This is a genomic window from Streptomyces cellostaticus (assembly GCF_001513965.1).
In the GTDB taxonomy this organism is placed as follows: Bacteria; Actinomycetota; Actinomycetes; order Streptomycetales; family Streptomycetaceae; genus Streptomyces; species Streptomyces cellostaticus.
On the sequence record NZ_KQ948045.1, the window covers coordinates 11,032 to 67,432 of the forward strand.

At 72.7% G+C, this 56,401-nt stretch carries 54 protein-coding genes (1 of these 54 cut by a window edge); 31 read left to right on the forward strand and 23 right to left on the reverse strand.

Annotated features, from left to right (window positions below):
* The first annotated feature begins 335 nt into the window (after positions 1-335).
* Both AQI88_RS36230 and AQI88_RS46250 read left to right on the forward strand, forming a co-directional pair.
* The gene (locus tag AQI88_RS36230; protein WP_159050479.1) at positions 336-1,337 is read left to right on the forward strand and encodes a tetratricopeptide repeat protein; all 1,002 of its coding nucleotides are present in this window, start codon (positions 336-338) and stop codon (positions 1,335-1,337) included.
* Entirely contained in the window at positions 1,334-1,930 is a 597-nt protein-coding gene (locus tag AQI88_RS46250) for a hypothetical protein (RefSeq protein WP_159050480.1), read from the forward strand. The genes AQI88_RS36230 and AQI88_RS46250 overlap by 4 nt, the downstream gene beginning before the upstream one ends.
* Here AQI88_RS46250 and AQI88_RS36245 read toward each other — a convergent pair whose 3' ends face one another.
* Entirely contained in the window at positions 1,931-6,769 is a 4,839-nt protein-coding gene (locus tag AQI88_RS36245) for a DNA repair ATPase (RefSeq protein WP_067008094.1), read from the reverse strand.
* A 92-nt stretch (positions 6,770-6,861) separates the two neighbouring features.
* Positions 6,862-9,015, reverse strand: coding sequence for a flotillin family protein (locus AQI88_RS36250; RefSeq protein WP_067008096.1), 2,154 nt, complete (start codon positions 9,013-9,015; stop codon positions 6,862-6,864).
* A gap of 239 nt (positions 9,016-9,254) precedes the next feature.
* Between AQI88_RS36250 and AQI88_RS36255 the strand changes: the two genes are divergently transcribed.
* The 3 genes from AQI88_RS36255 (at position 9,255) to AQI88_RS36265 (ending at position 11,819) form a co-directional block, all read left to right on the forward strand.
* Positions 9,255-10,313: a PucR family transcriptional regulator gene (locus AQI88_RS36255; protein WP_067008098.1), complete on the forward strand. Its 1,059-nt coding sequence runs from the start codon at positions 9,255-9,257 to the stop codon at positions 10,311-10,313.
* 146 nt (positions 10,314-10,459) lie between these two features.
* Positions 10,460-11,449, forward strand: a complete 990-nt coding sequence (locus tag AQI88_RS36260) for an NAD-dependent epimerase/dehydratase family protein (RefSeq protein ID WP_067008100.1) — start codon at positions 10,460-10,462, stop codon at positions 11,447-11,449.
* A gap of 67 nt (positions 11,450-11,516) precedes the next feature.
* Positions 11,517-11,819, forward strand: coding sequence for a hypothetical protein (locus tag AQI88_RS36265; RefSeq protein ID WP_067008102.1), 303 nt, complete (start codon positions 11,517-11,519; stop codon positions 11,817-11,819).
* Between the two features lie 6 nt (positions 11,820-11,825).
* Here AQI88_RS36265 and AQI88_RS36270 read toward each other — a convergent pair whose 3' ends face one another.
* Together AQI88_RS36270 and AQI88_RS36275 are read right to left on the reverse strand one after the other, a co-directional pair.
* Entirely contained in the window at positions 11,826-12,938 is a 1,113-nt protein-coding gene (locus tag AQI88_RS36270) for a sensor histidine kinase (protein WP_067008104.1), read from the reverse strand.
* A 1-nt stretch (position 12,939) separates the two neighbouring features.
* Positions 12,940-13,689: a response regulator transcription factor gene (locus AQI88_RS36275; RefSeq protein ID WP_067008106.1), complete on the reverse strand. Its 750-nt coding sequence runs from the start codon at positions 13,687-13,689 to the stop codon at positions 12,940-12,942.
* Positions 13,690-13,794: 105 nt separating this feature from the next.
* Here AQI88_RS36275 and AQI88_RS36280 point away from each other — a divergent pair, with 105 nt between their 5' ends.
* From AQI88_RS36280 to AQI88_RS36290, 3 genes are all read left to right on the forward strand, one after another.
* Complete coding sequence (locus AQI88_RS36280; protein ID WP_067008107.1) at positions 13,795-14,505, forward strand: glycosyltransferase family 2 protein; 711 nt, start codon at positions 13,795-13,797, stop codon at positions 14,503-14,505.
* Positions 14,506-14,596: 91 nt separating this feature from the next.
* Positions 14,597-15,208, forward strand: coding sequence for a TIGR04282 family arsenosugar biosynthesis glycosyltransferase (locus tag AQI88_RS36285; RefSeq protein WP_067008108.1), 612 nt, complete (start codon positions 14,597-14,599; stop codon positions 15,206-15,208).
* A complete protein-coding gene (locus tag AQI88_RS36290) occupies positions 15,205-15,933 on the forward strand; it encodes a class I SAM-dependent methyltransferase (RefSeq protein ID WP_067008109.1) in 729 nt (242 codons plus the stop codon). Before AQI88_RS36285 ends, AQI88_RS36290 begins: the two co-directional genes overlap by 4 nt.
* A gap of 331 nt (positions 15,934-16,264) precedes the next feature.
* Here AQI88_RS36290 and AQI88_RS36295 read toward each other — a convergent pair whose 3' ends face one another.
* Complete coding sequence (locus AQI88_RS36295) at positions 16,265-17,500, reverse strand: molybdopterin-dependent oxidoreductase (RefSeq protein ID WP_244184486.1); 1,236 nt, start codon at positions 17,498-17,500, stop codon at positions 16,265-16,267.
* Positions 17,501-17,613: 113 nt separating this feature from the next.
* Between AQI88_RS36295 and AQI88_RS36300 the strand changes: the two genes are divergently transcribed.
* From AQI88_RS36300 to AQI88_RS36310, 3 genes are all read left to right on the forward strand, one after another.
* On the forward strand, positions 17,614-18,969 hold the full coding sequence (locus tag AQI88_RS36300) for a hypothetical protein (RefSeq protein WP_244184487.1): 1,356 nt from the start codon (positions 17,614-17,616) through the stop codon (positions 18,967-18,969).
* A 97-nt stretch (positions 18,970-19,066) separates the two neighbouring features.
* Positions 19,067-19,531 carry a hypothetical protein gene (locus AQI88_RS36305; RefSeq protein ID WP_159050481.1) on the forward strand — a complete coding sequence of 155 codons (465 nt, stop codon included), beginning with the start codon at positions 19,067-19,069 and terminating at the stop codon, positions 19,529-19,531.
* On the forward strand, positions 19,528-19,860 hold the full coding sequence (locus AQI88_RS36310; RefSeq protein ID WP_067008116.1) for a winged helix-turn-helix domain-containing protein: 333 nt from the start codon (positions 19,528-19,530) through the stop codon (positions 19,858-19,860). The genes AQI88_RS36305 and AQI88_RS36310 overlap by 4 nt, the downstream gene beginning before the upstream one ends.
* Before the next feature lie 10 nt (positions 19,861-19,870).
* Here the strand turns inward: AQI88_RS36310 and AQI88_RS36315 are convergent, their stop codons facing one another.
* The 4 genes from AQI88_RS36315 to AQI88_RS36330 all read right to left on the reverse strand — a co-directional run bounded on the left by AQI88_RS36315 (position 19,871) and on the right by AQI88_RS36330 (position 23,247).
* A complete protein-coding gene (locus AQI88_RS36315; RefSeq protein WP_067008120.1) occupies positions 19,871-20,824 on the reverse strand; it encodes an MIP/aquaporin family protein in 954 nt (317 codons plus the stop codon).
* 95 nt (positions 20,825-20,919) lie between these two features.
* Complete coding sequence (locus tag AQI88_RS36320) at positions 20,920-21,585, reverse strand: SDR family NAD(P)-dependent oxidoreductase (RefSeq protein ID WP_067008123.1); 666 nt, start codon at positions 21,583-21,585, stop codon at positions 20,920-20,922.
* A 61-nt stretch (positions 21,586-21,646) separates the two neighbouring features.
* Positions 21,647-22,357 (reverse strand): DUF4328 domain-containing protein, encoded by a 711-nt coding sequence (locus AQI88_RS36325; protein WP_398698268.1) that lies wholly within the window; start codon positions 22,355-22,357, stop codon positions 21,647-21,649.
* 182 nt (positions 22,358-22,539) lie between these two features.
* Positions 22,540-23,247, reverse strand: a complete 708-nt coding sequence (locus AQI88_RS36330) for a DUF6445 family protein (RefSeq protein ID WP_067008126.1) — start codon at positions 23,245-23,247, stop codon at positions 22,540-22,542.
* 226 nt (positions 23,248-23,473) lie between these two features.
* Here AQI88_RS36330 and AQI88_RS36335 point away from each other — a divergent pair, with 226 nt between their 5' ends.
* Positions 23,474-24,223 carry a DUF4142 domain-containing protein gene (locus AQI88_RS36335; RefSeq protein ID WP_398698702.1) on the forward strand — a complete coding sequence of 250 codons (750 nt, stop codon included), beginning with the start codon at positions 23,474-23,476 and terminating at the stop codon, positions 24,221-24,223.
* A 65-nt stretch (positions 24,224-24,288) separates the two neighbouring features.
* Here the strand turns inward: AQI88_RS36335 and AQI88_RS36340 are convergent, their stop codons facing one another.
* Positions 24,289-25,254: a nucleoside hydrolase gene (locus AQI88_RS36340; RefSeq protein WP_067008134.1), complete on the reverse strand. Its 966-nt coding sequence runs from the start codon at positions 25,252-25,254 to the stop codon at positions 24,289-24,291.
* Positions 25,255-25,286: 32 nt separating this feature from the next.
* On the reverse strand, positions 25,287-26,501 hold the full coding sequence (gene thrS / locus AQI88_RS36345) for a threonine--tRNA ligase (RefSeq protein ID WP_208615998.1): 1,215 nt from the start codon (positions 26,499-26,501) through the stop codon (positions 25,287-25,289).
* A gap of 336 nt (positions 26,502-26,837) precedes the next feature.
* On the opposite strand from thrS, the gene AQI88_RS36350 reads away from it, so the two are divergent.
* Complete coding sequence (locus AQI88_RS36350; protein WP_067008138.1) at positions 26,838-27,623, forward strand: hypothetical protein; 786 nt, start codon at positions 26,838-26,840, stop codon at positions 27,621-27,623.
* 22 nt (positions 27,624-27,645) lie between these two features.
* On the opposite strand, the gene AQI88_RS36355 is transcribed toward AQI88_RS36350, so the two are convergent.
* Together AQI88_RS36355 and AQI88_RS36360 are read right to left on the reverse strand one after the other, a co-directional pair.
* A complete protein-coding gene (locus tag AQI88_RS36355; RefSeq protein ID WP_067008139.1) occupies positions 27,646-28,395 on the reverse strand; it encodes a L,D-transpeptidase in 750 nt (249 codons plus the stop codon).
* On the reverse strand, positions 28,385-28,888 hold the full coding sequence (locus tag AQI88_RS36360) for a SigE family RNA polymerase sigma factor (protein WP_067008141.1): 504 nt from the start codon (positions 28,886-28,888) through the stop codon (positions 28,385-28,387). The genes AQI88_RS36355 and AQI88_RS36360 overlap by 11 nt, the downstream gene beginning before the upstream one ends.
* 201 nt (positions 28,889-29,089) lie before the next feature.
* On the opposite strand from AQI88_RS36360, the gene AQI88_RS36365 reads away from it, so the two are divergent.
* Genes AQI88_RS36365 through AQI88_RS36375 form a run of 3 tightly spaced genes read left to right on the forward strand, consistent with a single transcriptional unit; the run spans position 29,090 to position 31,814 of the window.
* Entirely contained in the window at positions 29,090-29,542 is a 453-nt protein-coding gene (locus tag AQI88_RS36365; protein ID WP_067008144.1) for a sigma factor-like helix-turn-helix DNA-binding protein, read from the forward strand.
* Positions 29,539-30,213 carry a hypothetical protein gene (locus tag AQI88_RS36370; RefSeq protein WP_067008147.1) on the forward strand — a complete coding sequence of 225 codons (675 nt, stop codon included), beginning with the start codon at positions 29,539-29,541 and terminating at the stop codon, positions 30,211-30,213. Before AQI88_RS36365 ends, AQI88_RS36370 begins: the two co-directional genes overlap by 4 nt.
* An 11-nt stretch (positions 30,214-30,224) precedes the next feature.
* Positions 30,225-31,814: a transglycosylase domain-containing protein gene (locus AQI88_RS36375; RefSeq protein WP_244184489.1), complete on the forward strand. Its 1,590-nt coding sequence runs from the start codon at positions 30,225-30,227 to the stop codon at positions 31,812-31,814.
* Between the two features lie 12 nt (positions 31,815-31,826).
* Here the strand turns inward: AQI88_RS36375 and AQI88_RS36380 are convergent, their stop codons facing one another.
* Positions 31,827-33,170, reverse strand: coding sequence for a helix-turn-helix domain-containing protein (locus AQI88_RS36380; protein ID WP_067008153.1), 1,344 nt, complete (start codon positions 33,168-33,170; stop codon positions 31,827-31,829).
* Between the two features lie 112 nt (positions 33,171-33,282).
* On the opposite strand from AQI88_RS36380, the gene AQI88_RS48085 reads away from it, so the two are divergent.
* The 7 genes from AQI88_RS48085 (at position 33,283) to AQI88_RS36410 (ending at position 37,673) form a co-directional block, all read left to right on the forward strand.
* Entirely contained in the window at positions 33,283-33,462 is a 180-nt protein-coding gene (locus AQI88_RS48085) for a hypothetical protein (protein ID WP_067008255.1), read from the forward strand.
* 349 nt (positions 33,463-33,811) lie between these two features.
* Complete coding sequence (locus AQI88_RS36390) at positions 33,812-34,225, forward strand: peptidoglycan-binding domain-containing protein (RefSeq protein ID WP_067008156.1); 414 nt, start codon at positions 33,812-33,814, stop codon at positions 34,223-34,225.
* Positions 34,226-34,242: 17 nt separating this feature from the next.
* On the forward strand, positions 34,243-34,671 hold the full coding sequence (locus AQI88_RS36395) for a peptidoglycan-binding domain-containing protein (RefSeq protein WP_067008159.1): 429 nt from the start codon (positions 34,243-34,245) through the stop codon (positions 34,669-34,671).
* A gap of 33 nt (positions 34,672-34,704) precedes the next feature.
* Positions 34,705-35,130, forward strand: coding sequence for a peptidoglycan-binding domain-containing protein (locus tag AQI88_RS36400; RefSeq protein WP_067008162.1), 426 nt, complete (start codon positions 34,705-34,707; stop codon positions 35,128-35,130).
* A gap of 174 nt (positions 35,131-35,304) precedes the next feature.
* A complete protein-coding gene (locus AQI88_RS36405) occupies positions 35,305-36,246 on the forward strand; it encodes a helix-turn-helix domain-containing protein (RefSeq protein ID WP_079058034.1) in 942 nt (313 codons plus the stop codon).
* Positions 36,247-36,271: 25 nt separating this feature from the next.
* Positions 36,272-36,406 (forward strand): hypothetical protein, encoded by a 135-nt coding sequence (locus tag AQI88_RS44060; RefSeq protein WP_079058035.1) that lies wholly within the window; start codon positions 36,272-36,274, stop codon positions 36,404-36,406.
* 25 nt (positions 36,407-36,431) lie between these two features.
* Entirely contained in the window at positions 36,432-37,673 is a 1,242-nt protein-coding gene (locus AQI88_RS36410; protein ID WP_067008168.1) for an amidohydrolase, read from the forward strand.
* A 227-nt stretch (positions 37,674-37,900) separates the two neighbouring features.
* On the opposite strand, the gene AQI88_RS49180 is transcribed toward AQI88_RS36410, so the two are convergent.
* The 4 genes from AQI88_RS49180 to AQI88_RS36425 form a co-directional block, all read right to left on the reverse strand.
* Positions 37,901-38,290, reverse strand: a complete 390-nt coding sequence (locus AQI88_RS49180; RefSeq protein ID WP_398698274.1) for a DUF6087 family protein — start codon at positions 38,288-38,290, stop codon at positions 37,901-37,903.
* A 15-nt stretch (positions 38,291-38,305) separates the two neighbouring features.
* Positions 38,306-38,578, reverse strand: a complete 273-nt coding sequence (locus AQI88_RS46255) for a VOC family protein (protein ID WP_159050482.1) — start codon at positions 38,576-38,578, stop codon at positions 38,306-38,308.
* 118 nt (positions 38,579-38,696) lie between these two features.
* Positions 38,697-39,821 (reverse strand): hypothetical protein, encoded by a 1,125-nt coding sequence (locus tag AQI88_RS36420; RefSeq protein WP_067008173.1) that lies wholly within the window; start codon positions 39,819-39,821, stop codon positions 38,697-38,699.
* Between the two features lie 64 nt (positions 39,822-39,885).
* On the reverse strand, positions 39,886-41,061 hold the full coding sequence (locus AQI88_RS36425; protein WP_067008176.1) for a PP2C family protein-serine/threonine phosphatase: 1,176 nt from the start codon (positions 41,059-41,061) through the stop codon (positions 39,886-39,888).
* Positions 41,062-41,184: 123 nt separating this feature from the next.
* Between AQI88_RS36425 and AQI88_RS36430 the strand changes: the two genes are divergently transcribed.
* Together AQI88_RS36430 and AQI88_RS36435 are read left to right on the forward strand one after the other, a co-directional pair.
* Positions 41,185-41,646, forward strand: a complete 462-nt coding sequence (locus tag AQI88_RS36430; RefSeq protein ID WP_067008177.1) for a hypothetical protein — start codon at positions 41,185-41,187, stop codon at positions 41,644-41,646.
* 227 nt (positions 41,647-41,873) lie between these two features.
* Positions 41,874-42,812, forward strand: a complete 939-nt coding sequence (locus AQI88_RS36435) for a hypothetical protein (protein WP_067008178.1) — start codon at positions 41,874-41,876, stop codon at positions 42,810-42,812.
* A gap of 213 nt (positions 42,813-43,025) precedes the next feature.
* On the opposite strand, the gene AQI88_RS36440 is transcribed toward AQI88_RS36435, so the two are convergent.
* On the reverse strand, positions 43,026-44,372 hold the full coding sequence (locus AQI88_RS36440) for an aminotransferase-like domain-containing protein (protein WP_067008179.1): 1,347 nt from the start codon (positions 44,370-44,372) through the stop codon (positions 43,026-43,028).
* 128 nt (positions 44,373-44,500) lie between these two features.
* On the opposite strand from AQI88_RS36440, the gene AQI88_RS36445 reads away from it, so the two are divergent.
* The 5 genes from AQI88_RS36445 to metG all read left to right on the forward strand — a co-directional run bounded on the left by AQI88_RS36445 (position 44,501) and on the right by metG (position 52,003).
* Entirely contained in the window at positions 44,501-45,292 is a 792-nt protein-coding gene (locus tag AQI88_RS36445) for an alpha/beta fold hydrolase (RefSeq protein ID WP_067008180.1), read from the forward strand.
* Between the two features lie 10 nt (positions 45,293-45,302).
* The gene (locus AQI88_RS36450) at positions 45,303-46,259 is read left to right on the forward strand and encodes an endonuclease/exonuclease/phosphatase family protein (RefSeq protein ID WP_067008183.1); all 957 of its coding nucleotides are present in this window, start codon (positions 45,303-45,305) and stop codon (positions 46,257-46,259) included.
* A gap of 38 nt (positions 46,260-46,297) precedes the next feature.
* A complete protein-coding gene (locus AQI88_RS36455) occupies positions 46,298-48,238 on the forward strand; it encodes an FUSC family protein (RefSeq protein WP_067008185.1) in 1,941 nt (646 codons plus the stop codon).
* A gap of 101 nt (positions 48,239-48,339) precedes the next feature.
* The gene (locus AQI88_RS36460; protein ID WP_079058036.1) at positions 48,340-50,286 is read left to right on the forward strand and encodes a VWA domain-containing protein; all 1,947 of its coding nucleotides are present in this window, start codon (positions 48,340-48,342) and stop codon (positions 50,284-50,286) included.
* A 100-nt stretch (positions 50,287-50,386) separates the two neighbouring features.
* Positions 50,387-52,003, forward strand: a complete 1,617-nt coding sequence (metG, locus tag AQI88_RS36465; protein WP_067008188.1) for a methionine--tRNA ligase — start codon at positions 50,387-50,389, stop codon at positions 52,001-52,003.
* Positions 52,004-52,063: 60 nt separating this feature from the next.
* Here metG and AQI88_RS36470 read toward each other — a convergent pair whose 3' ends face one another.
* Together AQI88_RS36470 and AQI88_RS36475 are read right to left on the reverse strand one after the other, a co-directional pair.
* The gene (locus AQI88_RS36470) at positions 52,064-53,407 is read right to left on the reverse strand and encodes a pectate lyase family protein (protein ID WP_067008191.1); all 1,344 of its coding nucleotides are present in this window, start codon (positions 53,405-53,407) and stop codon (positions 52,064-52,066) included.
* Between the two features lie 94 nt (positions 53,408-53,501).
* Entirely contained in the window at positions 53,502-53,849 is a 348-nt protein-coding gene (locus tag AQI88_RS36475) for a DoxX family protein (RefSeq protein WP_067008193.1), read from the reverse strand.
* A 254-nt stretch (positions 53,850-54,103) separates the two neighbouring features.
* Here AQI88_RS36475 and AQI88_RS36480 point away from each other — a divergent pair, with 254 nt between their 5' ends.
* Positions 54,104-54,793 (forward strand): nucleotidyl transferase AbiEii/AbiGii toxin family protein, encoded by a 690-nt coding sequence (locus tag AQI88_RS36480; RefSeq protein ID WP_067008196.1) that lies wholly within the window; start codon positions 54,104-54,106, stop codon positions 54,791-54,793.
* On the opposite strand, the gene AQI88_RS36485 is transcribed toward AQI88_RS36480, so the two are convergent.
* Positions 54,690-55,535, reverse strand: coding sequence for an intradiol ring-cleavage dioxygenase (locus AQI88_RS36485; RefSeq protein ID WP_244184490.1), 846 nt, complete (start codon positions 55,533-55,535; stop codon positions 54,690-54,692). The genes AQI88_RS36480 and AQI88_RS36485 overlap by 104 nt on opposite strands.
* A 91-nt stretch (positions 55,536-55,626) precedes the next feature.
* A protein-coding gene (gene aspS, locus AQI88_RS36490; RefSeq protein ID WP_067008200.1) for an aspartate--tRNA ligase crosses the window boundary here: on the reverse strand, positions 55,627-56,401 show its final stretch. The gene runs 989 nt beyond the window's last position; the window shows 775 of its 1,764 coding nt (coding positions 990-1,764); its start codon lies beyond the right edge, outside the window; it ends in the stop codon at positions 55,627-55,629.

Sequence of the window (56,401 nt, forward strand, 5' to 3'; positions counted from 1 at the left end):
CCCCGGCGGTGAGCGCACCACGCGGTCCAGGCTTCGCACATTCCGGGCCACCCCGGACCCCGAACGGGTCGCCGACTCCCTCGCATGGCCACCGTGCGGCTGCCCACGCTGCCACACCCGTACACCCCGCTGACCGAACCCCACAGACGGCTGCCCGCCCCAGTCCATGCTGGGGCGGCCCCGTGACAGATGGGCGGGGCCTTCCGATCCGTACGAGGGATATCCGGCTACGTCCCGGCGACCTCCCCTGCCCCTCCTCGAAGTCCACCTCCGTATTGCCGAATCCCGTGACTTGGAAGTCGTCCTACGGCACCATGAGCGTCGGGGGTGAGCGCGTGAGCGAGACGCCGGATGCGGTGCAGAGCGCCAGGCGGGCGTTATCCAAGAGTGAACGCGCGTTCGGTCCCGTCCATTCGCAGACCCTCGCCGCCCTCGCGCATCTCGCGCGTGAGCTCGCCGCCGAGGGCCGCGGCGACGAAGCCATCGGACAGTGGCAGAAGCTCCTCGACAGGTACCGCGGCGCCCTCGGCCCCAGGCACCCGGACACGCTGAGCGCGCTGGCCGAACTCGCGCAGGCCCTCGAAACGGCCGGCCGCCATGCGGAAGCCCTCGAGTGCTTACAACAGCTCCTCGTCGGCTACGCAGGCCATGTCGGTGCCGCTCCGCCCGGCACTCTCGAAGCCTTGCCCCGGCTCTGGCGCGCCGCCAGCCGTGCCCTGTTCGAGGCCGACCACGACGACGACACGCGGCAGTATCTGCGGCGACTGGCCGCCAGGTACCGAAGCACCTCCGATGCCGGGCAGCCCGACGCCGATCAGGACTCCTCCATCACGGATCCGGAAGTCCAAAGGCTCCTCCAGGCCATGACCGCCCACCTCGCCGCTCGTCGCGGTGTCGACGCCTACGGTGCGGCCCGCTTGCTCGTGGAAGAGTTGACCGCCCGCAGCAAGGGCCATTCCCCTGAGGCCGCCAGGAAGCCGAAGACGCCCTGCGCGGAAACCGATCCGTGGCTCGGGTCTCCTTCGGACGGAGACCTGCCGGTGCCGGACGCGGCCATCCATGAGTCGTCGCTCGACGATCTCTTCGCCGCTCATGCGGCCCAGGTCGCGGGGATCCTCGACGATGCCTCGGACGACCTCGAAGAGAGTGGTCCGAGCGCTCCGGGTCACCTCGGCGCGTGGAACCTGGATGAGGCCAAGCGCCTCGCCAAAGAGGCGCGTGAAGCCGTCGACTCCGATCTCATCGCACTGTTCCTGAGGCTGGGGCCGCCCCCGGAAGCCACAGGCAGAGCTGACTACGAACCGGCAAACAGTGGTGGTGGGGGGACCCAGCAGTGAACACGGACGACGCGGACAGCCTCTTGGCGGCCGAGGCACATCGGCTTGCCGCACAGTGGGCCGCTGTGCCGCCGGAGGTTCTCAAACCCGTTCTAGCCGCTGCCCAGGCCGAGCGGGCTCTGCGGTCGAAAGAGACCGTCCTCCGGCTTCGTCTGAACTACGAGCTGGAAAAAGAGCGCATCCAGGCCGAAAAGGCCGAAGGCGAGCGGCAGGCGCGCGCGGAACGCGAGGCGGCGGAGCGAGAAGCCGGCGCAGAGATAAAGGCGGCGGAGCGAGAAGCTCACGCAGAGATAAAGGCAGGGGAGCGGGAAGCCGCCGCACAGATAGAGCAGCTGCGCCATCGCCGGCACGTCGTGAACGTGACCGTCGGCGCGGTCATTTCCATCGCTCTGCTCGGCGCCGGCGTCGCCGTCGTCGGTTCAGCGCCTTGGCTCTCCGTCATCCTGTGCGGCCCGAGCCTGCTCGCACTCGCGAAGGTCTTCGTATTGCACCGCAGCGACCCCGAGGACATGAAGCTGCTGGCACGAGCTTCCGGCAGTGCCGGGAACGCCGCGGCTCAGGCATCGCCACCGCAGCAGCCTCCTGCTCCGTGATCAGTCATCGGTACGCGCGGCCGCCCGGTTGATCGCCGCCTCCACCGCCGCCACCCGGTCGGCGAGCAGCCCGAGCGCCGCCACCGCCCGCGTCAGAGGATCGTCCTCGGGGCCGCCCAGGCTGCGGGTGCGGACGTGGGCCGTCTTCAGCTCGGTCCAGCGGGCGGACTGTTCGGGGGTGAGGGTGCCGCGCAGCTCGGCCAGCTTCAGCAGGTTGGCCTCGGCGCCGGTGGTGAGGGTCTGGGCCTCGGCCGTGTAGTGGTCGGTGACCACGGCCTCGCGCTCGGCGGAGTTCATGACCGGGCGCAGGCGCTGGGCCATGCGGTTCATGTCCCGGTAGGAGCCCTGGAGGCGGAACGGCGGCTCGGTGCGGGCCGCTTCCGACTGGGCGGCGGAGGCGATGTAGGACGCGTTGACCCGCAGCACCGTCGCACGGACCGCCAGCAGATGGCGTAGCACCGCGAGGACACGGTCCAGCTCGGCGGGCGCCAAGGGGTGGGTAAGGCGGTCGGCGCGGGCCGTGGGGTCCGCGGCGGCCAGCCGGACCAGCAGGTCCAGGTCCGCGCGGTCGCGGGCGGCGAGCGGGGCCAGGACCGGGTTGGCGGTGAGCGCGTTCTCGATGAAGCTGAGCGCGAAGACGTCCTCCTTGCCGGTGAGGACGTCGCCGAGGTTCCAGACGTCCGCCCGGTTGGCGAGCATGTCGGGGACGCGGAAGCGGTCGCCGGACTCGGTGTAGGGGTTGCCGGTCATACAGACCGCGAAGCGTTTCCCGCGCAGGTCGTAGGTGCGCGGCTCGCCGTCCCACACGCCGTCGACGCGGCGGGTGGCGTCGCACAGCGGGATGAACTTCTGCAGCAGCTCCGGCGAGGTGTGCTGGATGTCGTCCAGGTGGAGGAGCGTGTTGTTGCCGGCCGCCAGCGCGAAGTTGATCTTCTCGATCTCGCGGCGGGCCGTGGCGTTCGGGGCGTCGGCCGGGTCGAGCGAGGTGACGGTGTGGCCGAGCGCCGGGCCGCTGACCTTGACCAGCATCAGGCCGAGACGGTCGGCGACGTACTCCATGAGGGTGGTTTTGCCGTAGCCCGGCGGGGAGACCAGCAGAAGCAGGCCGCCGGTGTCGGTGCGCTTCGACGCACCCGTGGTGCCGAGCTGCCGGGCCAGGCTGTCGCCGGCCAGGGGAAGGTACACCTCGTCCACGAGGCGGTTGCGGACGAAGGCGGACATCACCCGGGGGCGGTGGTCGTCCAGGCGGAGGCGGTCGCGTTCGGCCGCCACCAACGTCGTACGGCTGCGCTGGTAGGCGCGGAAGGCAGGGACCTCCAGCTGCGCGAATCGCGCCGTCCTGGCCAGGAACTCGTCCAGGCGCAGGGGCAACCGGCCGCCCTCCACGCGCGCGTGGGCGCCCAGCAGGCCCTCGGCCGTCGCGGTCAGCGGGGCGTCCCCGTCGTAGCGGGGCAGGCCGGGGCAGAGTTCGGCGGCGACCGCCTCGGCCAGCTCGCCGGGGCCGGTCTCCGCGCCGGAGGCGGTGGCGTACGACGACAGCCACGCCTCGGCCACCTGGCGCCGCGCGGCCAGGTCGGCCAGCGCCTCCAGATCCGAGGCGTACTCCGAACTCCCCACCGAGTGACGGAACTTCTCCAGCAGCGTCCGCGCGCCGGCGCCGAGGACGAAGGCCTCCCCGCTCGTCAGCTCGTCGAAGAGATACGCGGCGGCCGGGCGGGAATCGGCCTCCGGAGCCCACGCCGCCAGAGCCCCGGCCAGCTCCCCCACCAGCTCGGCGATCCCCGGAACCGGCCCGAAGGTGTCCCGCGCGCGGGCCAGCGACACCGCGCGCCGGGTCCACGCGGTCCGCGCCTCGGCCGTGGTGCCGTGGGCCCAGAAGAGCTGGGCGGCGGCGCGCACCGCGGGCTCGTGGCGCAGGGTGCCGGCGCCGTCGTACAGCGGGAGCAGGGCGGTGAGGATCGCGGTGGCGTCGTGGTCGTGGACACCGCGCTCGTAGCCCTCGTCGAACGAGGCCTGCGCCGCCTCCCGTACCAGGGCGGGCAGGTCGGCGGCGGCGAGGGCGGCCGGGCCGTGCTCGGTCAGCAGGCGGGCGGCGAGGTGTTCGGCGCGGTAGACCTCGGGGGATTCGGAGGGGAGGTGGCGGTCCCAGAAGGGGCGGGTCCGCGCGAAGTCCGGGTCCGTCACCGGGCGGCGGTAGTCGGTGCCGGTGACCGCGAAGGCGAGGCCCTCGCCGTGCGGGACCAGGGTGAGGTCGAGCGGCTGGGTGTTGACGGCGAAGCGGTGGCCGCCGAGCAGCAGGGTGCGGCCGTCGTCGGCGTACAGGTCGGTGCGGTCGCGCAGGGCGCGGGCGGCCTCCTGGCGGGCGGCCTTGAGGCGGCCGTCGAGCTCCTCGGCGCGCACGCTGTCGCCGAGGGCGCGCAGCTCGTCGGCGGTGCGGCGGACCTTGGCGACCATCGGGTCGGAGGCGAAGTAGGTGGTGACCGCGTCGGTGTCGGTCAGGGTGGCCGCGCGGCGGGCGACCGTCTCCAGCACCCGGGCGGCGGAGACGGCGAGTTGCTCGGCGCGGCGGGCGCGGGCGTCGGCGAGGGACTGCTTGCGGGCGGCGAAGGCCTCGTAGATCTCGGTGCGCCGGTCGGCGAGTTCGCCGAGGAAGTCGTCGAACTCGGCGAACCGGGCGTCCAGGTCCTCCACTCGGGCGAGGACGGCGGCCAGTTGGTCGTCGCAGGCCTCGGGGGTGCCGGACTGGGCGAGCGCGGCGGTGACCGCCTGGGCCAGCAGGGCGGTCTCGGCGGCGAACTCGGCCCGGCCCTCGCGGTCGAGGAGGCTGCGGCGGCGGGCGTCGAGGGTGGCGCGGGCCCGGTTGACGCCGCCGAGCACCTCGGCGATCCGCTCCAGGATGGCGGTGCGGACGGTGGCGTCGGCGATGTCGAGGCCGGTGACGACCTCGGTGACCGTGCGCAGCCCGTCGGCGAGGTCGTCCAGCCGGGCGGCGACGGGCGCGGCCGCGGCGACGGTCTCGGCCGAGCCCGCCTGCTCCACGAGCTGTTCGACGTCCGCGTGGTGGGCCGCGAAGGCGTCCTCGCGGGCCAGGAAGGACACCGCGCGCCGTCCGAAGGCCGCGAGATCGGCCTCGGCCCCGGCGGCCAGCTCGTCCACCCGGGCGGTGTCCGCGTACCGCAGCTCCTTCAGGGTGAGCAGGTGGCCGTGCGCGTGGCGGAGTTCGGTGAGGCCCCGGACCCAGGCAGCGGCGTCCCGCGGGGCCTCGCCGCGCAGCCGGCGGACCACGGCGGCGATGCGTTCCGCGGCCTCGTCCAGGGCCTCGGCGGCCTGCCGGGACAGGGCGCGCACGGTCTCGAACTCGCCCAGCACCTGCTCGGCGGTCTCCCGCACGGCGTCCAACGGGGCGCCCAGCCCACCGAGTTCGGGATCGCGCAGCCAGTGGTGCGTGTCCGCGGCGCGTACGCAGGCGGCGGCCAGCGCCCGGTAGCCCTCCCCCGTCCCGATGCCCTCGGCGACGAGCCGGGCGACGGACAGGCAGTCGGCCAGCCCGCGCACGAGGTCCGCGTTGCCGACCCGGGCCAGCGCGCCGGTCCCGGTGCGCAGGGCGGCCGCGTGTGTGTCGGAGACGTACGGCGAGGTCCACCACTGGAGGGGGTGCGCATGCGCGGGCTCGTCGCCCTCGGCGCGCAGCACGGCCAGGGCGCCGTCCTCGAACAGGGCCCAGCCCCGGCAGGACAGCGGGGTGGCGACCTCCTTGCGCAGGGTGTTGTACGACATCAGGAGCGTGCGGCCCCGCGTGCGCGAGCGGAACGCGTAGAGCACGTCCTCCCCGTTGGGCGAGCGCACCTCCTGCTCGAACTCCAGCCCGTCCGCGTCGAGTTCGTACGTCTTGTGCGCGCCCGAGGCCAGGCAGTACCCGCCCGGGAACACGATGCCCTGGTCCTCGGGCAGCCGGCGGCAGGCCTGCCCGATGCCGTCGAGCCGGACCACCGACCGGGTCAGCGTGTCGACCACCAGGTAGCGGTCGGTGTCCTCCTTGTAGGGCCGTACCCGCAGCAGGACCAGCGCCCCCACGCGCGCGTGGGCGACGGCGGCGTCGGCGAGTGACTGGAGCGGCTCCTCGACCGGCTCGGCGTACAGTTCCTCGCCCTCCGGGCCGCGCACGGTGAGCCGCCCGCCGACGGTGGCCACGCCCGCCCCGCCCGGCACCGACACGTACGGATCCCGGCCGAGGACGTGGTCCTCGCGGGTGGTCTCGGTCCAGGTGAAGTCGTGCGCGGGCGGGAACACGTCGTCGCGGTCGCCGCGCGCGTCCAGGAACCGGGGCCCGCCGCCTGCGGCCGGAGTCCAGCGCAGCGCGCGGACGTCGTCGGCCTTCTCGCCGGTGCGGAACACCGCCAGCAGCCGGCCGTCGACGCGGCGCAGCCGCAGCAGCCGGGCCTGCCGGTAGTAGCGGTGCAGGGCCGTGAACTCCCGGACGAACGCCGGGTCGTCGAGCAGTCCGGGTACGGCGTCCTCGGGCAGCCGGTTCAGGTCCCGGTCGTACAGCCCGAGGACGTCGGAGACAGCCGTTTCCTCGCCCGCCCGGCCGGTGCTGCCGAACAGCAGCACGTCCCCGACGGCGACGACGTCGCACGGCACGCACGCGTGCCCGGTGCGCAGCTGTGCGGTGGCCCCGAGGGCGAGCCCGGTGGAGCCGAACTCCTCGGCGCGGCGCGCGTTGAGGGTCTCGGCCCGCCGGGCCAGCTCGGCCGCCTGGGCGGTCAGCCGGTCGCGCAGCACCTCGTAGGTGCCGGCGTCGACGGTGTCGTACGAGCCCGTCTCCGGGGCGGTGGACATGGAGCGTGCTTCCCTTCAAGGACGTCCAGTACTACAAGGAAACGGGAGGTGGCCGGGGAGCCGACCCCCGTGCGGCGGCCCGGCCACGGGCGTCAGGCCCGGGGGGTGCCGTTCAGCGCGGCGACCGGGGTGTCCGCCAGGCCCAGCTCGCCGGCCCGGTCGAGGAGTTGCCGGAACCGGGAGGCCTCCGGGCCGCCGGAGTTCATCAGCTTCATCAGCAGCGCCGACACCGTCAGGTTCTGCACGTCGGCCGTGCCGAGCGAGCCGAGGATCCGGCTCAGGTCGTCGGTGAAGCTGCCCGAGCCGTCCAGCCAGGGCTTCGCCAGCGCCTGCGCCGTACGGGAGTTGTCCATGAAGCCGTCGACGCCCTTGCCGAACGAGACCGCCGACACCAGCCGGTCGAAGAAGACGGACTCGCCGCCGACGATGTCGATGTCGGCGTTCTCCAGGCCGGTCGCGAGGACCGTGGCCTGCGCCTCGGCGACCTGCCGCTGCGTCTCCAGGCCGGCCAGCCGGATCTCCTTCTCCGCCTGCAGCCGCAGCCGGTACTCCTCGTGCCCCCGGGACGCCTCGTCCAGGGCGGCCATCGCGGCGGCCTTCTCGGTCAGGCCCGCCGCCTCGGCCTTCAGCTTCTCCCCGATGCCGGTGGCCTCGGCGAGGGCCTTCGCCCGGGCACCCTCGGCCTCCGCGAGCGCCTTCGCCTGGGCGCCCTCCGCCTCGGCCTTCAGCCGGGACTGGGTGGCCTGTGCCGCAGCCTGGGCGCCTTCCGCCTCGGCCAGCGCCTTCGCCCGGGCACCCTCGGCCTCCGCCCGCAGCCTCGCCTCCGCGGCCTGCGCCTCGGCCCGGCCGGACTTCTCGATGACCTCGGCCTCCTTGTCGCGGACCTGCACGGCGGCAAGACCCTCGGCGGCGGCCTCGGCCTGGGTGCCCTCGGCGAGCCGCAGCTTGGCCCGGGCGTCCAGGTCGGCGGTCTTCAACCGGGCCTCGGCGAGGGTGAGTTCCTCGGCGGCGCGGTGGGTGGCGGCCTGCTCGGCGGCCTCGGCGGCCTTGATGTCCTTGACCAGCTTCTCCTGCGCCTCGGCCTCGGCGGCGATGACGAGGGCCTGCCGCTCCCGCTCGGCCTCCTCGACCAGGCGCAGCTTCTTGATGGACTCCTCCTGCTCGGCGACCGTACGGTCCACCGCGACCCGCTCCCGGACGACCTCGGCGATCTCCCGCTTCTCCGCCTCGACTTCCTTCTCGGCAGCGATCTTCGTCAGCTGGGTCTCCCGCTCCCGGGCGATGACCTCCAGCATGCGGTCCTTCTCGACGCGTTCGTTCTCGACGGCGATGACCCGCTCGCGGTTCTTGGCGGCGACGGCGATCTCACGGGCCTGGTTCTCGCGCTGGACGCCGAGCTGCTCCTCGGTGCGCAGGAAGGCGCCCTGCGCACGCAGCCGCTCCTCCTCCACCACGCGCGCGGTCTCGGCCTCCTCACGGGCCCGGGACGTCTCGATCTCCCGCTTCTGCTTGATCTCGGCATCGGCCTGCCGGCGCTCCAGCTCCAGGATGGCCTCCCGGGCGTCGACGTCCTGCCGGGTGATCTCCTTCTGCTCGTTGCGCTGCGCCTCGTTGGTGCGCACGTGCTCGATCGCCGTCAGCTCGGTGATCTTGCGGATGCCCTGGGCGTCGAGGACGTTGGCCGGGTCGAGCTGGGAGAGCGGCGTCTGCTCCAGGTAGTCGATCGCCGCGTCCTCCAGGTGATAACCGTTGAGGTCGACGCCGATCAACTCGATGATGTGGTAACGGAGTTCCTCACGCTTGGTGTACAGGTCGGTGAAGTCCATCTGCTTACCGACGGTCTTCAGCGCCTCGGAGAACTTCGCGTGGAACAGCTCCTGGAGCGTGTCCTGGTGGCTGGCGCGGTCGGTGCCGACGGACTGGGCGACCTTGATGACGTCCTGGACGGTCTTGTTGACCTTCACGAAGAACAGGATCCGGATGTCGGCACGGATGTTGTCCCGGCAGATCAGCCCGTCCCGGCCGGAGCGGCTGATCTCGATCGTCTTCACCGAGATGTCCATGATCTCGGCCTTGTGCAGCACCGGCAGCACGACCTGCCCGGTGAACGTCACGTCGACCTTGCGCGTCCGGGACACGATCAGCGCCCTGCCCTGGTCCACCTTGCGGTACAGGCGGGAGAACGCGAACAGGGCGAGCAGAACGACGACGAGACAGACGGCGACGAGCACGCCGAGCGCTTCCATGGTGTACGTCCTTGTGCGTCAGACGATGAAAACGGAAGAGCTCCCCCCGGTTCCGGTGCAGGACGCCTGCCGGTGCCCGGCACCGGAACCATCCGTAGTGCTCCCCTTGCCCGATGGTGCACCCGGGGCGCACCCCCGCGCATTGCCGGTCCCCGGCAGCGTTCACTATGTACTTGATGCCGGACGGGCGCTAAGAAAGCGTCACCGGCGCGTCAATATCACGGGGGAACGGGGACGGCGTGACCGAGCAGGCGATACCCGAGCACTATCTGGACGGCTATGCCGGCACCCTGGCCGAGGTCGCGGCCACCGGCCGCCGGCTGACCCGGGAGGAGCTGGCCGCCCGCCGCTCGCTCGGCGAACAGGCCGCCGACGCCGGTCACGGGCTGCGCGCCCTGGTCGTCGCCCACCTGGCCGCCGCCCGCGCCGCCTGGCCCGGCGCGCCCGGCTCGGCCGACAGCACCCTGGCCGCCGTGCAGCAGGCGATCGACGCCTTCGCCGAGGGCTACGAACGCGCCCAGCGGCTCGCCGTGCGCCGGGAGGAGGCCGCCCGCCGGGAGTTCATCGACGACCTGCTCTACGGCCGCAGCGACCTGGGCCGACTCGCCGAGCGCGCCGAGCGCTTCGGCCTCAGGCTGTCCCGGGCGCACGCGGTCGCCGTCTCTGAGGGCCCGGCCGCCTACGCCGAGGACGACCCGGTGACCCGGCAGGTGGAACGGGCGGTCATGGCCCGCTTCGACGCCCGCAGCATCCTGCTCACCACCAAGAACGGCCGCCTGCTGTGCATCGCGCCCGGCGACGAGGACGAGGTCCTCACCTACTTCGCCAAGCAGGCGCACGCGGCCACCGACGGCGGCCGGATCGCCGTCGGCCGCCCGCGGCCCGGCCCCGGCGGGGTCGTGCAGTCGTACGAAGAAGCCCTCACCACCCTGGAGATGGCCGGCCGGCTCGACCTGGACGAACCGCTCCTGCGCGCCGCCGACCTCCTCGTCTACCCGGTCCTCACCCGGGACCGGCAGGCGATGGCCGACCTGGTCACCCACACCCTCGGCCCGCTCACCGCGGCCCGCGGCGGGGCCAAGCCCCTGCTGGAGACCCTGACCACATACTTCGACTCCGGCTGCGTGGCCACCGAGGCCGCCCGCCGCCTCTCCCTCAGCGTGCGCGCACTCACCTACCGCCTGGAGCGCATCCACAAACTGACCGGCGCCGACCCGACCGACCCGGCACACCGCTACATGCTCCAGACGGCGGTGATCGGCGCCCGCTTGCTGGACTGGCCTGCCAAGGCACTGTGACGGGGTCTACGGCCTCTACGGCCAAGGGCGCTCCGACACGACCCTGCTGGACTGACCCGCCAAGCCCCTTGAGGACTCCTTACGGAGCGGTGACGTACCGCCCGTCGTACCCCGTCGCGGGCGGGCCGCGGGCCTAGCGTGGCCGTATGCGCGTACTGGTCACCGGCGGTGCCGGATTCATCGGGTCCCATGTCGTGGACGCCCTGCGGGAGCGCGGGCACGAGGCGGTCGTGTACGACGTCCGGGACAGGCCCGGAGCCGACGTGCGCAACCCGACGGCGGTCGCCTGCGCCCTGGCCGGCGTGGACGCGGTCTGCCACCAGGCGGCCATGGTGGGCCTCGGCAACGGTGTCGCGGACGCGGCCGAGTACGTCTCGCGCAACGACCTGGGCACCGCCGTCCTGCTCGCCGCGATGGCCGAGGCGGGCGTACGGCGGCTGGTGCTGGCCGGGTCGATGGTGGTGTACGGGGAGGGCCGCTACGAGTGCCCCGCGCACGGTGTCGTACGGCCCGGCCCGCGCGCCGTGACGGACCTGGAGGCGGGCCGCTTCGAGCCGAACTGCCCGGTGTGCGGGGCCGAGTTGTCCCCCGGCCTGGTGGGCGAGGACGCCCCGGCCGACCCGCGCAATGTGTACGCCGCCACCAAGCTGGCCCAGGAACACCTCTCGGCCGCCTGGGCCCGCTCGACGGACGGCACGGCGATCTCCCTGCGCTACCACAATGTCTACGGCCCCCGGATGCCCCGCGACACTCCATACGCCGGGGTCGCCTCCTTCTTCCGCTCGGCCCTGGAACGCGGCGAGGCCCCGCGCGTGTTCGAGGACGGCCGGCAGCGGCGGGACTTCGTGCACGTACGGGACGTGGCCGCCGCCAACGTCACCGCGCTGGAGGCCGGGTCACGCCCCGGCACCCTCACGGCGTACAACACCGGCAGCGGCGAGCCGCACACGGTCGGCGACCTGGCCCGCGCCCTGTCCGCCGCCTACGGCGGCCCCGAGCCGCTGATCACCGGCGAGTACCGGCTGGGCGACGTCCGGCACATCACGGCGGACTCCTCCCGGCTGCGGACGGAACTGGGCTGGAAGCCGGAGGTGGACTTCACGCAGGGGATGCGGGAGTTCATGCGGACGCACTAAGTGTCCCGGCCTGCGTGAAGTCGTTGATCTTGACGTTCCTCCGCGTGCACCAGTCGAAAGGACCGCCATGTCGCGACGGACCCTCAAGCCGACCCGCGCCCAGATCGCAGCGCTGCTCACCGCACCGCTGCTCGGCCTGGGCCTCCTCGCCCCCTCCGCTTCCGCCGACACACCGCCCGGCCAGCAGACCGACACCACCCTCATCGGCAAGATCTGCCAGGCCACCTCCGAAGACACCGAGGACGGCGGCTCGGGCCTGTCCTGCGACAGGGACATCGCACCGCTCCTGTCGCGTTTCGTCGACCCCGGGCTCAGGATGACCTGTGTGAGCCAGCCCCAGGGCTCCGAATACTGCCGCCCGGCCAAGTAACCCTGCTCACGCCCCCGCCGCCGGCAAGGTCACCTCGAAGCGGCAGCCGCCCGGGATGTTGCGTACGGTCGCCCGGCCCTGGTGGGCCTCGACGATCCCCCGGACGATCGCCAGGCCGAGCCCCGCACCCGCCGGCGGCGTGCGCGCGTCGGTGCCCCGCCAGCCGGTGTCGAAGACACGGGGCAGGTCCTCCTCGGGGATGCCGCCGCAGCCGTCCGTCACCGACAGCACCACGCCCTCGGGCGCGCGCTCGGCGGCGACCGCCACCGTGCCGTCGGCGGGGGTCCGGCGGATGGCGTTGACCAGCAGGTTGGCCAGCACCCGGCTCATCTCCTTGCCGTCGACCTCCACCGGCAGCGGCTCCACCCCGTCCCCCACCAGCCGCACGCCGTTCTCACGGGCGAGCGGGCCGACGCCCGCGAGGGCGTCGCCGACCAGGTCGTAGAGGGAGATGCGGGCCGGGCTGAGCGGGAGCGTCCCGGCATGGATGCGGGAGAGTTCGAAGAGGTCGCCGACCATGTCGTTGAGGCGTTCCACCTCGGTGCGGATCTGCTTGAGGTAGCGGTCGGGGTCGGCGGCGACACCGTCCTCCAGGGCCTCCGACATCGCGCGGAGCCCGGCGAGCGGGGTACGCAGGTCGTGCGAGATCCAGGCGACGAGTTCCCGCCGGGACGTCTCCAGGGCCCGCTCCCGCTCACGGGAGGCCGCGAGTCTGGCGCTGGTGGCGGCCAGTTCCCGGCTCACCGCGTCCAGTTCGGCGGTGGCCGGGGCGGCGGGCGCGGCGAAGGCGCCGCCGTCGCCGAAGTGGCGTGCGGCGTCGGCGAGTTCACGGCTGCGGGCGACGACCCAGCGGCCCAGCAGCAGGGCAGTTGCCAGGGAGACGACGGCCGCCATGGCGACGACGGTGGTGACGACCCTCAGGTCGTGGGAGGACAGGAACATCGCCTGGGCCACGGCCATGGTTCCGGCGAGCATGGCGACGACGCCGACGGCGGCCACCACGGCGATGGAGGTGATGAGCGAGCGGCGGCGGATCAGACGCAGCAGGGCGGCTCCGGCGAGGCCGGTGGCGGCGGCGCCGAGGAAGGCGTAGAGGGCGATGAGAAGGGTGTCGCGCACGTCAGTCGCCCTCCGTTCCGGTGTCGGTTCCCGTGGGGTCGAAGCGGTAGCCGACGCCCCACACCGTCTGGATGAGCCGGGGGCGGGCGGGGTCGTCCTCGACCTTGCCGCGCAGGCGGCGGACGTGGACGGTGACGGTCGACAGGTCGCCGAAGTCCCAGCCCCACACCTCCCGCATCAGCTCCTCCCGGCCGAACGCCCGGCCCGGGTGCCGCAGGAAGAAGGCGAGCAGGTCGAACTCGCGGAGGGTGAGGGCGAGGTCGGTGCCGTTCTTGGTGGCGCGGCGGGCACCCGGATCGACCGTCAGGCCGGCCGCGCCGAGCGGGCCGCGCGGGACGGCCGGCCGGGCGCGGCGCAGCACCGACTCCACCCGCAGCACCAGCTCGCGCGGGCTGAACGGCTTGGTGACGTAGTCGTCGGCACCCACCTCCAGGCCGAGGATGCGGTCGTCCTCGTCGCCGCGCGCGGTGAGCATGACCACCGGCACCGGACCGTGCTCGCGCAGCCGCCGGCACACCTCCAGGCCGTCCATGCCGGGCAGCATCAGGTCCAGCACCACCAGGTCGGGGCGGTGTGCGGCGGCCCGGACGAGGGCGGCCGGGCCGTCGGCGGCCCGGTCCACGGCGTATCCGGCGCGGTCCAGGTATCCCGCGACGACCTCGGCGACGGTCGGGTCGTCGTCCACGACGAGGATCCGGCCCCGGGCGTCCGCCTGCGGCGCGGCGGGCGGTGATGCGTACGGCTGCTGCATGTCTTCCACCTTGGCACCGCGCCACCACGAAGGCTCGGCCAGGGCTCCGACGTCCGCGTTTCGTAAGGAGCCGATGCCTGCTTTGTCCCGATTCGGCTTCGTAGGGTGAACGCCGTGACGACCACCTCCGCCTCCTTCTCGCACTCCTCCGACGTGGATGTCGTACTGCCCTGCCTGAACGAGGCCGAGGCCCTGCCCTGGGTACTCGCCCGTATCCCGGCCGGCTGGCGCGCCCTCGTCGTCGACAACGGCTCCACCGACGGCTCCGCCGACCTCGCCCGCGCCCTCGGCGCGACGGTGGTGCGCGAGGAGCGGCGGGGCTTCGGCGCCGCCTGCCACGCCGGACTGCTGGCCGCCACCGCCGAGGTGGTGTGCTTCTGCGACTGCGACGCCTCCCTCGACCCCGCGCAGCTGGTTCCGTTCGTCCGCGAGCTCCGGGCCGGCGAGGCCGACCTGGTGCTGGGCCGGCGCCGCCCGCAGACCTGGGGGGCGTGGCCGGCCCACGCCCGCGCCGGCAACCTCGCGCTCGCCCGCCTCCTGCGCCGCCGCACCGGGCTGCGCCTGCACGATCTCGGCCCCCTGCGCGCCGCCCGCCGCACCCCCCTGCTCGCCCTCGGCCTCACGGACCGGCGCAGCGGCTACCCGTTGCAGATGGTGGTGCGCGCCGCCGACGCGGGCTGGCGCATCACCGAGCACGACGTCCCGTACCTGCCCCGCACGGGCACCTCGAAGGTCACCGGCACCTGGCGTGGCACGTGGCAGGCGGTACGGGACATGTCCCATGTGCTGAACGAGCCTCCCGTCGTCCGCTCCTAGCTGCGGGCAGTCGTGCCGCCCGGCGGGGCGCGGGCAAGCGAGACCCGCCCCGCCCCGCCCCAACTCCGGTCGCCAGGCAAGAAAGGCCCACATGACCACCCTCCTCGTCATCGCCAAGGAGCCAAGGCCCGGGCGGGTCAAGACCCGGCTCACTCCGCCCTTCACGCCCGAGCAGGCCGCCGCCCTCGCCGAGGCCGCGCTGGCCGACACCCTGCGCGCGGTGGCCGAGACCCCGGCCACCCGCCGGGTGCTCGTGCTCGACGGCCGGCCAGGCCCCTGGCTGCCGCCCGGCTTCGACGTCGTACCGCAGTGCGCGGGCGGCCTGGACGCCCGGCTCGCCGACGCCTTCGCCCGCTGCTGCGGCCCGGCCCTGCTGATCGGCATGGACACCCCGCAGGTCACCCCGGACCTGCTCACCGTGGACTTCGCGGACTGCGACGCCTACTTCGGCCCGGCCGAGGACGGCGGCTTCTGGGCGCTGGGCCTGGCCCGGCCCGAGCCCGCGCTGCTGCGGGGCGTGCCCATGTCTACGCCGGTGACCGGGGCCGTGCAGCGGGAGCGGCTGGTCGCCGCCGGGCTGCGGGTGCGGGACCTGCCCCGGCTGCGGGACGTGGACACCGTCGCCGACGCCCGCGCCGTAGCCGCCCTCGCCCCGCACGGCGCCTTCGCCGCACGGCTGGCCGACTGTACGGCCGCCCGATGAGCGCCCCGGCCGCCTGGGCCGTCTCCGATCCGTACGCGGACGCGCTCCGCACCGGCCGCGGCCCGCTGTTCCTGCGCCGCACCGACGGCTGGCTGCTGCCGCTGGAGGTGGAGCGCTGGTGCGCCGACGCGGACGCCGCGGACAGGGCGGTGCTGGACCGCTGCGAGGGCGCGGTCCTGGACGTCGGATGCGGTCCGGGCCGGCTGGTGGCGGAACTCGCCGCCCGGGGCCGTACCGCCCTCGGTGTCGACGTCAGCGAGGCCGCCGTCACCCGCACCCTCACCGTCGGCGGTCAGGCGCTGCGCCGCTCGGTCTTCGATCCGCTGCCCGGTGAGGGCCGCTGGGGCACCGTCCTGCTCATGGACGGCAATATCGGCATCGGCGGCGACCCCGGCACCCTGCTCCACCGGATGCATCAACTCCTTCGCCCCGGTGGGCTGTTGATTGCCGAGACCGAACGTCCGGATGTGGACGAGCGCACCGAAGTGCAGGTCGTCACCCCCGGACGAGAGGCCGTCGGCGACCCGTTCCCGTGGGCCCGGATCGGCACCCCCGCCCTGCTCCGGCTCGCGGACCGGGCCGGATGGCTGACGGCCGCTCAGTGGACGGCCGGCGAGCGCCGTTTCGCCGCCCTGCGCCCCCGCACCGCCAGCAGCAGCGCCGAGCCGCCGAAGAGCACGGCGGTGATCAGCAGCCAGCGGGCGAGGAAGACGTCCGCGGACTGACCGGTGGCCAAGCGGTAGCGCCGGTCCGCCAGATCGAAGACCAGCGGGAACCACACGAGCAGCAGCAGCCCCGACAGCACGGCCGGCACCCGCACATACGGCACCCACGCGCGCCGGTGGGCCGCGTCGAGCCCGCCCACGACCGCCCGGTCCGCCGCCGCGTACAGCGGCAGCAGGACGAGGTCGTGCAGCAGGGCGGCCCCCACGATCCACAGCGCCACCCCGAGCCAGTCACCGGAGAGCAGCCGTACCCCGGCGTACCCGGCGAGCGCGAACGAACAGACGAACAGCAGCAGCTGGAACGGGCTGCCGACCGGAAGACGGGGCCGCATCACAGATCTCCGAAGGTCAGCCGGGCCACCCACTTGGTGTTGAGCACACCGGGCGCTGCGGGCACGATGATCCGCGCCGGGTAGCCGTGGTCGGGGGACAGGGGCTCGCCGTTGACGTACAGGGCGAGCAGGGAGCGCGGGTCGGCCACCTGGTTGGACCGCAGGGCCGCGCGGCGGAAGGCGCCGTGCCGCTGGAGGGACTCCACGAACACGTCCGGCGGGTCGCCGTCGTACCCGACGAGCGCCGCGAGGTCGCGCAGCCGCACCCCGCGCCACCACTGGTCGGCGGTCGACCAGCCCTCCACGCAGGCGATCGGCAACGACGAGCTGTACAGGGGGAGTCGGAGCAGCTGGGCGCGGCTGAGGCGCACGGTCCCGGTGCGCCCGGTGACGACGAGGCGCCACGCCTCCTCCCCCGTCTCCGCAGCGGCGATCCCGGCGTACGCGGCCGTCTTGTTGATCTGGAAGCCGTTCGGGCCGCCGCCGGGATCCTTCCCGCCGTGCGGTGCGAGCAGGGCCGTACGCCGGAAGGGTCCGCCCAGGCTCTGCCCGACCGTGGTCAGGAACAGCAGCAGCGAGCCGCCGCCGACCAGCCACAGCGCGCCGCGCCGGGAGACCGTGGGCGGGCCGGGGTCCGGCGCGACCAGGTCGTCGCCCTCCTCGCGCAGCCGCCGCCGTACGGTCCGCACCGCCGCCGGTGTCTTCAGCACGGCATGGGCCACGAACGCGGCGAAGAACACCCAGGCGCCGTAGAAGTGCAGCGGGTAGAAGGAGCCCGGGAAGACGTAGTCCAGCTGGACGTTGAGCACCCCGGTCGTGAACTCGAACAGCCCGCCGCCGACCAGCAGGAGCAGCGAGATCCGCTCCAGCGCGTGCGCGAGGGAGCGGGCCGGCGGCAGCGTGAACAGCCTCGGCACCACCGACCACAGCTTGGCCAGCAGCACCGGGATCAGGGTGATGCCGAGGGTGACGTGGACGCCCTGGGTGAAGCGGTACAGCCACACCGGGCCGGTCGGCCACGCGAAGAGGTAGAAGCCGAGGATCCCCTTGTCCGGGGTCGTGTCGTTCACCCGGGACAAGTCCGGGTTGTAGGCCGCGTACGACACCAGGCCGGTCAGGAACAGCACGGTGATGCCGGCCAGCAGCACGAGGCCGAGCACCGAGGTGAACCAGGGGCCGCGCAGGGGGCTGCGCCAGAAACCGGGGGAGGTGGGAAGCCGGGGATGGTCGCGCATGCCCCGACCGTAAGCCGCGAAACGCCCCGGAAAGCGTGCGCAACCCATGACGAAACGCTGACGTCCGGCCCGTACGAAGGCCCCCGCAGGGCCGTGCGGCCTAGCGTGCCAGTGTGATCCGCTCCCGCCCCTGCGCCCCACGCTCCTCCCACGACACGCGCCGCGACCTGTACGCCGCCGCGGCCGCCACCCTGCTCGTGACGGCGGCCGTACTGATCGGCCGCCACATCCAGTTCACCCGCCACACCCTCTTCGTGCACTGGCCGCCCGTGTTCGCCGAGTGGGACCCGCACGTGGGTCCCGGCACCCCGGCCGCCGTCCTGCTCGCGGCGGCCACGGTGGCGTACGGGCCGCCGCTGGCCGCCCGCCTGCCCTGGCGCGCCCTGCTCCCCGCCTCCTGGGCGGCATCGACGGCCTGGATCCTCTCCCTCGCCCTGGTCGACGGCTGGCACCAGGGCATCGCGGTCCGCCTCACCACCCGCGAGGAGTACCTCCGGGTCATCGGCCGCTTCCACGACATCCCGGCCACTCTGCGCGACTTCACCCACCACATCGTCAGCGGCACGCCCAGCCCGTGGCCGGCCCATGTCGCCGGGCACCCGCCGGGCGCCACGCTCACCTTCGTCCTCCTCGACCGGATCGGGCTGCGGGGCGGCGGCTGGGCCGGGATGTGGTGCGTCATCCTCGGCGCGACGGCCTGCGTGGCGGTGCTGGTCGCCGTACGGGCCCTGACGGACGAGGCCCTGGCCCGCCGCGCGGCCCCGTTCCTGGTCCTGGCCCCGGCGGCGGTCTGGCTGGGCACGTCGGCCGACGCGTACTTCGCGGCGGTCGCCGCCTGGTCCCTGGCCCTGCTCGCCCTCGCGCTCACGCGCCGCTCGCTGCCCTGGGCGGCCGCCTCCGGACTGCTCCTCGGCCTGACGGGTTACCTGTCGTACGGCCTCACGCTCATCGCCCTGATCGGCGCGGCGGTGCTGCTCCTGGGCCGGGACGGGGTCCGTGCCCGCCCCGCGCTCCTCCTGGCCCTGCTCGCCGGACTCGCCGTCGTCCCCGTGGCGTTCACGCTCGCGGGGTTCAACTGGTGGACGGCGTACCACCTGCTGGTGACCCGCTACTACCAGGGCGTCGGCGGCACCCGCCCCTACGGCTACTGGGTGTGGGCCAACCTGGCCTGTACGGCCCTGATCACGGGCCCGGCGACGGCGGCGGGCCTGCACCGCACGGCCACCTCCCTCGCCCGCCGCCCCGACCCCGCCGGGGTCCGCCTGGCGGTCCTCGTCTCCGCCGCCCTCCTCGCTCTCCTGATCGCCGACCTGTCCGGGATGAGCAAGGCCGAGACCGAGCGAATCTGGCTGCCGTTCGCGATGTGGCTGCTCCCGGTGTGCGCGTACCTGCCCCGGCCACGGGCCTGGCTCAGCGCCCAGGCGGTCCTCGCCCTGCTGCTCAACCATCTGCTGCTGACCGGCTGGTGACATCCGAAATTACTTGCATTCTTGGAAAGTACTATCCATGATGACGGTGTACGGGCGCGGCACGACCGGCCGCCCCTCCCACACCGGAGGCACACACATGGACAGCACGGGGGCACCCATGGACGCACGGCGGGCGAAGGACGCGCTCACCGCCGCACAGGCAGCCCAGGCCGCGGCACGCGCGGCGACCGACCGACGGACCAGGCCGCGTGGTTACGCCGTCGGCCAGGCCCTGTGCTTCGCGGCCGGCTTCACCGCGATGGGCCTCGCCGACCGGAACCCGCAGTGGGGGGCGTGGCTGCTGACCGGCGGCCTGCTGAGCCTGGCCGCGTTCTTCGCCCTGGTCTGGATCGGCGCGCACCACGGCGGAGTGACGCGCTGGTTCGACCGCCGCGGCGGGGCCGGACGGCTCGCCTGGCGGACCTGGCTGCTCCCCTTGGCCCCCATCGCCGTGAGCATGCTGGCCGCGATCCCGTACGGCACGGCGGGCTGGCTGGTGGCCTTCGGCCTGGCAGGCGGTCTGGAGCATCTGCTGCGGACCACCGGGGCGGTCACGGCATGAGCGGCGCATCCCAGCCCCCCGCCCTGGACCGCGAACTCCACCACCCCACCCGCCTGGCGCTGGCCGCCTACCTCTCCGCCTGCGGCGAGGCGGAGTTCGCCGTCCTGCGGGACTACTGCCAGGTCTCCGACTCGACCATGAGCAAGACGCTCTCCGCCCTGGAGAAGACCGGCTACGTCACCATCCGCAAGGGCTACCTGGGCAAGCGCCCCCGCACCTGGGCCGCCCTGACCCTCACGGGCCGCCGGGCGGTGGCGGCCCACCTGGCGGCCCTGGAGGAGATCGCGTCGGCGGCCCGCACGGCGGGAGCGGAGGCCGGGGAGGGATAGCCGAGGGGGATCAGTACTCCTCCTCGTCGACCTCCTTCACCGGCCGGGTCCGGCCGGGCTCGGGCAGCTCGGCCATCTCGGCGCGCACGACCAGGACGTCGCCGATGAACAGGTCGTAGACCAGGATCCCGATGGTCCCGCCGATCAGCGGCCCGACGATCGGGATCCACCAATAGGCGCTGAACACGCCCGAGACGCTCCCCGGGAACGCCAGGCTCTGCCAGCCTGCCGAGTAGGTGAACAGCCGCGGCCCGAAGTCACGCGCCGGGTTGATGGCGTAGCCGGCGTTCGCGCCGTAGGACATGCCGATGGCGGCGACGGCGAAGCCCACGATCAGTGGCGCGAGGTTGGCCTTCACGGCCTGGTTGCGCAGATCCACGACGGCGGCGATCAGCATGAGCAGGAAGGCCGTACCGACGATCTGGTCGATCAGCGGGCCCCAGATGCCGCCGTGGAAGTACGCCGCCGGGAAGGTCGCGAAGATGGAGAACGTGGCGTTCGTGTGCCCGTTCACCTTCGGCCCCGGCACGGCGTGGTCGTAGGCGCTGATGGCGTCGTGGTAGACGAGGTAGACCAGCGCCGCCCCGACGAACGCCCCGGCCACCTGCGAGAACCAGAACGGCAGGACCTTGGCCCAGGCGAACCCGCGGCGCACGGCCATGGCGAGCGTCACCGCCGGATTCAGATGGGCACCGCTGACACCGCCTGCGACGTACACGCCGAAGACGACGGCGAACGCCCAGCCGAACGTGATCAGCAGCCAGTCGCCGGCCGCGAGGAAGATCGTCGTGGGAGTCGCCGCACGGCCCGAGCCGGGCAGTGCGGCGACCGCCATCGCGACCACGCCGCAGCCGAAGGAGATGAGGACGAAGGTCCCGAGGAACTCCGCCAGGCACTCGCCCAGCAGGCCGCCCCGGCTTCTGAGCCGGGAGGGCTTGATGAGCGCAGGTATTTCGACAGCCATTGAGGCCCCCTTGAAGAGAGCAAATGCGGCCAACATCACCATATTGGCCCACAAACGCTCTTCACGCAGGGCGACCCGATCTCCGGCGTGCCCGGTCAGCTGTCCAGGTCGTCGGCGTAGTGCCGGAACCCGTGCCGTTCCCGGTGCATGCCCCACAGCAGGTCCGCGAGCACGGCAGGATCCTTGCGCACGTGCCCGGGCGTGATGGCCCCCGGAATCACCAGCTGCGCGACATGGATCCCCTCGGGGGCGAGCCGGTCGTGCAGCAGATGCCCGTACGCACTCTCCGCGGCGAAGGCGATGGAGGTCCCGGCCCGCTCGGGATGGGGCACGGCGGCCGTCCCCCCGTTGACGAAGAAAATGGTCCCGCGCCCCAGCTTCCGCATCCCCGGCAACACCTGCTGCACCGCCGCGACCGGCCCGTACACCGAGAACTCGATCGGCCCGAACAGATCCCGGTGCCGGGTCTCCAGCACGGGCCGCATGAAGTCCCGGTGCGGAACCGGGCTGTACTGCAACACCTCGACGGTCCCGAGCGCGTCGGCGGCGGCGCCCAAGGCATCCACCAGCTCCTCCGGCCGGCGCACATCGGCGGGGAAACCGCGCGCGGTCACACGGTCGGCCGCAAGCTCGTCCACGAGCTCGTCCAGCCGCTGCCGGTCCCGGGCGACGAGGGCGACACCGAACCCCTCCCGCCCGAACCGCCGGGCAACGGCGGCCCCGAGTCCGGGCCCGGCACCGACGATGGCAATGGTGCTCATGGAGAAATCCTTGCCCCTACGGCAGCACACCACCACTCACACGGCACCCGCCGGCCCGGCCTCACCCCTGCCTGCCGCCCCCGACCGCCGCGAACCCGGCGCCCTGCGCCTGCCGGATCCGCTCCACCTGTACGGCGGTGACGGCCCGCACGGCGAACGCGCCGGCCACGGCGGCACCGACGACGGCGGCGTCGGACACGAGCAGCGGCCACACCTCGCTGTACGCCCGGGCGATGATCTCGTCGGTGGAGTCGCGGTAGACGATCCCCACCCCGCCGAGCATCCCGATCAGCCAGAGCCCCCACCACACGTTGACGGAGACGGGCAGCTTCCGCCCCGGCGCCGTGGTCCGGTACGCGTCGGCGACGATCCCCCGCGGAAACCACAGACTCGCCACGGGCACGATCCACCCGAGGAAGACCCAGATCCCGGCGTACTTCGGCACCTGCCCCGACAGCGCACGCGCGTTGTCCCGCACCCGCCACAGCCAGGCGAGAAAGAGCAGCGCACACAGAAAGGCGACGAGACCCCCGACGGACGTGACCAGGTGATACGAGTTCTCCAGCCCGTTGAGCGGCCGGTGCACCCCGTACCCCTGATCCGGCGGCCCCGAGTCAGGCTCCCCCGCCACGGCCAGCCTGATCTCCCACACACCCCGCACGACCCACGCCAGCCCCGCGAGCAGCAACGCCCCGGCGGTCAACCGCCCCGACAACCGGATGGGCTGCAGGGCGAGGGACTGAGCAGCAGGCTCGACCATCTGTTCGTTCACCGGCTCATCGTGGCGCACGCCGGTCCCCGGTTGCCAGGGACACGCCAGCAGGCCTCACGGCGTAAAGGATGTTGAACGTCTCCAGGAGAATAGGACCAGGCCCCGCCCCAGCCGCCGGCGAACCGGTAGTTGATCTGGTGGACTGAATCATCAGGTGTGACGCCGCGTCCGCAGGGACGGGCTCAGGCCATCCAGAAGAAGACCGCCGTCATGCGCTTCTCCTCCAGCTCCTGGCCGAAGTAGCCGGTCGCGCTGTGCACGAGGTTGGCGTTGTAGAGGAGGAGGCGGTTGTACTTGTGCGGGACGCGGACGTCCTCCTCGAAGGCGTTCGGGGCGACGAAACGGGTGCCGAGGGCCTCGACGAGGTTGTTGTGCGGGGCCTGGACGACGTTGCCGCCGAGCCGGCCGCCGGGCAGGGACTGCCGGTAGAAGCTGGTGCCGCAGTCCTTGGGGACGTCCGGGTTGAGGTACAGCACGGCCGCGTACCGGCACAGCGCGCGGGAGTCGGTGTGCGGGCGGGGCTCGCTCTCGCCCTCGCCGACCACCTGGACGCAGTTGTGGTTGAGGGTGCCGCCGCCGGGCGCCTGCTGCACCCACAGCTCCTTGGCCCCGGTCGCCTTCTTCACCAGCCGTTCGATACGGCCGAGTTCAGCGGGTTCCAGGCCGGGCATGGCACGCAGTCCGGGCCAGGTCTCCGAGGTGTACGGGTAGCCCTTCACCCAGTCGTCCTTGGCCAGACACCGCTCCCGTACGGCGTCGACGTCCGGCAGTACGTCGTCCAGGACCCAGTAGTCGCGGCCCTTGGTGGGCTTGCGGTAGGGCAGGACGGGGAGGGGGGCGGGAGCCGGGGTGCGGCCTGACCGCATTCCGGGGGGCGGCTGTGGGGGCATGCGGCGAATCTAGGCCTGCGTTTCCTCTTCCTTCTCCCGAGGGATGGTCAATCTTTCACCAACTGCGGTCACTGGAGATTCTTTTACTCGAACCCACCGACACAAAGCGCCTCCGCATCCGTACTGCTGTGTGTCCGAACCGCCTGCAGGCGGGATCCACGGCCGGGCAGGAGGCACGGTGCGCTTTTCGCGGAACGCGACGGGAACTCTCTTCGTGGGCGGTGCAATGGCCCTGACCCTCGGCGCGCTGGCCTACCCGAGCATGCTTGGTCTGAACACGGTCTCCAGCTCGCCGACCCGGGTCATCGCCCAGACCCAATGGGGTCCGCTCACCGAAGGCGACCGGGACTTCGTGGTCAGGGTGCGCGCGGCCGGCCTGTGGGAGTACCCGCTCGGTCAGATCGGACTGCAGAAGGGGACCACGAAGGGCGTCATCGAGGCCAGCAAGCACCTGGTCGACGGGCACGCCGCGCTGGACGCCAGCTGCCGCAAGATCGCGCCCATGCTGAACGTCACCCTGCCCAACGTGGCGAGCCCCCAGCAGGAGGGCTTCGTCACCCAGCTGAAGGGCGAGAGCGGCAAGCAGTTCGACACCGACTTCGCCAACATCCTGCGGATGACCCACGGCTCGATCTTCAACACGATCGCGAAGATCCGCTCCACCACCAAGAACTCGCTGGTGCGCGCGCTCGCCGACCAGGCCAACGACACCGTGCTCGACCACATCACCGTGATGGAGAAGACGGGTCTGGTCGACTTCGACCAGACCATCTTCCAGCAGACCACCCCGCCGAAGCTGCCCGACTCCGACCTGACCCCGCCGCCCCCGCCCGCGGGCCAGCCGCAGGTGGTGCTCACTCCGCCGCCGAACGCCACGTCCAGCCCGTTGAACATCGACGGTGTCACCGGCGGCGGGGGCGGGGGCGGGGGCGGGGGCGCCTCACCGGCACCCAGCCCGAGCTCGACGGTCGGCTAGGCGAGCCGGACGGTGGTGTGAGGCCCGCAGCCGCACGCCCCCGTCTCCGGCGCGTCGGATCTGCCCTAGGGGCGCTCCACCGTGTCCAGGTACAGCTTCACGTACCGGTCCACGTCCACGTCCAATCCCACATCCACCAGGGCCTGTTCACGTGTGCCCTCGTGGATCTCGGACTCGCCCGGGCGCGGTCGGCGGTCGACGACCGTCTGGCCGCGGGTCGGGCCGGGGGCGAGGGAGACCTCGACGGGCAGCAGGCGGGTGGTGAGGCCGGCCGGGTCCGCGACCGCGCACACCGCGCCCGCGTCGCCGAGGCCGCCGGCCGGGTCGTCGCCATCGGGTTCGGGCGCGGACGGACGGTGGGCCAGCAGCTCGCCGGCCAGCCGGGTGCCCGGTTCCGCGCTCGCCCGCAGCCGCCGTACGTCCGCGCCCGGGACGACGACCCGGGTGAACACGTCGAGCCCGTACATGGTGATCGGCACCCCGGCGGTGAGCAGGACCGCGGCCGCCTCCGGGTCGTGCCAGACGTTGAACTCGGCGACGGGCGTGGCGTTTCCGGTGGCGACCGCACCGCCCATGAACACGATCCGCTCGATGTTCCCGGTCACCTCCGGGTGGGTGCGCAGAAGCAGCGCGATGTTGGTGAGCGGTGCGGTCGGGATCAGGGTGACCGGACGCGGGGAGGCCAGGATCTCGCGGTGGAGGAGGGTCACGGCGTCCACGGGGGCGGGCGCCCGGGACGGCGCGGGCAGGCCCAGGTCGCCCATGCCGTCGGCGCCGTGCACATGCTGGGCCGAACGGGCCGGCTCGATCAGCGGGCGGGCGGCGCCCCGGGCCACCGGGATGTCGGGGGCGCCCGCCTGCTCCAGCACGGTCAGGGTGTTGCGGACCACCCCGTCGACGTCCGTGTTCCCGGCCACACAGGTCACCGCCCTGAGGTCCAGGCCCGGGTGGCGTACGGCGAACAGCAGGGCCAGGGCGTCGTCGACGCCGGTGTCGCAGTCGATGATCACAGGAATGGGCTGACCGGTCACAGCGGACTCCTTTTCGTCGTACCGACCCTAGATCAGTCCCACAGCTCGGTGCCTCGTGCCGCCACCCGATCGGTGATGCGTCGCAGCAGCTCGGGCACCGGGAGGGCGCCGGGGCGGCGCCCGTCCCTCAGGCGTACGGCCGCGAGGCCCGCCTCGGCCTCCCGGTCGCCGATCACCGCCTGGTACGGGACCAGGCGGGCGGCGCGGATGCGGGCGCCGAGGGTGCCCTGTTCGGGGGTGGCGAGTTCGGCGCGCAGACCCAGCGCGGTCGCCTCCCGGACCACCGCCGCCGCCCGCTCCACCTGCTCCTCGGCGACCGGCAGCACGGTCAGCTGTACGGGTGCGAGCCAGGCCGGGAAGGCCCCGCCGTGGGACTCGATGAGGTGGGCCACGGCCCGCTCCACGCTGCCGATGATGCTGCGGTGCACCATCACCGGCCGGTACTTCGCGCCGTCGGCGCCGATGTAGTGCAGGTCGAAGCGGGCGGGCTGGTGGAAATCGATCTGCACGGTGGACAGGGTCGACTCGCGGCCGGCCGGGTCCGCGATCTGCACGTCGATCTTGGGGCCGTAGAAGGCGGCCTCGCCCGCCGCCTCCTCGTACTCCACCCCGCTCTCGGCGAGGACCTCCTTCAGCAGCGCGGTGGCCCGGTGCCACAGCTCGGGGTCGGCGACGTACTTGCCGCCCTCGCCGGGCAGGGAGAGGCGGTGGCGTACGGCCTCGATGCCGAGGTCGGCGTAGGCGCGGGCGATCAGCTCCAGGGCGGCACGGGCCTCGTCGACGGCCTGGTCGAGGGTGCAGAAGATATGGGCGTCGTTGAGCTGGATGGCGCGGACGCGGGTCAGGCCGCCGAGGACGCCGGACCGTTCGGCGCGGTACATGGTGCCCAACTCGGCGATGCGCAGCGGCAGTTCGCGGTAGCTGTGGGAGCGGGAGCGGTAGATCAGGGCGTGGTGGGGGCAGAGGCTGGGGCGCAGCACGACCTCCTCCGCGCCCAGGTTCATCGGCGGGTACATGTCCTCGCTGTAGTGGTCCCAGTGCCCGGAGGTCTCGTACAGCTCACGTTTGCCGAGCGCGGGCGAGTACACGTGCCGGTATCCGGCGGCGCGTTCCGCCTCCCGGATGTACTCCTCCAGGGTGTGGCGTACGACGGCCCCGTCGGGGAGCCAGTAGGGCAGGCCCGCGCCCATCAGCGGGTCGGTGTCGAACAGGGCGAGTTCGCGTCCGATGCGGCGGTGGTCGGGCAGCCGGTCGTCGCTCATGCCGTCGTTCATGCCGTCGTTCACGGGGGTCTCCTCGGGTGAGGGAGGCGAACACCCCGGGACACGCCGAAGCCCCGGGGCGTTCGCCCCGGGGCTTCGGACTGAGTCAGGTGTCAGCGCGCCGGGACGGTGTCCGGCGTCGTCGTGCTCTGCGGGAACTGCTGGGCGCGCTGCATGGGGGGACCGTAGCAGCGCGGCCGTTGCGGAGGCCACGTGTTTTCCGCGGCCCCTCACCCGGACGGCCCGGAGCGCTGGTGGGCGGGACCGGGCGATGGTGCCGTGAGAGGAGGCACCCCCACGCCCCGCCCAGGAGGCACCCCGATGACCGCTGCGATACGCCCCCGCGTCCGCCCGCTCGCCGCTCTCGCCGTCGGCCTCCTCACCCTCACCGGCTGCGCGACCCTCGGACTGGAGCACCCGCCGACCGCACAGCAGCCCCTCCCGACGATCGACTCGCCCTCACCCAAGCCGAAGAAGTCCGCCCGCGGCGACGGATCCACGCTCACCGACGACCAGGCCCGGGCCGCGCTGCTCACGGAGGCCGACCTCGGCGCCCCCTGGACCGCGACGCGCGGGGCGGCGACCTGGCGGGACGGCCTGCTGAAGGCCACCACCTCGGCCGGGGAGTGCCAGCGCCTGCTCGACGCCCTCTACACCGACGAACTCCTCGGCGCCCCCGCCCGGGTCGCCGTCGGCCTCGACGACGCCGACACCGACGCCCAGCTCCGCTACCAGATCGCAGCGCGCCGCCCGGCGGACGTCGACGCCGCGCTGGCCTGGCTGCGGACGATGCCGGTCCGGTGCGCCCGGTTCACGGCCGCCACGGAAGAGGGTGACCTGGTCGAGGACGTCCAGGTCACCGAGGCCCCGCTGCCGGAGGTCGGGGATGTGCGCCAGGGCCTGCGCGTCACCCTCGCCACCACGACGTCCGACGGGGAGGAGGCCGTGCTGACGATGGACGTGGCCGCCGTCCGCCTCGGCGAGGACGCCTTCGCGCTCACCAACGGCGGGCTGGGCGACGTACCGAACGACGCGACCCAGGCGGCCGTCCAGATCGGCGCGCTGCACCTGGCGGATGTGCGCAGACAGGGCCGCGCCCAGGTCTAGGGCCCGTCCGGCGGATCAGGCCCTAGGACAGCGCCGACGGGGAGGCCCCCACCGTGGGCGTCCGCCCCGTCACCAGCACCACCGAGCCCTTGTCCAGCCGCGTGTACAGCCACTTCGCGTCGGCCTCGCGCAGGCCGATCCAGCCGCCGGTGGTGGGAGATCTGCCGGGGGCCTTCGGGTCGTAGGTGAGGGCGAGGATGAGTGTGGTCTTCTTCCTGTCCGCGGAGAGCAGTTCGATCACCCACGGAGCCTTCAGCTCCTCCGCACCGCCGGCGCCGCTGCCGCCGGTGCCGTTCCCTGTGCTCAGCGGCCGTATCCGGTACTTGCCGAAGACGGTGAACCGGCCGGTCGGCGTGGGCTGTTCCGGCACGCCGGAGGAGACGGGCAGGGCGCGCCCGTCGACGGTCATCGTCATCCGGGTGAGGTCGACGAGGGCGTCGGCGACGACCGGAGTCGCAGTGGAGGTGGGCGTGAGGGACGGGCTGGGGTGCAGGCCGGGGCCGGTGGCCGGGGTGGTGCGGCGGACGGAGCCGGAGTCGTGGCGCAGGCCGGCGGTCAGCGTGACGGCGAGGGCCGCCGCGGCGGCGATCCCGGCCACCACGACGGTCGTACGCAGGCGGCGGCCTCGTCGTACGGCGAGGCGGCGGATCTCGGCGCCGGGGACGGGCGGGGCCGACTGGTGTTCCGCGGCCAACGTGTGCAGCGCACCGGACAGTTCACCGGCGTACCCGGTGTCGTGGGGGTCGGCGTCGTAGCGGCGGTCATCGGACACGGTCGCCCTCCCTCTCCCCCTCGCCCGGGGCCAGCACCCGCGCCAGTGCCGCGCGGCCACGGGCCAGACGGGCCTTGACCGTTCCCACCGGGGCCCCGGTTTCCGAGGCTACTTGCTCCACGCTCAGGTCGCACAGATGGTGCAGGACGACGGCCATCCGCTGGGCCTCGGGCAGGGTGCGCAGCGCGGTGACGAGCGCGGCGTGCTCCAGGTCGGGCCCGGGCACGAACTCCGGCGGCGGGATGCGCCGCACGAGCTCCAGCCACCGCCGGGCGCGCCGCCACCGGCTCACGGCGAGTCGCATCGCGACGGTCCTGACCCACGCCTCGGGCGCCCCGTCCGCGAGGAAGTCGCGCCGCCGGTGCCAGGCCCGTACGAACGCCTCCTGCACGACGTCCTGCGCCTCGCCGTGATCCCCGGTGAAGGCGTAGAGCTGGCCGGTCAGCCGGGGGAACGCGGCGGCGTAGAACGCGTCGAACTCGTCCTCGGTCATGCCGCCCCTGCCATCGGTGCCCCAACTTCCCCGAACCGCCGTGCAACCCGGACCACTTCGCGGTGCGTACAGGTCCCGTACGCCGCACATCGAAACACATCCCAGGGGGAACCCGATGACGACCAGAGCCAACCACCACCGCCTTGCCGCCCGTGCCCTCCTGCACGGGCCGGCCGGCATAAAGGCGGGCAGCGCACCGACGTGAACCGCCGACATCGCACCCGACATCGCACCCGCCGTCGCACCGGGCGCCGCCCCGAATTCGGCAGCTACGCCGCCGCGGCCTGGCCGCGGCTGCTCCGCACGGCCCATCTGCTGACCGGCGACCCGGCCGAGGCCGACGCCCTGGCGCGCACCGCCCTGTCCGACGCGTACGCCCACTGGCGGCGCATCCCGGGCGACGACACCGACTTCTACGTACGACGGCTGCTGGTACGCCGCCACCTCGGCCGCCGGCTGCGCCGCACGGGGCCCGGCCCGAAGACCCCGCTCGCCCGCGCCCTCGCCACCCTGCCCGCCCGCCAGCGGGTGGTGCTGGTCCTGCGCCTGGGCGAGGAGCTGGGCCGGCTGGAGACCGCCGAGATGCTCGGCTGGTCGGTCGGCGCGGTGAAGTGGCACGAACGACGGGGGCTGAAGGCCCTGGGGGCAGCATGAAACACAGGCAACTGGAGCCGCTGGAAGGCGAGTTGAGCGAGGTCTTCACCTCCGCCCTCGACGGGACGCCCCGCACGCCCGTCCCGCTCGCCGCCATCGAGCGCGAGGGGCGTACGCGGCGGCGACGGCGCCGGATCACGGCGCTGCTGACCTGCTGTCTGCTGGTGCTGGGCCCGCTCGGCTACGTCGGCCGGCGGCTGGCCGACGGGTCCGGGTCCGGGCCCGTGACGCCCGGCAGGACCGTGGCTGCGGGGGCTGTGCGGGTGGTGGCGGCCGGTGAGCGCGTACGGCCGGCGTCCGGGACGGAGCTGTGGCTGACGAAGGACGGGGCGCACTGGTCGGAGCCGAGGGGCATGGGCGAGTTCCTGCCGGTCGCGGGGCTCTCCTCGGGCACCCCGGCCGTCACCCTCCGGCTGGAGGTGGTGGACGGGCGGCTGCTGCTGTCCGGCGTCCACCACGGCGGCGGACCGGCCGCCCGCGTCGAGGTGGACACGCCGTCGGGCCGCGTCCTCGGGACCGTGCTCACGCTGGCGGGCGACCCGGGCTGGGACGTCTGGTACGCGACCGCCCGGTTCGTCGTGACCAAGGACAAGCGGATGCTGCTGGACACCCGGGTCACGGTGTACGACGCGGACGGCAAGGTCCTGGCGCGGGGCGGGGTGGGCTCGTGAAGCGTCGGCTCGTGAAGCGTCTTGTCGTGCATCTGCGCCGCCGCCGGGGCCGCTGGGTCCGGCGTGTGCTGGTGGGGCTGCTGGTGCTCCTGCTCGCGCTCGTCGGCACGGTCTGGGTGGCGTACCTGCTCACGGCCGTTCCCGCCCCGCACCCGGAGACGGTGAGCCAGAGCACGGTCTTCTTGGACGCGGAGGGGGAGTACCTGGGCCGGCGCGGACCGGTGGACCGGCAGGACGTGGCGCTCGCGCAGGTGCCGCGGCACGTCCAGGACGCGGTGATCGCCGCCGAGAACCGTTCCTTCCGCTCGGACTCGGGCGTCTCACCCAGCGCGGTCGTCCGCGCGGCCCTGTCCACGCTGTCCGGCGGGGAGCGCCAGGGCGGTTCGACGATCACCCAGCAGTACGTGAAGAACGCCCTGCTGAGCCCCGAGCAGTCGCTGACCCGCAAGGCCCGCGAGGCGCTGATCTCCGTCAAGCTGGACCGCACCCGCTCCAAAAACTCGATCCTGGAGGGCTACCTCAACACCGTGTACTTCGGCCGGGGCGCGGCGGGCATCCAGTCGGCGGCACGGAACTACTTCGGCGTGGACGCCAAGGACCTCACGGTGTCGCAGGGCGCGGCGCTCGCGGCGATCATCAACCGGCCGACGTACTACGAACGGGCGGGCTCGGACCCGAAGGTCACCGCAACACTTCAGAAGCGCTGGCGCTGGGTCCTGGACGCGATGCGCTCCTCCGGCGGCATCACGGCCGCGCAACGCTCCTCGGCCGCCTTCCCGGCCTTCCGCTTCTACCCGCCCGGCACCACGGACGGCCAGCGCCAGTACCTGATCGACGCGGCCGCCGCGGAGGCCGCCCGGCGCCTCGGTATCTCGCAGGACCAGCTGGCGCGCGGCGGCTACACGGTCCGTACGACCTTCGACCTGAGCACGCAGTACGCGGTCTCGGAGCGCGTGCGCGAGCGCGGGCACGCGATGAGCCTGCCGAAGGACACCCGGCTGCACGCGGCCGTGATCGCCATGGTCCCCGGCGACGGCGCGGTCCGCGTCCTGTACGGCGGTATGGACTACGCCCACCAGCCCTTCAACGACGCCCTGTCCGGCGCGGTGGAGGCCGGTACGGCACTGCGGCCGTTCACCGGGATGCGGCTCGGCGCCCCGCTGGCCAGGCTGCCGGACGCCGCGGCACCGACGCCGATGGCCGTGGCCTCGGCGTACGCGACGGCGGCGGCCGACGGCACCTACGCGACGCCGTACACGGTGGAGCGGATCACCCGGGGCGGCCACACCGTCTACACGGCCCACCCGGACCGGCACCGGGTCATGGACACCGGCGCGGCCGCGACCGCGGCGGCGTACGCCGTCGCGAGCCCGCTGCCGACGTACACCGGCGGCGCGGGCACGGGCCCCGGCACCCGGACCCTGTGGCAGTCGGCATACACCCCCCGACTCGCCCTGACCACCGCCGTGTTCGCCGAGCATCCGGCCACGCGGGGCCATCCGGCCAGGCCCGCCCATCTCCCCGCTTCGGCCGGGGACCTGGCCACAGGGGTCCGGTCGGACGTCTTCGCGCCCAAGGCGGCGACCCCGAGGGCCGGATGAGTCTTCGGAAGGTCACAGCGGCGGCTGGGCCGGTGCCGGGCCCAGCGTCGTGGTGCCCGGGGCCGTGCGGTGACCGAGGCCCGTGCGGTAGGCGTCCAGGGCCGCCTCCACCCGGCCGGTGCGGCGCAGCAGGTCGCCCAGGAGGCGGCACAGATCGGCGAGGTCGCCGGCCGCGCCGGCCCGTTCCAGGAGGCTGAGGGCGCGGACGTAGTGCTCCTCGGCGGCCTCGGTGTCGCGGGCGTCCTCGGCGATGATGCCGAGCAGCCGGTGCGCGGCGGCCGCGTGGACGGCGCCGCGTTCGGAGGAGAAGTCGCCGAGGACCCCGCCCAGGAGGTCCGCGGCCTCCGCCGACTTGCCGCGCCGGTGCAGGACGTCGGCGAGTTCCACCGCGGCCTGGCTGCGGTAGAGCGCGGCCCGGGTCTCCGAGAACATGGTGTGGGCCTGCCGCAGCTCGGCCTCGGCGCGGTCCAGTTCGCCGTCCTGTGCGCAGACGTAGCCGCGCATCCAGTGGCAGTTGGCGAGTTCGGTGCGCAGCTGGAGCCGGCGGTAGAGCTCGGCCGCCTTGGCGAGGGAGGCGTCGGCCTCGGCGACCCTGCCCTCGGCGAGCAGGGTGCGGGCGACGGACCGGTGCATCCGGGCGATCAGCGCGGGGTCGCCGGCCTGCGGGGCGAGCGCGAGGGCGAACTCGGCGGCCTGGGCGGCGCGGGCGTGGGCGCCCATGTCCATGTAGGGGCCGATGATGCCGGCGTAGAGGAGCAGCAGTGCGTCCGGGTCGTGCAGTCCGCCGCGGTTGAGTTCGTCGAGGGCGGATTCCAGGAGGTAGACGGCGTAGCGGAGTTCGCCGGCGAGGTAGTGGGCGACGGCCCGGCCGCGGACGGCGGGCACCCGGGCGGGCAGGGACTCCCCGGCCAGTTCGGCCTCGGCCCGCTCGAAGTACTCGCGCGCCTGTCCCAACTCTCCTGTTTCCAGAGCGCATTCGCCCAGTCCGAGCAGGGCGGTGGCCTGTTCGGCGGCGAGTCGGTGTGTCCCGGCCTCCGCGAGCAGGGCGGCGTACTGTGCGGACGCCTCCTCGGCCCTGCCGTCGGCGAGGGCTCGCTGGGCCCCGGTGAGGCGCAGCCTGAGGTCGGTGGCGAGGTGGGCGGGCCGGCCCACGGCCAGCTCCTCGAAGGCGACGCCGAGCCGGCCGGCGATGTGCCGGAGCGCCTCGTCGGAGGCGCGGGCCCGGCCCGCCTCCAGGGTGGAGATGTAGGCGGGCGTGTAGGCGGGCTCGGCCAGCTGCCGCTGGGTCAGCCCGCGTTCGGTGCGCAGCTGCTGTACGCGCCGCCCGATGACCTCCGGATCGTCTCGCTCCCGCATCCGCTGCTCCCCCAACTCCCTTGGGACCCCTTGCCGTTAGGGTCCGGCAGCCCCTAGGTTAAATGGCGGATTAAGCATGCTTAACACGTCGCTGTTTTGTTGCGAGGTCGCCGTGCTCGGTCGTACATCCGCCCCTTACGGACGCCCGACGACAAGGTATGCCAGGGGGGTGGCCGCGGCGGTGGTGGCGGTGGCGGCCCTGATCACAGCGGCGAACGCGGGCCCGGCCCGGGCGGCGGAACCCCGGCCGACGGGTCAGACACAGCAGGCGGCGCCCGTACACCACGCGTAGGGCGGGGCGTTGCCTGCCGGGGCAGGCGCTGCTCAGAACTCGGCCGTGTCCAGCTCGAAGCCGAGGGGGGCGGGGATGGGCACGGTCAGGCCGAGCTTGTGCTTGGGCCCCTTCGCGTAGTCGTCACCGGAGGGCTCGGAGCAGACGGTGATCTCGCCCTGCTAACACGTTTCCGCGACTCTCGTATCGAACAAGCATTCCATTGCGGGACGTCCCAGGGATTCCACGGGACGTCCCAGAGCCGCGCAACCAGCGGAAACGTCCCATTGACGCCCTAGCGTCGTCGTCATCTCACCTCCGCCCCACAAGGCGCACTGACGCACCGAATCCCGTGAACTGGAGCAGGCATTTGAGTCTCACGACCAAGCTCGCCAAGACAGGCACAGCGCTCGTCCTCGCCGGCGCCGCCGTCCTCGGCACCACGTCCACCGCATCCGCCAACCCGAACGCGCCCTACCTCGGCTACGGGCACGTCACCTCCGGCGCAGGCGTGTGGTGCATCCAGCACGACATCAACTGGTACATCGCCCATGGCGGGTACCCCTCCGATCCCCCCTACGGCCAGATCGCCGAAGACGGCGTCTGGGGCCAGCAGACCGACGCCACCGTCCGCTGGTACCAGCGCCGCTACAACATGGACGACGACGGCGTCGTCGGCCCCGGGACCGGTCACTACCTGCTCAACTACACCGACGACTACTACAACGGCACCTACTACGGCGGCCACGGCTACTGCTGGAACTACATCCCCGGCGACTACTGAACAGGAAGACCCGGCACGTGAGAGTCAAACCCACCGCCGCCAAGGGCGCCGCCGTGCTGGCCCTGGTACTCGCCGCCGTCCTCGGCAGCACCTCCACCGCATCCGCCAACCCCAACGCGCCCTACCTCGGCTACGGGCACGTCACCTCCGGCGCGGGCGTGTGGTGCGTCCAGCACGACATCAACTACCTCGTCAACTCGCTCTACGCCCAGGGCACCATCACCACGCCGCCGCCCTACCGCACCCTCGACGAGGACAGCGCCTGGGGGCCGAGGACCGATGCGAACGTCCGCTGGTTCCAGAAGATGGTCGGCGTCGACCAGGACGGCGTCGTCGGCCCCGCCACCGGCTCCCGCCTGCTCACGTACGGCGACCAGTACTACAACGGCTCGTCGATGTCCGGGCACGGCTACTGCTGGACCTACATCCCCGGCGACTACTACTAAACCCACCCGTCCACCGAACAGGAAGAACGGCTCATGAGCCTCAAGTCCAAGCTCGCCCAGGGCGCCATAGCCCTGGCCGTCACCGGCACGGCGCTCCTCGGCACCAGCACCGCCGCCGAGGCCAAGCCCGGCGCCTCGTACATCGGCTACAACCACGTCACCTCCGGCACACCGGTGTGGTGCGTGCAGCGCAGCCTCAACTACATCATCGACGGGCACAACTGGCCCTCCATGTACGGCAACCCGCCCTACGGCAAGCTGGACGAGGACGGCGCCTGGGGCACCAAGACCTACCAGACCGTCAAGTGGTTCCAGGCGTGGGCGGTCGGGGGCACCCCGGACGGCGTCGTCGGTCCGCAGACCGGCCAGCAGATCCTCGACCGGGGCGACCCGTACTACAACGGGTCTTCCTGGAACGGCTGGGGCTACTGCTACGACTACGTCCCCAGCGTGGTCTGAGGCTGCCCCAGGCACATCGTCGTGGCCCCCGTCCCGCACCGGACAGGGGTCACAATCCAGCCATACACATGAGCGATAATCCTCCCGTTCTACGCAGAGTTTGCGATCCTTGCGCAACGGGGGGACCAGGTGTCAGAAGGCCAGGGGGGCGGCGACGGGCTGTCCGACAGAGACATGCTCGCGGCCGAAATGCGTCGGCTGAAGGACAAGTCGCGGCTCAGCTACGGGCGTCTCGCCGACAAGACGCACTACAGCCGCTCGTCATGGGAACGCTTCCTCAACGGCAAGCAACTGCCCACCACGGTGGCGGTCGAGGAGTTCGCCGCCGCGGTGGAGGCGTACGCGGAGCCGCTGCTCGTCCTGCTGGAGACCGCGAAGGCGAAGGCCGGGGAACTCGGGGAGACCGGCGGGGCCGGGGAAACCAGCGGGGCCGGGGAAACCGGCGAGGCCGGGGAACCCAGGGAGAGTGCGCCGCCGGAGCCGGACACCGCCCTGCCGGACACCCCTCTGCCGGGCCCGTTCGGTTCGTTCCGCCTGATTCCCGCCTGGGACTGGAAGACCCGCGCCCGCGGGGCCGGGCTCGTCGCCGCCGGTGCGCTCGCGGGCTGCCTGCTCACCCTGCTCGTGATCGGCACCGCGGGCGCCGGCGACCTGGGCGCCTTTCCTTCCTCGTCCCGGGCGGGAGGCGGTTCGACGGCGGCCGGCGCCGCGACTCTGGCCCAGCACACCCGCCAGGCCGAGCCGACACCCCAGAACCCGCGCCCCGGCTGCTCCGCGGACACGTGCCTGCGGCGCGACCCCCAGTCGATGGACTGCCAGTGGGACGCGACGACGGCCCACCAGACCTGGCTGCGCGGAATGCACATCGAGCTGCGCTACAGCCCCGCGTGCGGGGCGGTCTGGGGACGCCTCGAGGACGGAACCGTGGGCGACTCGGTCACCATCAGGGACAAGTACGGCGACCAGCTGTCGGCCACGATTCGCGTCGACCGCGACACGTACACCCGGATGCTGGCCGTGGACCACACCGCACCGCCCAGCACGGTGACCGTCTGCGGTGCGATCCCGAAGCAGCACGAGATCGAGTGCTCACCCGTGGGCTCGATCCAGCCCTGACGCCGGCCTGCTCACCTGGGACAACATGGCGTCCAACCTGCGCGGCATCCTGAACGCCGCCGACTGGGGCGACGCCGACTTCCCCCTCCAGGACTCGAAGTTCGCCGACCACCTCAACAAGGCCGAGCCGAACGACATCGCCTTCGACCCGTACGCCTGACGGACCGGACGTCTACGCTGCCCCCGTGACCTCAGCCGCAGCCCGCACCGCGCTGGACCTCACCGCCGGCCTCCCGGTCCCGTCCCTGGAGGACCTCTACCGCGACCTGCACCGCCACCCCGAGCTGTCCCTGCGCGAGCACCGCACCGCCGGGAAGCTCGCCGGCCGACTGGGGGACGCCGGGTTCGAAACGGCCGAGGGCATCGGCGGCACCGGAGTCGCCGGCGTCCTGCGCAACGGCGACGGGCCGACCGTGCTGCTGCGCGCCGACATGGACGCGCTGCCGGTCAAGGAGGAGACCGGGCTGCCGTACGCCTCCCGGGCGGACGGGGTGATGCACGCCTGCGGCCACGATCTGCACGTCACCTGGCTGGCGGGCGCGGCCGCGGCGCTGGCGGCCGGGCGGGAGACCTGGAGCGGCACTCTGCTGGTCGTGGGCCAGCCCGCCGAGGAGACCGGACAGGGCGCGGCCCGGATGGTCGCGGACGGGCTGTACGAGCGCTTCGGGCGCCCGGACGTGCTGCTCGGGCAGCACGCGGCCCCGGGCCCGGCGGGCCTGTACCCGCACGCGCCGGGCCTGATCATGTCGGCCTCGACGGACGTGGACATCGTGGTGCACGGCCGGGGCGGCCACGGTTCCCGCCCGGAGGCGACCGTCGATCCGGTGGTGACCGCCGCCTACCTGGTCACCCGGCTGCAGACGGTGGTCTCCCGGGAGCTGGCCGCCCGCGAGTCCGCGGTGCTGACCGTGGGCCGGATCGAGGCGGGCACCCGGCACAACATCATCCCCACCGAGGCGCGCATCGCCCTGAACCTGCGCACCCAGTCGGAGGAGGTGCGGACGCGGATGCTGGCCGCGATCCGGCGCATCGCGCTCGGCGAGTGCCTGGCCGCCGGCTGCCCGCGCGAGCCGGAGATCACCATCGGCAACATCTTCCCGGTGACCGTCAACGACACGGAGACCGACAGGGCGGTGGCCGCCGTGCACGGCGAGGTCTTCGGCGCCGGGGCGGTGTTCGACCCGGGCCCGGCGATGGGCAGCGAGGACTTCCCGCAGCTGGCGCTCGGCTCGATCCCGTACTCGTACTGGTTCGTGACGACGACCCCGGCCGAGGTGTGGGAGCAGGCACTCGGCGCGGGCATCGAGGAGAAGTTCGCGGCCGTGCCGAGCAACCACAGCCCGCACTTCGCGCCCGACCTGTCCACTGTTGCCCCGGGTGTCCGCACGCTGGTGTCGGGGGCACTGGCGTTGTTGTCGGTGGCGTGACTTGATCTCCCTCGGGGTGGCGATCCGGACCCGACTGCGGGTCTCGGAGACGGACGCCGCGGTGCTGGGCGAGGTCGGGGTGCTCCTCGGTTCGCCGGCTGCCGGTGATCTCGCGGTGCGCTCCAGGCAGGGTCTGTCTCACGGGCAGTCTCACCAAAGCCACGCACGACCAGTGGGAGCTCGCGCGGCGTGGCATCGAACACGGCGAGATCGGCGCGTACTCCGGCTCAGTGCAACGCCTCGTCGGAGGCGGACCCATAGGCACGTACGACGGCCTGTTCATGATGAGCGGCGAGCACATCGGTGTCGACGTGACGGCCGGCCCGGCCTGCGGCACTGAAGGAGGCCGGGCGGCGGTCACATAGCCAGGGTTTGCGATGACGTCCTGGACCGGGGCTGAGCCCGGGAGGTGCAGGTGGGGATCCGGCGTCGCAGTCCGGGGCCGGGGCCTGGAAGTGGCCGAGGAATGCGCGGGCTTGGTCGGCGTTCGCCGCGACGCCGACCGTCACCCATGCGTGCCCATCCCACTCCAGAAGGGCGGCCCAGACGTCGTTCACAACCAGGCGGACGACGGCGTCACGGTTGCTGTAGTGCGTGCCCCATACGCCGGGCCGCATCCACGCTGGAGAACGTCATGCTTCGTGATCGGAGTCGAGCACCACCATGAACCTGTTGCCTTCCGGATCCGTCATCAGGGCTTCCACGGGATCGTGGAGTTCCACCAGAGAGGCACCTTTGGCGATCAGCGTCTGAACCTGTTCAGCGACCGTTCCGGCAAAGACGGTGACGACCGGCAGCACGGCCGGAGATTCCGCTTCGCCAACGCTGTACGCATCATGACCCGGGATGCTGCCCCAGAACCTGATCATTTTCTCTGGGTCTACGGCTTCAAAATGAACGTGCATGCTGCTGTCTCACTTTCATCTGTGCGACCGATACCGAAAACGGCCTACCGAATCAATCCGGACCGGACGGGCGTCCCCGTGCGTGTGCTGTGGCCGGAAGGCGCCACCCGCTGAGCCGCTACTGGGCCTGGAGCTGCCGCAGGTGCCGCTGGACGCTCTCCAGCGCGCCCTGCCGGCGGCCCGGCACCCGCAGCCTCAACTCGGCGAGCGCGGGCCCGAGTTCACGGGCCCGCGCCGCGTCCTTGATGCACCCCCACTGGTGGTGGGCCCGGTCCGCGGCCGCCTCCACGGCAGGCGCGTCCGCCGCCTGCCCCGCGGCCAGCCGCACCCCGGCAACACTCAGCCAGGCCCGGCAGCTGCGCGCCGCGTCCCCCGCGAACATGGCGAGATCGGCCCGCACTTCGGCCCAGTGCAACGCCTCGCCGGAAGCGGGCCCGTAAGCGCGCGCGGCGGCTTCCTCGTGCCGAGCGGCAAGCACATCGGCATCGGCGTGACGGCCGGCCTGGACGGCGGCGCTGATGGCGGCATGGGGATCGGCAGCTCCGAGCCCGTCCGGCGCCCTGTGAGGACGAGGCCGTTCAGTCCGATACGGGGATCCGGGGGTGCAGCCCCCAGGTCCGGACAGCACCAGATCCCGCCCCGCACTGGCCTCCGCGATCCGCGCCAACGCCTGCTCGTGCAGCTGCGGAAGGGGCGGCCGGTACCCGCTGCGCAGCAGCGTCGCCACCGCCTTCATGTACGACGGCTCGGCGGGCCCACGCCGCCCGGCCGCCGCAGGCGCGACACGCCCGTACACCGCCGCGGTACGCCCGGAGTCCAGCGGCCGCTCGGTCAGGTGCCGCCAGGCCTCCGCGTCCGCGTGCAGGTCGACGACGAGCGCGGTGTCACTCGCGGAGCGCAGCCTCAGCTCCTCCCGGATCCAGTGCCAGGGCAGCGCGGTGTAGCGGACGGTGGCCGGCGTGGTGCGGGCCAGCGCGAGATGGGGCAGGTGCTGGCGGCGGTCCAGGTTCAGTTGCCCGGTGATGTACACGGTGAGCGGTCCCGGCGCGGCCGCGGCGGCGCGCAGCCGGGTGAGGACGGCCTGCGGCTCCAGCGGGTCGGCGAGTTCGACCACGTTGGCGGTGTCGGTGCCGGACAGCACGGCGGGGGCGACCGCGGCCAGCACGGGCAGTACACCGGCCGCGTCCACCAGGCGCCCCCTGCCCAACGGCGAGGCCGCCAGCAGCAGCACGGTTCCGGGCATCGTCCCTCCCCTGTCGATCGCTCTCCCACCAGCACCGTAGCCGCTGCTCCTGCAAACCCAGGCCTCAGGACCGCAAACGTCCCCGTTCGGGCTCTTCGCCCCCCACCCGGCGGATCGCGAAGACCGTGGTGTCGTCGTCCAGGTGGCGCTCGCTGTGCGCCAGCACGCCGTCGCGGACCTGGCTGACCAGATGCCGGGGTTCCACGCGGTCCGGATCGGCGGCGACCGCGCGGGCCACCTCCTGGGCCAGCGGATAGAACTCCCCCGGCCGGTTGCGGGCTTCTGTCACCCCGTCGGTGACGATGAGCAGGGTCTCCTCGGCGGCCAGCGCCACCCGGCGCACCGGCGGGAGGCCGCCCCCGAGGTCGGTGAGGCCGAGCGGGAGACCTTCGCCGCCGGGCAGGGACCGTACGCCGTGCGGGCCGACGGCGAGCGCGGGTTCGTGGCCGAAGTTGACGACCTCCACCGTGCCCTGGGCGTCTTCGGGGAAGCCGATGAGAACGGCGGTGGCGAAGCGTTCCCCGCCGTCGCGGCCGAGCGCGGTGGTGTGCAGCCGGTGCCGGAGCATCCGCGTCTCCAGCCGCTCGGCGACGGTGGCCAGGTCCGCCTCGTGGTATCCGGCCTCCCGGAAGGTGCCGAGCAGCGCGGCGGCGGTCTCCACCGCGCCCAGGCCCTTGCCCTGCACGTCGCCGACGAGGACGCGGGTGCCGTGCGGGCCGGGCTGGATGTCGTAGAAGTCGCCGCCGACCCGGGCCTCGGTGTCGGCGGCGAGGTAGACGGCCGCGTGTTCCAGACCCGCCCAGATGCGGGGCAGCGGGCGCAGCACGGTGCGCCGCGTGGTCTCGGCGATGTCCTGCATGTGCAGCATCCGCCGTTCGCCGCGCAGCCGCACCTCGCAGGCGAGGGTGGCGAGGACGCCGCCGAGGCCGACGAGGATGAAGTCGGGCAGCCCGGCCTGGTACTGCCGGGGCCAGGCGCTGTCCACGGCGACGTACGTGGCCACCGACAGCACGGCGTACCCGGCGGTCGTCCACACCCCGCAGAGCGCGGCGGCCGTGCCGGGCACGAGCACGGCCCAGGAGACGACCCGGAACTGTTCGCCGGTGGCGAAGTCGAGCACCGCGATCGCCGCAAGCAGCAGCAGCGGCAGCACCCAGGCGGCATTGTGCCCACGGATCCGCAGGGCACCCCGCCGCAGGGCCTCGTCCTCGTGCGCGCCGACCAGGCCCAGGCCCTCCATGCCCCTCAGACAAGCATGGGAACATACCGCCCGCATCCGGGCACTCGTCATTCCACAGGACTTGCCAGGCCGTACCCACAGGTGTGCCCTGGAGAACAGGGGCGAGGAGAGAGGAGTGCTCTCATGGCTCAAGCGGCACCCGCACCCGGCGGCCTGCCCCGGTCCACGCCCAAGGCCGTGACCAGGGGCGCCGCACCCGACGTGTTCGACGCCCGCACCCACCGGATCGCCCGGCTGGCCGGGCCGGTCCTGCTGGGCCTGGTCTACGGCTACTGGGCCGCGGCCAACCGGCGCAGCGGCGGTCCCATCACCGGCTGGAACCTGCTGTTCGGGTTCGTCACGGCGATCGTGTTCGCGGTGGTGCTCATGGCCCTGCTGACCCTGGCCCCGCGCATGCGGCGGGAGCTGCACGCGCTGGCCTGGACCGCGTTCATCGGCTGTGCGTTCGGGTTCCTGTACAGCCAGACCGGCGAATCGGTCCTGAGGTCCATAGGCATGTCGCTGGCGGTCTCGGCGGTCACCTTCGCTGTGTTCTTCTACCGCTTCTACACGCACGAGGACGCGGCCGGGCACCGTGTGCGCTGAGCATGCGTCACGCGCGTGGGCCCCGGCCGGTGTCCGTCCGGGGCCCACGCACTCCCCTGTGTTTCCCCTCACCGTCCCCAGCACCAGGAAACACCCGTTCGGGGGAGCCCTCCACCGGAGAACGCAAACTCCGGTCCCGCCAGGCGGTGGGACCGTTCAGCTTGACTTTTCGCCCGAACGCAGTCATACCGCTCGCGCACCGGGGCGGACCGTCTTTGCCTGGAAGCGTGCCCCCACGCCTCAGGAGCGCCCTGTCGGCCGTACTGATCGTCCTGTCCTGCCTGCTCGTGCCGTTCGGCGCGCTGGCGGCCTGGGCGGCGTACGGACTTGCCGACACGGGCCGGTACGTCACCACGATGGCCCCGCTCGCCGCCGACCCGGACGTGCGGGAGGCCATCGTGGCGACGGTCGGGGACGGCATCGTGCGCGAGGTGGACCACCGGATGGACGTCCGCCCGGTACGCGGCTCGGTCGCCCCGTTCGTGCACGACGCCGTGCGCTCCTTCACCGAGACCCGCGCCTTCCGGCTGGCCTGGGACACCGGCAACCGGGTCACACACGACACGGTGCTGCGCGCCCTGCGCGCCGAGGATGCGGACGGCGAGCGTGCGCGGCCGGTCACCGTCGACCTCGCGCCCGTCACCGACCAGGTCAAACGCCAGCTCACCCAGGACCATGTGCCGCTCGCCGCGCGCATCCCGGTGCAGCACACCGCGGTCCCGGTGCTCCCGGCGGCCGAAGTGACCCAGCTGAGAAAGGGGTTCCGCGTGCTCGAAGTCGCCCGCTTCTGGCTCCCGGTGGCGGCCGTCGTCTTCGCCGTCGCCGGGATCGCCCTCGCCGTCCACCGCCGCCGCGCCGTCGCCGCGACCGCGCTGGGCACGGCCCTGGGCGGTGCCCTGCTCGCCCTCTCCCTCACCGTCGCCCGCAGCCTCACCCTCGCCGGCCTGCCCGCCGACGTCTCCCACCCGGCCGCGGGCGCGGTCTACGACGCCCTGACCGCCACCCTGCGCACAGCCTCCTGGCTCCTACTGGGCCTAGGCCTCGCGGTAGCCCTGACAGCCTGGCTCACCCGCTACCTGCGCCTGCCCCGCCGCGCCCGAGGCCGCCGAGAATCCACAGCACCCCCACCAGCTCCAACCCCGGAACCAACCCGAGCCCGAGCCTGACGACACCCGAAGTACGGCCTCCTGGCTCCCACCTCACACGACCCTCACGGCCCGCCTCACCCGCTACCTACACCCGCCCCGCCACACGCGAGCCCGGCGAGAATCCGCAGCGCCCCCACCAGCTCCAACCCCGGAACCGACCCGAGCCCGAGCCTGACGACACCCGAAGTACGGCCTCCTGGCTCCCACCTCACACGACCCTCACGGCCCGCCTCACCCGCTACCTGCGTCCGCCCGGCCACGCGCGAGCCCGGCGAGAATCCGCAGCGCCCCCGCCAGCTCCGGCTCCGGAGCCGACGCGAGCCCGAGTCTGACGGCGTTCGGGGTGCGGCTCGGGTCGACCGAGAAGGCCGTACCCGGTGTGACGGCGATCCCGTGCGCCCGCGCGACGGCGGTGAAGGTGTCGGCCCGCCAGGGCGCGGGCAGCTGCCACCAGGCGAAATAGGCCGCCGGATCGGACCGTACGGCGAAACCGTCCAGTTCCTCGGCGACCAGCCGCTGCCGCCGCTCGGCGTCCCGCCGCTTGGCGGCGACCAGCCGCGCCACGGTCCCGTCCCCGGTCCACCGCACGGCCGCCTCCAGCGCGAAGGACCCGGCGTTCCACCCTCCGGACCTGACGGCCCGCGCCACCGCCTCGGCCCGGTCGGCGGGTGCGACGACGAACCCGATGGTGAGCCCGGGTGCGACCCGCTTGGAGAGCCCGTCGACGAGGTGCACCAGGTCGGGGAGGAGCGCCGCGAGCGGAGGTTCGCCGCCCGCATGCAGGAAGGACCAGATCCGGTCCTCCACGACCGGTATCCCCAGGCTGTGGATGACGTCGGCCAGGTGCGCGCGCCGCTCGGCGCCCAGGGTCAGCGAGGTCGGGTTGTGCAGGGTCGGCTGGAGGTAGAGGGCGGACAGGGGAGCGGTGCGGTGGGCCGCGGCGACGGACTCGGCGAGCGGCCCCTCCTCGTCCGCCGCGAGCGGGACGAGGTCGATGCCGAGCCGCCCCGCAATCTCCTTGACCAGCGGATACGTCAACGGCTCAACACCGACGCGGCCGCCCGGCCGGACCAGGGAGGCGAGGGTGGCCGCGATGGCCTGGCGGGCGTTGCCGGTGAAGAGGATCCGGTCGGGGCCGGGCCGCAGACCGCCCGTGGCCAACAGCCCCGCGACCGCCTCCCTGGCCGCCGCGGTGCCGGCGGCCGGGGCGGGCCGCAGCGCCTCGGCCAGCGCGTCCGGCCGCAGCAGCGACGCCAGGGCCGGGGCCAGCAGCTCCGGCTGGCCGGGCGCGGAGGGGTAGTTGAGCTCCAGGTTCACCGGCGCGACGCCGGCCGCCTCGGTCAGCGCGTGCCCCGGCTGCCGGTCCGGCTCGGTGGCCCGCACGAACGTACCGCGCCCGACCTCGCCCACCACCAGCCCCCGGCGGACGAGTTCGGCGTACACCCGCCCTGCCGTCGAGGCGGCGATCTTGTGCCGCCGGGCGAACGCCCGCTGCGGCGGCAGCCGTTGACCGGGGCGGAGCCGGCCGCCGGTGATGCCGTCGGCGATCCGGTCGGCGATCCGCCGGTAGTCGTCCACAAGTCCCCCCTGTTGCCCCTGTCGTCCCTGTCGCCCCGTCGCCGCTGTCGTACCGGCGCGCCCCCGGATTGCACCGAGGGCAAAGATTTTATTGCACCGAGGAGTTGAGGGTGCCTAGGGTCGCTCCCATGAGCCCCTTCCTCGCATACGAGGACAAGGGGGACCCCGGTGTCTCCTCCCGGGTCCCCCTCGTCCTCGTCCACGGCCACCCCTTCGACCGCACGATGTGGGCCCCGCAGCTGGCCGCCTTCTCCGCCGGCCGCCGGGTGATCGCCCCCGACCTGCGCGGCTACGGCGCCTCCCCCGTGACTCCCGGCACCGTCCCGCTCGCCCGCCACGCCCAGGACATCGAGGAGCTGCTGGACTTCCTGTCGGTGGACTCCTTCGTGCTGGCCGGCCTGTCGATGGGCGGCCAGATCGCCATGGAGTGCTACGACCGCTTCGGCGACCGCATCCGGGGCCTGGTCCTCGCGGACACCTTCCCCGACCCCGAGACGCCCGAGGGCAAGCGGGCCCGGGCCGCCATGGCCGGCCGGCTGCTCGCTGAGGGCCTGCGCGGCTACGCCGACGAGGTCCTGGAGAAGATGGTCGCCCCCTACGCCGACCCCGAGGTCAAGGCCCACGTCCACCGCATGATGACGGCCACCTCGCCCGAGGGCGCCGCGGCCTCCCTGCGCGGCCGCGCCGAACGCCGCGACTACCGCGCCCTGCTGACGCGGGTGAGCGTCCCCGCACTGGTCGTGGTCGGCGCCGACGACACGTACACACCGGTCGCGGACGCCAAGGCGATGCACGCCGCGATTCCCGGCTCGGTGCTGCACGTGGTCGAGGGGGCGGCCCATATGCCGAACCTGGAGCGGGCGGGGGAGTTCAACGAGGTGTTGGCGGATTTCCTGACCGAGGTCGACTCCCGCTCGTAATCTCGGGAGCGTGACGCAGCGCCCTGGACGCAGACTCGGTTCCTGGTCGGCCGGCCTGCTCCTCGCCGGAGTGAGCGCGGTCGTCGGCTTCCGGGTGGCCGGCAGTGACGGCATCACACCCGTACCCCAGCTGCTCGCCTTCCTGCCCTGGCTGATCGTGCCGACCGGCCTCGGCCTGCTGTGCGCGCTGCTCGCCCGCTGGTGGCCGGGGCTGGTGTGGGGAGTCGCCGTACTCGCCCTGCTGGCCTGGTACATCGAGCCGTACGGCAGGACCGCTGAGCCCACAGGCCAGCCCCTCGCCCTGCTCCGCGTGCTGACCTCGAACGTCGAGTTCGGGCGCGGCACCGACGCCCTGGTCCCGCAGATCCGCCGCCGCCACCCGGACCTCGTCTTCGTGGAGGAGTGCGAGTACACCTGCCAGGCCACCCTGGAACGGGACTTCGCCGGCACCTACCCCCACCGGCAGGCCGTGGCCGCGGGCGGCTCGCACGGCTCCCTCATCCTGAGCCGCTTCCCGCTGCACGCGACGGCCGGTGTCCGCGGCACGATGGGCATGCCCGGCGCCGTCGCCGACGTACGCGGCCACGCCGTACGCCTCCAGCTCGCCCACCCCATGCCCCCGCTCCCCGGCCAGGTGGACCTCTGGCGCCGCGAACTCGGCCGCCTTGCCGCCTTCGCCGCGGCCGACCCCCGCACTCCCACCATCCTCGCGGGCGACTTCAACGCCTCCCAGGACCACGCGGCCTTCCGCCGCATCCTGGACGCCGGCCTGACCGACGCGGCCGGCCTCGCCGGCCACGACCGCACCCCCAGCTGGCCCTCCCGCACCGCCTCGGTCATCGGCGCCCAGATCGACCACGTCCTGCTGTCCCCCGACTTCTCGGCGACCGCGGCCCACTTCCTCCGCCTGACCGGCACCGACCACCGCGCACTCGTCGTCGACATCACGCTCCACCAGCGAGGATGACCCCCGGCGGGCCTGGGCGAAGCGGTCATAATGGGCGCATGTCCCGCGAGTTCCCCATCGGCCTCACCCCTCCCGACTGGCTGGTCCGGAACCTCCAACCCCACCGGGCACCCCTCAACCGGTCCGCGATGGCCCGGGCCGCACTCGCGATGAGCCTCCCCCTGGCGATCGGACTCGCGGCCGGACAGCCGGCGTACGGCGCGCTCGCCTCCATGGGCGCCCTGTCCGGCGTCATCAGCGACACCGCCGACGCCTACCGCATGCGCATCCTCAACATCGCGGTCCCGCAGCTCTTCGGCGCCGTAGGGGTCACGCTGGGCTCCCTGGTCTACGGCCACGGCTGGTACGCGGTGGCCGCCGTCACCGGCGTAGCCCTGCTGTCCGGCATGATCTCGACGATCGGCGCGGTGGCCTCCGTATCGGGACTGCTGTTGCTCCTGAACGCCGTGATCGGCGCGGGACTTCCGCTCCCCGGCCCCTGGTGGCTGCCCCCGGCCCTGATGGCCGGCGGCGGCCTCCTCGTCCTCGCCCTGGCCCTGCTCGCCTGGCCGCTGCGGGCCGGAGTCCCGGAGCGCGCGTCGGTAGCGGCCGCGTACCGCACGGTGGCCGCCCTGCTGGCCGCCTGCGGCGACCCGGACGCCTACATCGCCACCCGCTTCGACGTCACCCTGGCCCTCAACCAGTCCTACGACCTCATCCTCGCCCACCGCGCCCGCCACCACGGCCGCAGCCCCGAACTCACCCGTCTCCTGGCCCAGTTGAACGCGATCACTCCGGTGGTCGAGGCGGCGCCCGCCGTCCACCTCTCCGGCCGTCCGCTCCCGCCGGACATCCCCGAGGCGGTCCGCCACCTGGCCGAGTCCATCGAGACCGGCCGCACGGGCCCTATGCCCCTGCCGCCCCTGCCCGCCCCCGGCAGCGAAACGGCTCGGGCCGTCGACCACGCCCTGCGCCACGCCGCAGAAGTCGTCACGGCCCCCGACGTGGACCCCCGGGGAATCGACGACCGCCTGGGCCGCCCAGCCGCACTCGGCATCCGCACGGCCCGCGCCGCCCGGGGCGTCGCGCTCTCCGCCAACTCCTGGCGCTACGGCCTGCGCCTGGCGGTATGCATCGGCATCGCGCAGGCCCTGGTCTCCCTGATCCCCGTGCCCCGCTCCTACTGGGTGGCCCTGACGATCACCTTCGTCCTCAAGCCCGACTTCGGCTCGGTGTTCTCACGGGCGCTGCTGCGGGCGCTGGGCACGGTGGCGGGCCTGGTGATCGCGGCGGCGGTACTGGCGGAGGTGCCCCGGGGCTGGTGGGACGTTCCCGTGATGCTCCTGCTGGCCCCGCTGATCCCGGCCCTGACCCCCCGCGGCTACGGCTACCAGACGGCGGCTATCACCCCGGTCATCCTCCTCCTCTCGGACATCCTGAACCACCAGGGCACCGCCCTCCTGCTCCCCCGCCTCCTGGACTCCCTCATGGGCTGCGCGATCGCCCTGATCGCGGGCTACCTGCTCTGGCCGGAGAGCTGGCACACCCGGGTCGGCGACCGCCTGGCGGACGCGGTGGCGGACACGGCGGGATACGTGGAGGCGGCGTTCGGCCCGGACACCGACCCGGCCGCCCGCGCCCGCATGCGCCGCCGCCTCTACCGCGACCTCTCGACCATCCGCACAGAGTTCCAGCGGGCCCTGACCGAACCACCGCCCACCGGACGCCGTGCCGCGGCCTGGTGGCCGCTGGTGGTCGCCGTGGAACGCATCGTCGACGCCACGACGGCGGCCGGCGTCCGCGTCCGCCACGGCGCCCGCCCCCCGTCGGCAGCCGAGATCGACCAGGTGGCCCTGCAACTGCGCGAACTCTCGGAGGGCGTACGCCAGGCGGAGACCCTCACCGCGGTCCGCACCCACCTCACGGGCCCCTCGGGCAGCGTCCTGGAACCGCTGCGCCAGGAGGTGGCGGCGGCACGCGCAATCGCGACACCCCACTGAGGCCTCGACCAGCAACCGAAACGAGATGTGGGGCCGCTAACCTTACGTGTCCGTCCTGGCCAGGGATTGACGGGAATCAACTCACGCGAAGGGTTGCGCACATGGGCATTCTCACTCTCCTGCGGAACGCATTCGGCCGAGGGCGCAAGACGCGCACCGCCGAGGCAGAGGGTGCGGACCGACGCCCTTCGCCGCAGCCGACCCCGGAACCGACCCCCACTCCCGACCCCCTGCCCCCGACCGCCCAGGTCCCCGAGCCCCGCACCTCCTCCCCCGAGGAACACGACCTGGTATCGGCAGCCTTCGACAACGTAACGGTCCCGAGGCAGGCCACAGAGCCCCACCAGGAACACCCGTCCGAAGGACCGACAACGGAGCCGACGGCAAAGCCGGAGCCGGTGGCGAAGTCTGAGCCGGAGCCGGTCGCTGAGCAGCCGGAACTGGTGACGGAGCCCGAGCCGGTGGCAGAGGCTGAGCCGGTGGCTGAGGCTGAGGCTGAGCCGGCGGCAGAGGCCGAGCCGACGGCTGAGGTGGAACCGGCAGCGGAGGCTGGGCCCGCAGCGAAGGCTGAGCCCGAGCCGACGGCCGAGGCTGAGCCGACAGCGGCGCCCGAGCCGAAGGCGGAGGTTGAGTCGGAGCCGGTGGCAGAGGCAGAGCCGACGGCTGAGGTGGAACCGGCAGCGGAGGCTGGGCCCGCAGCGAAGGCTGAGCCCGAGCCGACGGCCGAGGCCGAGCCGACAGCGGCGCCCGAGCCGAAGGCGGAGGTTGAGTCGGAGCCGGTGGCAGAGGCCGAGCCGACAGCTGACATGGAACCGGCAGCGCAAGCTGAGCCGACGGCTGAGGTGGAGCCGGGGCCGGTGGCTGAGCCCGATCCCACAGCGAAGGCTGAGCCGGTCGCAGAGGTGGAGCCGGAGCCTGTAGCCCTGCCTGCCCCTGAGCCGACGGCCGAGGAGACCGAGCCCACAGCGAAAGCCGAGCCCGAGCCGACCGAAGAGCCGGAACTGGTGGCGGAGCCCGAGCCGACGGCAGAGGCTGAGCCGACAGCGGAGCCCCAGCCTGCGGCGGAGGTGGAGCCCGCAGCGGAGCCCGAGCCGGTCGCAGAGCGCGAGCCCGCAGCGAACGCTGAGCCGACAGCAGAGCCCGAGCCCGCAGCGAACGCTGAGCCGATCACAGACGTGGAGCCGACGGCCGAGGCTGAGCCGGTCGCAGACGTGGCGCCCGCAGCGGAGTCCGAGCCGGTCGTCGCGCCGGAGCCGGCGGCCGCGGGCGGCGAGGACGCCCCACAGGGGCCACCCGCAGTCGACGACGAAAGCAGCACGGGTGGTGCGGGTGGGAACGAAAACGGCGCCGAAGGCGAAGCCGAGGCGGTACCGGCCAAGCCCGCAACCCCCCTCACCCGGGTGAAGTCCCGCACCCCCTCCCTCACCACCGCCTACAAGGCCGCCCAGACCACCCTCAAGAAAGCCGACCTCACCGGCACCCGAGCGAAGCTCTACCTCGTCCTCGACCGCTCCGCGAGCATGCGCCCGTACTACAAGGACGGCTCCGCCCAGGCCCTCGCCGACCAGAGCCTCGCCCTCGCCGCCCACCTCGACCCCGAGGCCACGGTCCACGTCGTCTTCTTCTCCACGGAGGTCGACGGCACCACCGACCTCACCCTCACCCCGGACCACGAGACCAGGATCGACGACGTCCACGCCGGTCTCGGCCGCATGGGCCGCACCAGCTACCACGCCGCCGTAGAGGCCGTCCTCACCCACCACGAGAAGACCACGGACGACCCCACCACCCCCGCCCTGGTGATCTTCCAGACGGACGGCGCCCCCGACGCCAAGACCCCCGCCACCCAGTCCCTCACCGAGGCCGCCGGGAAGCACCCCTCCGTCTTCTTCTCCTTCGTCGCCTTCGGTGAGCACGACAACAAGGCCTTCGACTACCTCCGCAAACTGAAGACCGACAACACGTCCTTCTTCCACGCGGGCCCGACCCCCCGTGAACTCACCGACACGGAGCTGTACGAAGGCGTACTCGCCACCTGGCGCCCATAGGCCAACCGGGGGGGTGGACCACCGGCGGAGCCAACGCCACCCGTCCACCCCCCGAAACGCATGTGAGTCGATCTTCACGGGCCCAGTAGGATTTCGACTTATGGCGGCCACTGGATCCGAGAAGCAGGGTGGAAAGGCGTACTACGTCACCACCCCCATTTATTACGTCAACGACGCTCCTCACCTGGGCCACGCCTACACGACCGTCGCAGGCGACGTGCTCTCCCGCTGGCACCGTCAGCGCGGCGAGAAGGTGTGGTTCCTCACCGGCACGGACGAGCACGGTCAGAAGATCATGCGCACGGCCGAGGCGAACGGGGTCACCCCGCAGGCCTGGGCCGACAAGCTCGTCACGGAGGCCTGGAAGCCCCTGTGGGAGCACCTGGAGATCGCGAACGACGATTTCATCCGCACCACGCAGAAGCGACACACCGACCGCGTCCAGGAATTCGTGCAGGACCTGCACGACAAGGGCGAGATCTACAAGGGCGGCTACGAGGGCCCGTACTGCGTGGGCTGCGAGGAGTACAAGCTCCCGGGCGAGTTGCTCGACGGCGAAGGCGAATTCGCCGGTCAGAAGCTGTGCCCGATCCACAAGAAGCCGGTGGAGATCCTCAGCGAGGAGAACTACTTCTTCCGCCTGAGCGAGTACGGCGACAAGCTCCTCGCCCACTACGAGGCGAACCCCGGCTTCATCCAGCCCGAGTCCGCGCGCAACGAGGTCGTGAACTTCGTCCGCAAGGGCCTGCAGGACCTCTCCATCTCCCGCTCGACCTTCGACTGGGGCATCCCGATCCCCTGGGACGACAAGCACGTGATCTACGTGTGGGTCGACGCCCTGCTGAACTACGCCACGGCGGTCGGCTACAACGAGAACCAGGAGAAGTTCGAGGCCACCTTCCCGGCCGACGTCCACCTCGTCGGCAAGGACATCCTCCGCTTCCACGCGGTGATCTGGCCGGCGATGCTGATGGCCCAGGGCCTGCCCCTGCCCGGGAAGATCGCCGCGAACGGCTGGCTGATGGTCGGCGGCGAGAAGATGTCGAAGTCGAACCTGACCGGCATCAAGCCGCAGGACCTCACCTCGCACTTCGGCGTGGACGCCTACCGCTGGTACTTCCTGCGCGCCATCGCCTTCGGCCAGGACGGCTCGTTCTCCTGGGAGGACTTCTCCGCCCGGTACACCTCCGAGCTGGCGAACGACTACGGCAACCTCGCCTCCCGCGTGGCCGCCATGGTCGGCAAGTACTTCGGCGGCACGCTGCCCGAGGCCACGGCCGACGGCGAGGCGGAGAAGGCGGTCCAGGAGGGGATGGCGAAGGCCGTCGCCGAGGCCGACCGGCACATCGGCGACGAGCTGGACTTCCAGGGCGGCATCCTGGCCGTCTTCGACTTCGTCAAGCAGGTCAACGGCTACCTCACGGAGCAGGAGCCGTGGAAGGTCGCCAAGGACGACTCCCCGGAGGGCCGGGCTCGCCTGGCCACGATCCTCTACACGGCGGCGGAGTCCCTCCGGGCGGTCGCCGTCCTGCTGAACCCCGTCATGCCGGACACCTCCCAGAAGCTCTGGGACTCCCTCGGCGCGGAGGCCGGCCTCGGCGCCCTCGCCGACCAGCGCATCCAGGACGCGGGCGAGTGGGGCAAGCTGCCGGCGGGCTCCACGGTCACCAAGGGCGCGGTGCTCTTCCCGCGCCTGGAGGAGAAGCCGAGCGCCTAGCAGGTGTACGGCACAGGGGCCCGGGAGCATTCCCGGGCCCCTTCCGCTTGTCCGGAACTGCTACGACAGCACTCCGGCGCCGGTCGTGGTCGCCAGCTCCGTCGGCAGGTTCTTCGCGGACTTCTCCAGTCCCGCGGTGAGCGTCGGCGTCCAGTTCACCGTCGTCTTGATCTTCTTCGACGACGAGGCGTTGCAGGCGGCGACGAGGTCGGTGGCGGTGCCGTTGACCAGGTTGCCGCTGCCCGCGACCGAGCCGGTGCCGTCGCCGCTGAGCAGCTTGGCGACCTTCGCGCCGGCCGGCACCTTCCAGTAGTTGTCCTCGGCGACGACCTGGGCCTTGGCGCGGGAGTTGATGCTGTACAGCGGGGCGTAGCCGTCGACGGTCGTCGTGTCGTACACGTTGTCGTAGACGTGGATCTGCCCGATACGGGCGAGCGGCGCGCGCTGCACGATGCCCTTCCACACGTTGTGGTGGATCGAGACGCGCAGCTTGCCGGTGCTGTCGGTGTCGCTGCTGCCGATCAGCATCGTCTTGTCGTGGTCGGTGAACCGGTTGCGCTCGAAGGTGACCAGGTCGGAGCCCTTGGTGATGTCGAGGGCGCCGTCGTGGATCTGGTACTCACGGCCGTAGTACTTCGGGTTGGTGCTGTCGAAGTGCCCGGCGTCGGTGAAGCTGTTGTGGTCGGCCCAGACGTGGGTGGCGCCGCGCAGCGTGACCGAGTCGTACTGCGAGTTCCAGTTGCCCTTGTCCCCGTCCGTCGGGTCCCACTGCGGGAAGCAGTCCTCGGTCGCGGAGAAGGCGAGGTTGCGGACGATGACGTTGTCGACCTTCTGGATCTGGAGCATGCCGCCGGTGATTCCGGCGTTCGTCCCCGGCACGCCCACGATGCTGGTGTTCGCGGGCACCTTGAAGACGATGTTCTTCGCCTGCTTGGCCTGGGCGGCGGCGCGGGCCTTCTCCTGGGTGCCGGAGGGCAGCCTGGAGCGGCCGTAGGTGGCCGGGTCGTAGGCCTTGAGGTAGGCCGGGAGCGAGTATCCGGTGCCCGCGGCGTAGTCGGCGCAGGTCACCTTCTTCCCGCTGTCGTCGGTGTTGGCGTCGATCGTGCCCTTGATCTTGATGATCCGCGGCGTGGTGTCCGACACCGAACCCAGCGCCTTCACGAGCTGGGCGCGGGTGCTGACGGTGAAGGTGTGCGCGGAGTCGGCCTTCGCGCCGCCGGTCGTCCCCGTGCCGGAGGCGGCCCAGCCGTCCTTGGCGGGCAGCGTCTGGTGGTACAGGTCGGCGGCGGTGGCGTTCGCGTTCATCACGAACACACCGGCGCCGACACCTGCGGCCACGACGGCGGCGGACACGGCGAGGGTGCGCCGCTTGCGGAGGGACCGGCGGTGGGAGGGAGCTGCCACGGAGGAGTCCTTAGGGTCTGCTGAGGATGCCTTACGACTCCTCAGTGGCCGCTGCTCCCAGGGAAGTTGCTGCGCCGAACACATTTCTTGCCCGCTAGGCCACGTACCCGAGCACGAGCGCACCGACCACGGGCGCGGCATAGACGAGCGGGAACGGAATGTGCGAGTACCACCGCGCCCGGGCCACGGTCACCGCGGCCCCCACGAAGTAGACCACCAGCCCCACCCCGGCCAGCACCCCAAGGACCGGCACGAACAACCCGACCACCAGCCCAACGGCCCCCGCGGCCTTGGCCACCCCCAGCCAGGTCCACCAGGCCCGCGGCACCCGGTAGTCGGTGAGCGCCTGCACGATCCACTGGGCCCGCATGAGCAGCACGGTCCCGGAGAACCCGGCCATGAGGGCGGCGAGCAGGGTGACGACGACGTAGGCGGTACGCATGAGGGGCTCCCATCGAGCGGTCTGCTGAGCTGCGGACACTCCTTTGACACCGCTCGTCGGGGACGTGTGACAGGAAGCCGGAAATTCTCTTCGGCAGACTTGAACGTTTCGTCAGCGACTGGCTCGACAGGGCCCGTACCATCGAGCGCGCCGACGACCTGTTCACCGAGACCCGGGAATCACCCTCGCCCTGAGTGAAGATTGGGGCGGGGCACACATGCGCCCCGCCCCGCTTCTGGCAGAGTACGGATGCCGTGAACCTCCCCGACCCCCACCGGCGGCTCCTCTCGGACGTCGTCACCGCAGGCAGCCCGTACGTCCTGGTCCTCGCCGGCGGATATGCCCTCCAGGCGCACGGGCTGATCCGACGTCCGCATGCCAACCTCGACTTCGCCACCGAGAGCCCCGAGGCCATGGACCGGATCGCCGGTGCCGTCGGTGCCGCTCTGGAGGCCCGCGGCCGGCAGGTCCGGGTCGGTACGCGCACCGCCCTCACCGCCCAGCTGGCGGTCACCGACCCGCCGAGCGGTGAGCCGTGCGCCCTCGCGCTGCACAAAGAAGCCTTCTGGCAGCCGCCGCAGCTCACCGAGTACGGGCCCGCCCTCTCCCTCGAAGACGCCGTCGGTACGAAGATCCGGGCGCTGTACGACCGGGGCGCGGCCGTCGATCTGATCGACGCGCAGGCGGCGGCGACCCGTTTCTCCCTCCCTGACCTGGAGGAGCTGGGCCGCCGCCATGCCCACGACCCCTTCGATCTGCCCACCCTCCAGTCCCGTCTCACCGGAACGGACTTCTACTCCGACGCGGACTTCACGAGGTACGGCCTGGACGAAGCGGCCATCACCGCCCTGCGCGCCTGGGCCCAGCGCTGGTCCGACGACATCGCCGAGCGGCTGCTGGAGGACGGGGCGTCCCCCGACACGGAGAACGAGCAGGGCGACTGAGATCAGCTGCCGGGCCGTTGTCCGGGTAGATCGTGTCCTCGTCGAGGGTGGTGCGGGTCGTGGTGTTGGTGGAGTACGGCGCCACGTCCTGCGTCAGCAGCACCGCCTTCTCGGCGAAGAACAGCTGGCCGGTGTGGCAGGTGTGGCCGCCCTCGTAGCCGGCGTCGGTCCACGTCCCGTCCACGTGCACCTTGACGTGGATGTGCACGCAACGGCCCTGGTACCAGCCGGGGAAGACCGTCCGGAAGGTGACGTGGCCGCGTTGGTCCGTGCGCCAGGTGCCGCGCAGGTAGCGCTTGTCGTCGGTGGGCTCCTGGTGTGCACCGCCACCGGGTCCGCCGGAGGGCGGCGCGCCGGTCGGGGTGCCCGAAGGCGCCGGGCCGCCGCCCCCGCCACCGCCGCTGCCCATCGCCTCGTACCCGGAGTAGACGCCCACGGCGTTGCAGTGCCAGATGTCCACCGCGGCGTCCCGCAGCGGCTTGCAGGTCTCCGCGTCGATCACCTTGAGCGTGAGCGCGAGCGGGATGCCCTCCTCGTCCTCGGTGACGTTCTGCCGGATCTTGTCGGCGTCGATGCAGTACGGGCCCTCGACCAGCTCCGAGGTCAGCGTGTAGCACGCGTCCTGCGCGGTCTCCTCCTGCGCGGTCTCCTCCTGCGCGGCGGAGGCGTTGACGGCCAGGGCGCCGACCCCGGCCGCCGTGATGGCCACGCCGCCGGCCGCCAGCACCGTACGGCGCGTCAACTTGCCTGCGTTCTGCGCGCAGCGCAAGCGGAAGGGCTCGAAACCGGCGCCGGTTTCGAGCCCTTCCTGGTGAACTGTGCCGGGCCGAGCCTTACTTCGGCTGCGGCTTCCGGATGGACAGGTGCAGCTCCCGCAGGCGGGACTCGTCCAGCTCCGTGGGCGCGCCCATCATCAGGTCCTGCGCGTTGCCGTTGAGCGGGAAGGCGATCGTCTCGCGGATGTTGGGCTCGTCCGCGAGGAGCATGACGATGCGGTCCACGCCCGGGGCGATGCCGCCGTGCGGCGGGGCGCCGAAGCGGAACGCGCGCAGCATGCCCGCGAACTTCTCCTCGACGGTGTCACGGTCGTAGCCCGCGATCTCGAAGGCCTTGAGCATGATCTCCGGCTCGTGGTTCCGGATCGCGCCGGAGGACAGCTCGACGCCGTTGCAGACGATGTCGTACTGCCAGCCGAGGATGTCCAGCGGGTCCTGGGTCTCCAGGGCCTCCAGGCCGCCCTGCGGCATCGAGAAGGGGTTGTGGGAGAAGTCGATCCCGCCGGTCTCCTCGTCCTTCTCGTACATCGGGAAGTCGACGATCCAGCAGAAGCGGAAGACGCCCTCCTCGAAGTGGCCGGCGCGCTTGGCGGCCTCCACCCGGACCGCGCCCATGATCTTCGAGACCTCGTCGTACTCGCCCGCGCCGAAGAAGACCGCGTGGCCCGCCGCCAGCGACAGACGCTTGGTCAGCTCGGCGACGTTCGCCTCGGTCAGGAACTTCGCGATCGGGCCGGTGAGCGAGCCGTCCTCGGCCACGCGCACCCAGGCCAGGCCCTTGGCGCCCTGCTCGACGGCGTACTCACCGAGCTGGTCGAAGAACTTGCGGGGC

Bases quoted from the DNA above. Each gene is read 5' to 3' on its own strand.
- AQI88_RS36245 (WP_067008094.1), bottom strand. From the start codon at position 6,769: ATGTCCACCGCCCCGGAGACGGGCTCGTACGACACCGTCGACGCCGGC.
- AQI88_RS36250 (WP_067008096.1), bottom strand. From the start codon at position 9,015: ATGGAAGCGCTCGGCGTGCTCGTCGCCGTCTGTCTCGTCGTCGTTCTG.
- AQI88_RS36260 (WP_067008100.1), top strand. From the start codon at position 10,460: ATGCGCGTACTGGTCACCGGCGGTGCCGGATTCATCGGGTCCCATGTC.
- AQI88_RS36265 (WP_067008102.1), top strand. From the start codon at position 11,517: ATGTCGCGACGGACCCTCAAGCCGACCCGCGCCCAGATCGCAGCGCTG.
- AQI88_RS36275 (WP_067008106.1), bottom strand. From the start codon at position 13,689: ATGCAGCAGCCGTACGCATCACCGCCCGCCGCGCCGCAGGCGGACGCC.
- AQI88_RS36285 (WP_067008108.1), top strand. From the start codon at position 14,597: ATGACCACCCTCCTCGTCATCGCCAAGGAGCCAAGGCCCGGGCGGGTC.
- AQI88_RS36290 (WP_067008109.1), top strand. From the start codon at position 15,205: ATGAGCGCCCCGGCCGCCTGGGCCGTCTCCGATCCGTACGCGGACGCG.
- AQI88_RS36295 (WP_244184486.1), bottom strand. From the start codon at position 17,500: ATGCGCGACCATCCCCGGCTTCCCACCTCCCCCGGTTTCTGGCGCAGC.
- AQI88_RS36305 (WP_159050481.1), top strand. From the start codon at position 19,067: ATGGACAGCACGGGGGCACCCATGGACGCACGGCGGGCGAAGGACGCG.
- AQI88_RS36310 (WP_067008116.1), top strand. From the start codon at position 19,528: ATGAGCGGCGCATCCCAGCCCCCCGCCCTGGACCGCGAACTCCACCAC.
- AQI88_RS36315 (WP_067008120.1), bottom strand. From the start codon at position 20,824: ATGGCTGTCGAAATACCTGCGCTCATCAAGCCCTCCCGGCTCAGAAGC.
- AQI88_RS36320 (WP_067008123.1), bottom strand. From the start codon at position 21,585: ATGAGCACCATTGCCATCGTCGGTGCCGGGCCCGGACTCGGGGCCGCC.
- AQI88_RS36330 (WP_067008126.1), bottom strand. From the start codon at position 23,247: ATGCCCCCACAGCCGCCCCCCGGAATGCGGTCAGGCCGCACCCCGGCT.
- AQI88_RS36335 (WP_398698702.1), top strand. From the start codon at position 23,474: ATGGCCCTGACCCTCGGCGCGCTGGCCTACCCGAGCATGCTTGGTCTG.
- AQI88_RS36350 (WP_067008138.1), top strand. From the start codon at position 26,838: ATGACCGCTGCGATACGCCCCCGCGTCCGCCCGCTCGCCGCTCTCGCC.
- AQI88_RS36360 (WP_067008141.1), bottom strand. From the start codon at position 28,888: ATGACCGAGGACGAGTTCGACGCGTTCTACGCCGCCGCGTTCCCCCGG.
- AQI88_RS36370 (WP_067008147.1), top strand. From the start codon at position 29,539: ATGAAACACAGGCAACTGGAGCCGCTGGAAGGCGAGTTGAGCGAGGTC.
- AQI88_RS36380 (WP_067008153.1), bottom strand. From the start codon at position 33,170: ATGCGGGAGCGAGACGATCCGGAGGTCATCGGGCGGCGCGTACAGCAG.
- AQI88_RS36400 (WP_067008162.1), top strand. From the start codon at position 34,705: ATGAGCCTCAAGTCCAAGCTCGCCCAGGGCGCCATAGCCCTGGCCGTC.
- AQI88_RS36405 (WP_079058034.1), top strand. From the start codon at position 35,305: ATGCTCGCGGCCGAAATGCGTCGGCTGAAGGACAAGTCGCGGCTCAGC.
- AQI88_RS44060 (WP_079058035.1), top strand. From the start codon at position 36,272: ATGGCGTCCAACCTGCGCGGCATCCTGAACGCCGCCGACTGGGGCGAC.
- AQI88_RS49180 (WP_398698274.1), bottom strand. From the start codon at position 38,290: ATGCGGCCCGGCGTATGGGGCACGCACTACAGCAACCGTGACGCCGTC.
- AQI88_RS46255 (WP_159050482.1), bottom strand. From the start codon at position 38,578: ATGCACGTTCATTTTGAAGCCGTAGACCCAGAGAAAATGATCAGGTTC.
- AQI88_RS36420 (WP_067008173.1), bottom strand. From the start codon at position 39,821: ATGCCCGGAACCGTGCTGCTGCTGGCGGCCTCGCCGTTGGGCAGGGGG.
- AQI88_RS36425 (WP_067008176.1), bottom strand. From the start codon at position 41,061: ATGGAGGGCCTGGGCCTGGTCGGCGCGCACGAGGACGAGGCCCTGCGG.
- AQI88_RS36430 (WP_067008177.1), top strand. From the start codon at position 41,185: ATGGCTCAAGCGGCACCCGCACCCGGCGGCCTGCCCCGGTCCACGCCC.
- AQI88_RS36445 (WP_067008180.1), top strand. From the start codon at position 44,501: ATGAGCCCCTTCCTCGCATACGAGGACAAGGGGGACCCCGGTGTCTCC.
- AQI88_RS36455 (WP_067008185.1), top strand. From the start codon at position 46,298: ATGTCCCGCGAGTTCCCCATCGGCCTCACCCCTCCCGACTGGCTGGTC.
- AQI88_RS36460 (WP_079058036.1), top strand. From the start codon at position 48,340: ATGGGCATTCTCACTCTCCTGCGGAACGCATTCGGCCGAGGGCGCAAG.
- metG (WP_067008188.1), top strand. From the start codon at position 50,387: ATGGCGGCCACTGGATCCGAGAAGCAGGGTGGAAAGGCGTACTACGTC.
- AQI88_RS36475 (WP_067008193.1), bottom strand. From the start codon at position 53,849: ATGCGTACCGCCTACGTCGTCGTCACCCTGCTCGCCGCCCTCATGGCC.